Source organism: Flagellimonas taeanensis (assembly GCF_003584105.1).
In the GTDB taxonomy this organism is placed as follows: domain Bacteria; phylum Bacteroidota; class Bacteroidia; order Flavobacteriales; family Flavobacteriaceae; genus Flagellimonas; species Flagellimonas taeanensis.
Genome location: NZ_QXFO01000024.1, coordinates 1 through 57,671, shown reverse-complemented (window position 1 = coordinate 57,671; position 57,671 = coordinate 1). Strand labels below are relative to the sequence as shown.

At 46.5% G+C, this 57,671-nt stretch carries 50 protein-coding genes and 2 tRNA genes; 30 read left to right on the top strand and 22 right to left on the bottom strand.

The window, feature by feature from the left end; genetic code table 11:
- Positions 1-71 precede the first annotated feature (71 nt).
- The 8 genes from D2V93_RS12270 to D2V93_RS12235 all read left to right on the top strand — a co-directional run bounded on the left by D2V93_RS12270 (position 72) and on the right by D2V93_RS12235 (position 7,238).
- The gene (locus D2V93_RS12270) at positions 72-704 is read left to right on the top strand and encodes a bifunctional nuclease family protein (RefSeq protein WP_072878396.1); all 633 of its coding nucleotides are present in this window, start codon (positions 72-74) and stop codon (positions 702-704) included.
- Between the two features lie 6 nt (positions 705-710).
- Positions 711-2,171, top strand: a complete 1,461-nt coding sequence (locus tag D2V93_RS12265) for a NupC/NupG family nucleoside CNT transporter (RefSeq protein WP_119619713.1) — start codon at positions 711-713, stop codon at positions 2,169-2,171.
- An 86-nt stretch (positions 2,172-2,257) separates the two neighbouring features.
- Complete coding sequence (locus D2V93_RS12260) at positions 2,258-2,617, top strand: four helix bundle protein (RefSeq protein WP_119619712.1); 360 nt, start codon at positions 2,258-2,260, stop codon at positions 2,615-2,617.
- 137 nt (positions 2,618-2,754) lie between these two features.
- Complete coding sequence (locus D2V93_RS12255) at positions 2,755-3,579, top strand: thymidylate synthase (protein WP_119619711.1); 825 nt, start codon at positions 2,755-2,757, stop codon at positions 3,577-3,579.
- Positions 3,580-3,664: 85 nt separating this feature from the next.
- Positions 3,665-4,537 carry a carboxypeptidase-like regulatory domain-containing protein gene (locus D2V93_RS12250; protein ID WP_119619710.1) on the top strand — a complete coding sequence of 291 codons (873 nt, stop codon included), beginning with the start codon at positions 3,665-3,667 and terminating at the stop codon, positions 4,535-4,537.
- A 167-nt stretch (positions 4,538-4,704) separates the two neighbouring features.
- Entirely contained in the window at positions 4,705-6,444 is a 1,740-nt protein-coding gene (locus tag D2V93_RS12245; RefSeq protein WP_119619709.1) for an amidohydrolase family protein, read from the top strand.
- Positions 6,445-6,455: 11 nt separating this feature from the next.
- Entirely contained in the window at positions 6,456-6,881 is a 426-nt protein-coding gene (locus D2V93_RS12240; RefSeq protein WP_119619708.1) for a Dabb family protein, read from the top strand.
- Between the two features lie 60 nt (positions 6,882-6,941).
- On the top strand, positions 6,942-7,238 hold the full coding sequence (locus D2V93_RS12235) for a hypothetical protein (RefSeq protein WP_072878380.1): 297 nt from the start codon (positions 6,942-6,944) through the stop codon (positions 7,236-7,238).
- An 88-nt stretch (positions 7,239-7,326) separates the two neighbouring features.
- Here D2V93_RS12235 and D2V93_RS12230 read toward each other — a convergent pair whose 3' ends face one another.
- Both D2V93_RS12230 and D2V93_RS12225 read right to left on the bottom strand, forming a co-directional pair.
- Positions 7,327-7,623, bottom strand: a complete 297-nt coding sequence (locus D2V93_RS12230) for an isoamylase early set domain-containing protein (protein WP_072878378.1) — start codon at positions 7,621-7,623, stop codon at positions 7,327-7,329.
- A gap of 141 nt (positions 7,624-7,764) precedes the next feature.
- The gene (locus D2V93_RS12225) at positions 7,765-8,859 is read right to left on the bottom strand and encodes an aminotransferase class V-fold PLP-dependent enzyme (RefSeq protein ID WP_119619707.1); all 1,095 of its coding nucleotides are present in this window, start codon (positions 8,857-8,859) and stop codon (positions 7,765-7,767) included.
- 219 nt (positions 8,860-9,078) lie between these two features.
- Here D2V93_RS12225 and D2V93_RS12220 point away from each other — a divergent pair, with 219 nt between their 5' ends.
- The gene (locus tag D2V93_RS12220) at positions 9,079-9,471 is read left to right on the top strand and encodes a 2TM domain-containing protein (RefSeq protein WP_119619706.1); all 393 of its coding nucleotides are present in this window, start codon (positions 9,079-9,081) and stop codon (positions 9,469-9,471) included.
- Positions 9,468-9,959, top strand: a complete 492-nt coding sequence (locus D2V93_RS12215; protein WP_119619705.1) for a dihydrofolate reductase — start codon at positions 9,468-9,470, stop codon at positions 9,957-9,959. The genes D2V93_RS12220 and D2V93_RS12215 overlap by 4 nt, the downstream gene beginning before the upstream one ends.
- 147 nt (positions 9,960-10,106) lie before the next feature.
- Here D2V93_RS12215 and murI read toward each other — a convergent pair whose 3' ends face one another.
- From murI to D2V93_RS12175, 8 genes are all read right to left on the bottom strand, one after another.
- On the bottom strand, positions 10,107-10,886 hold the full coding sequence (gene murI / locus D2V93_RS12210) for a glutamate racemase (protein WP_119619704.1): 780 nt from the start codon (positions 10,884-10,886) through the stop codon (positions 10,107-10,109).
- An 87-nt stretch (positions 10,887-10,973) separates the two neighbouring features.
- The gene (locus D2V93_RS12205; protein ID WP_072878368.1) at positions 10,974-11,483 is read right to left on the bottom strand and encodes an OmpH/Skp family outer membrane protein; all 510 of its coding nucleotides are present in this window, start codon (positions 11,481-11,483) and stop codon (positions 10,974-10,976) included.
- A gap of 47 nt (positions 11,484-11,530) precedes the next feature.
- A complete protein-coding gene (locus D2V93_RS12200) occupies positions 11,531-12,364 on the bottom strand; it encodes an OmpH/Skp family outer membrane protein (protein WP_072878366.1) in 834 nt (277 codons plus the stop codon).
- A 98-nt stretch (positions 12,365-12,462) separates the two neighbouring features.
- Positions 12,463-15,138 (bottom strand): BamA/OMP85 family outer membrane protein, encoded by a 2,676-nt coding sequence (locus D2V93_RS12195; protein WP_119619703.1) that lies wholly within the window; start codon positions 15,136-15,138, stop codon positions 12,463-12,465.
- Complete coding sequence (locus D2V93_RS12190) at positions 15,110-15,850, bottom strand: isoprenyl transferase (protein ID WP_119619702.1); 741 nt, start codon at positions 15,848-15,850, stop codon at positions 15,110-15,112. The genes D2V93_RS12195 and D2V93_RS12190 overlap by 29 nt, the downstream gene beginning before the upstream one ends.
- Positions 15,851-15,852: 2 nt before the next feature.
- Positions 15,853-16,536 carry a type IX secretion system protein PorG gene (gene porG, locus D2V93_RS12185; protein WP_119619701.1) on the bottom strand — a complete coding sequence of 228 codons (684 nt, stop codon included), beginning with the start codon at positions 16,534-16,536 and terminating at the stop codon, positions 15,853-15,855.
- 112 nt (positions 16,537-16,648) lie between these two features.
- Positions 16,649-17,530 (bottom strand): NAD kinase, encoded by an 882-nt coding sequence (locus D2V93_RS12180; RefSeq protein ID WP_119619700.1) that lies wholly within the window; start codon positions 17,528-17,530, stop codon positions 16,649-16,651.
- A 1-nt stretch (position 17,531) separates the two neighbouring features.
- The gene (locus D2V93_RS12175; protein WP_072878355.1) at positions 17,532-18,188 is read right to left on the bottom strand and encodes a CBS domain-containing protein; all 657 of its coding nucleotides are present in this window, start codon (positions 18,186-18,188) and stop codon (positions 17,532-17,534) included.
- A gap of 86 nt (positions 18,189-18,274) precedes the next feature.
- Here D2V93_RS12175 and D2V93_RS12170 point away from each other — a divergent pair, with 86 nt between their 5' ends.
- The 7 genes from D2V93_RS12170 to clpX all read left to right on the top strand — a co-directional run bounded on the left by D2V93_RS12170 (position 18,275) and on the right by clpX (position 25,356).
- Positions 18,275-18,991 (top strand): pyridoxine 5'-phosphate synthase, encoded by a 717-nt coding sequence (locus tag D2V93_RS12170; protein ID WP_119619699.1) that lies wholly within the window; start codon positions 18,275-18,277, stop codon positions 18,989-18,991.
- Complete coding sequence (locus tag D2V93_RS12165) at positions 18,991-19,761, top strand: alpha/beta fold hydrolase (protein ID WP_119619698.1); 771 nt, start codon at positions 18,991-18,993, stop codon at positions 19,759-19,761. The genes D2V93_RS12170 and D2V93_RS12165 overlap by 1 nt, the downstream gene beginning before the upstream one ends.
- Before the next feature lie 124 nt (positions 19,762-19,885).
- Positions 19,886-21,409, top strand: coding sequence for an SGNH/GDSL hydrolase family protein (locus D2V93_RS12160; RefSeq protein ID WP_119619697.1), 1,524 nt, complete (start codon positions 19,886-19,888; stop codon positions 21,407-21,409).
- A gap of 80 nt (positions 21,410-21,489) precedes the next feature.
- Positions 21,490-21,834, top strand: coding sequence for a phage holin family protein (locus tag D2V93_RS12155; protein WP_072878347.1), 345 nt, complete (start codon positions 21,490-21,492; stop codon positions 21,832-21,834).
- 99 nt (positions 21,835-21,933) lie between these two features.
- Positions 21,934-23,256, top strand: coding sequence for a trigger factor (tig, locus tag D2V93_RS12150; RefSeq protein ID WP_072878345.1), 1,323 nt, complete (start codon positions 21,934-21,936; stop codon positions 23,254-23,256).
- A 90-nt stretch (positions 23,257-23,346) separates the two neighbouring features.
- Positions 23,347-24,027 (top strand): ATP-dependent Clp endopeptidase proteolytic subunit ClpP, encoded by a 681-nt coding sequence (clpP, locus tag D2V93_RS12145; protein ID WP_072878343.1) that lies wholly within the window; start codon positions 23,347-23,349, stop codon positions 24,025-24,027.
- A gap of 93 nt (positions 24,028-24,120) precedes the next feature.
- Complete coding sequence (gene clpX, locus D2V93_RS12140) at positions 24,121-25,356, top strand: ATP-dependent Clp protease ATP-binding subunit ClpX (protein ID WP_072878341.1); 1,236 nt, start codon at positions 24,121-24,123, stop codon at positions 25,354-25,356.
- Between the two features lie 12 nt (positions 25,357-25,368).
- Here clpX and D2V93_RS12135 read toward each other — a convergent pair whose 3' ends face one another.
- Both D2V93_RS12135 and D2V93_RS12130 read right to left on the bottom strand, forming a co-directional pair.
- Positions 25,369-25,920 carry a dienelactone hydrolase family protein gene (locus D2V93_RS12135; protein ID WP_119619696.1) on the bottom strand — a complete coding sequence of 184 codons (552 nt, stop codon included), beginning with the start codon at positions 25,918-25,920 and terminating at the stop codon, positions 25,369-25,371.
- Between the two features lie 171 nt (positions 25,921-26,091).
- Positions 26,092-27,603, bottom strand: a complete 1,512-nt coding sequence (locus D2V93_RS12130; protein ID WP_119619695.1) for a GH3 auxin-responsive promoter family protein — start codon at positions 27,601-27,603, stop codon at positions 26,092-26,094.
- A gap of 96 nt (positions 27,604-27,699) precedes the next feature.
- On the opposite strand from D2V93_RS12130, the gene D2V93_RS12125 reads away from it, so the two are divergent.
- From D2V93_RS12125 to D2V93_RS12115, 3 genes are read left to right on the top strand one after another with little or no spacing between them, the layout of a single operon-like run.
- Entirely contained in the window at positions 27,700-28,491 is a 792-nt protein-coding gene (locus D2V93_RS12125; protein WP_119619694.1) for a DUF2797 domain-containing protein, read from the top strand.
- Positions 28,492-28,544: 53 nt separating this feature from the next.
- A complete protein-coding gene (locus D2V93_RS12120; protein ID WP_119619693.1) occupies positions 28,545-29,825 on the top strand; it encodes an APC family permease in 1,281 nt (426 codons plus the stop codon).
- Between the two features lie 9 nt (positions 29,826-29,834).
- Positions 29,835-30,602 (top strand): DUF6090 family protein, encoded by a 768-nt coding sequence (locus D2V93_RS12115; protein WP_119619692.1) that lies wholly within the window; start codon positions 29,835-29,837, stop codon positions 30,600-30,602.
- A gap of 168 nt (positions 30,603-30,770) precedes the next feature.
- On the opposite strand, the gene D2V93_RS12110 is transcribed toward D2V93_RS12115, so the two are convergent.
- The 3 genes from D2V93_RS12110 to sppA are packed head-to-tail and all read right to left on the bottom strand — an operon-like array spanning position 30,771 to position 35,986.
- A complete protein-coding gene (locus D2V93_RS12110; RefSeq protein WP_119619691.1) occupies positions 30,771-33,479 on the bottom strand; it encodes an AsmA-like C-terminal region-containing protein in 2,709 nt (902 codons plus the stop codon).
- Positions 33,480-33,515: 36 nt separating this feature from the next.
- Positions 33,516-34,223 (bottom strand): queuosine precursor transporter, encoded by a 708-nt coding sequence (locus D2V93_RS12105; RefSeq protein ID WP_119619690.1) that lies wholly within the window; start codon positions 34,221-34,223, stop codon positions 33,516-33,518.
- Positions 34,224-34,225: 2 nt separating this feature from the next.
- On the bottom strand, positions 34,226-35,986 hold the full coding sequence (gene sppA / locus D2V93_RS12100; RefSeq protein ID WP_119619689.1) for a signal peptide peptidase SppA: 1,761 nt from the start codon (positions 35,984-35,986) through the stop codon (positions 34,226-34,228).
- A gap of 70 nt (positions 35,987-36,056) precedes the next feature.
- Between sppA and folK the strand changes: the two genes are divergently transcribed.
- Positions 36,057-37,202 (top strand): 2-amino-4-hydroxy-6-hydroxymethyldihydropteridine diphosphokinase, encoded by a 1,146-nt coding sequence (folK, locus tag D2V93_RS12095; RefSeq protein ID WP_119619688.1) that lies wholly within the window; start codon positions 36,057-36,059, stop codon positions 37,200-37,202.
- A 116-nt stretch (positions 37,203-37,318) separates the two neighbouring features.
- On the opposite strand, the gene D2V93_RS12090 is transcribed toward folK, so the two are convergent.
- Entirely contained in the window at positions 37,319-37,858 is a 540-nt protein-coding gene (locus tag D2V93_RS12090) for an RNA methyltransferase (protein WP_119619687.1), read from the bottom strand.
- 146 nt (positions 37,859-38,004) lie between these two features.
- Between D2V93_RS12090 and mutS the strand changes: the two genes are divergently transcribed.
- Positions 38,005-40,587 carry a DNA mismatch repair protein MutS gene (gene mutS, locus D2V93_RS12085; protein WP_119619753.1) on the top strand — a complete coding sequence of 861 codons (2,583 nt, stop codon included), beginning with the start codon at positions 38,005-38,007 and terminating at the stop codon, positions 40,585-40,587.
- Here mutS and D2V93_RS12080 read toward each other — a convergent pair.
- Positions 40,584-42,995: an outer membrane beta-barrel family protein gene (locus D2V93_RS12080; RefSeq protein ID WP_182849989.1), complete on the bottom strand. Its 2,412-nt coding sequence runs from the start codon at positions 42,993-42,995 to the stop codon at positions 40,584-40,586. The two genes, mutS and D2V93_RS12080, sit on opposite strands and share 4 nt — an antisense overlap.
- Positions 42,996-43,235: 240 nt before the next feature.
- Between D2V93_RS12080 and D2V93_RS12075 the strand changes: the two genes are divergently transcribed.
- The 5 genes from D2V93_RS12075 to D2V93_RS12055 all read left to right on the top strand — a co-directional run bounded on the left by D2V93_RS12075 (position 43,236) and on the right by D2V93_RS12055 (position 45,786).
- Positions 43,236-44,342: a sensor histidine kinase gene (locus D2V93_RS12075; RefSeq protein WP_119619685.1), complete on the top strand. Its 1,107-nt coding sequence runs from the start codon at positions 43,236-43,238 to the stop codon at positions 44,340-44,342.
- Positions 44,327-45,070, top strand: coding sequence for a LytR/AlgR family response regulator transcription factor (locus D2V93_RS12070; RefSeq protein ID WP_119619684.1), 744 nt, complete (start codon positions 44,327-44,329; stop codon positions 45,068-45,070). Before D2V93_RS12075 ends, D2V93_RS12070 begins: the two co-directional genes overlap by 16 nt.
- 147 nt (positions 45,071-45,217) lie before the next feature.
- A tRNA-Gly gene (locus D2V93_RS12065) sits at positions 45,218-45,290 on the top strand.
- Between the two features lie 120 nt (positions 45,291-45,410).
- Positions 45,411-45,677, top strand: a complete 267-nt coding sequence (locus D2V93_RS12060) for a GIY-YIG nuclease family protein (protein ID WP_119619683.1) — start codon at positions 45,411-45,413, stop codon at positions 45,675-45,677.
- 25 nt (positions 45,678-45,702) lie between these two features.
- Positions 45,703-45,786: transfer RNA gene (locus D2V93_RS12055), tRNA-Leu, on the top strand.
- Positions 45,787-45,828: 42 nt separating this feature from the next.
- Here the strand turns inward: D2V93_RS12055 and D2V93_RS12050 are convergent.
- Both D2V93_RS12050 and D2V93_RS12045 read right to left on the bottom strand, forming a co-directional pair.
- Positions 45,829-46,323 carry a hypothetical protein gene (locus D2V93_RS12050; protein WP_119619682.1) on the bottom strand — a complete coding sequence of 165 codons (495 nt, stop codon included), beginning with the start codon at positions 46,321-46,323 and terminating at the stop codon, positions 45,829-45,831.
- 105 nt (positions 46,324-46,428) lie between these two features.
- Positions 46,429-46,812: a hypothetical protein gene (locus D2V93_RS12045; RefSeq protein WP_147377408.1), complete on the bottom strand. Its 384-nt coding sequence runs from the start codon at positions 46,810-46,812 to the stop codon at positions 46,429-46,431.
- 207 nt (positions 46,813-47,019) lie between these two features.
- Here D2V93_RS12045 and D2V93_RS12040 point away from each other — a divergent pair, with 207 nt between their 5' ends.
- The 3 genes from D2V93_RS12040 to D2V93_RS12030 all read left to right on the top strand — a co-directional run bounded on the left by D2V93_RS12040 (position 47,020) and on the right by D2V93_RS12030 (position 51,678).
- Positions 47,020-47,766: a collagen-like protein gene (locus tag D2V93_RS12040; protein WP_119619680.1), complete on the top strand. Its 747-nt coding sequence runs from the start codon at positions 47,020-47,022 to the stop codon at positions 47,764-47,766.
- 153 nt (positions 47,767-47,919) lie between these two features.
- Positions 47,920-50,292 carry a prolyl oligopeptidase family serine peptidase gene (locus tag D2V93_RS12035; RefSeq protein WP_119619679.1) on the top strand — a complete coding sequence of 791 codons (2,373 nt, stop codon included), beginning with the start codon at positions 47,920-47,922 and terminating at the stop codon, positions 50,290-50,292.
- A gap of 144 nt (positions 50,293-50,436) precedes the next feature.
- Positions 50,437-51,678, top strand: a complete 1,242-nt coding sequence (locus tag D2V93_RS12030) for an NRAMP family divalent metal transporter (protein WP_072878305.1) — start codon at positions 50,437-50,439, stop codon at positions 51,676-51,678.
- A 3-nt stretch (positions 51,679-51,681) separates the two neighbouring features.
- Here D2V93_RS12030 and D2V93_RS12025 read toward each other — a convergent pair whose 3' ends face one another.
- The 3 genes from D2V93_RS12025 to D2V93_RS12015 form a co-directional block, all read right to left on the bottom strand.
- Positions 51,682-53,628: an OmpA family protein gene (locus D2V93_RS12025; RefSeq protein WP_119619678.1), complete on the bottom strand. Its 1,947-nt coding sequence runs from the start codon at positions 53,626-53,628 to the stop codon at positions 51,682-51,684.
- Position 53,629: 1 nt separating this feature from the next.
- Entirely contained in the window at positions 53,630-54,610 is a 981-nt protein-coding gene (locus D2V93_RS12020; protein ID WP_417935372.1) for a PorP/SprF family type IX secretion system membrane protein, read from the bottom strand.
- Positions 54,611-54,629: 19 nt separating this feature from the next.
- Positions 54,630-57,671, bottom strand: a 3,042-nt coding sequence (locus D2V93_RS12015; RefSeq protein WP_119619676.1) for a T9SS type B sorting domain-containing protein, incomplete at its 5' end; no start/stop codon positions are given.

Genomic DNA, 57,671 nt, shown 5'->3' with positions numbered 1-57,671 from the left:
GCAAGGGGCTGTTCAGATAACTGGCATTGCCGCTTATTTGAACGGCCCTTTGGGGTTTTTAGGAGGAGAATATGAGCTTAGTTCGATTAAAAATAAAGGGAATATCATACAGTCAAACACAAAATGGCGCTTATGCCCTTATTTTAAATGAGGTTGATGGAGACAGGAAACTACCCATTGTCATAGGGGCATTCGAGGCACAATCCATTGCCATAGCCCTTGAAAAGGAAATCAAACCACCAAGACCACTCACCCATGATCTGTTCAAGAATTTTGCGGATAGGTTCCAGATTGTGATCAAGCAGGTCATTATCCATAAATTGGTGGATGGTGTTTTCTACTCCAGCATCATTTGTGAACGCGATAATGTGGAAGAGATCATAGATGCAAGGACCAGTGATGCCATTGCCCTTGCCCTTCGCTTTGATGCTCCCATCTTCACGTACAAGACCATTTTGGACAAAGCCGGCATCTTCCTAAAATTCTCATCGAAGGAAGACGAGGAAAAGGATGAGGACGACAGCATCGTGGTGGACGAAATCCTTCAAGAAGGGGAAGCCGTGGAGATTGAATCCGGAGCGGCCTCCCACGGATACCGCGAAATGTCCCTCGATGAACTCCACAAAGAACTGGATAAGGCCGTGGCCAATGAGGACTACGAAAAGGCCGCCAAACTTCGGGATGAAATTTCCAAGCGCAAATAAACGTACATGGCGAAAAAGACCAACTGTTTTCTGATATTCCTGCTCCTCTGTTCGGTCGCTTTCGGCCAAAATTCCCTACCCACAGATTCCCTCAATGTCGCCATAGGCACCACTATCGTTGACGACATTTCGACACAACATACTTCGGGCATTGTCCCCAACCAAGGATTTTCCTTCAACACCCTTTGGCGGGGTGCACTGGGAATGGCTGTCTTGATCTTGATCTCGTTTCTGTTCAGTTCCAATCGCAAGGCCATCAATTGGAAAACGGTGGGTATTGGCTTGGCACTCCAACTTTTGATCGCCATTGGGGTATTGAAAGTACCCTTTGTTCAGTACATTTTTGAAAAAATAGGCGAGGTCTTCGTCAGTATCCTTGAATTTACGAGGGCCGGAAGTCGGTTCCTCTTTGAAGGTCTTGTGGTGGACATGGATACCTTTGGCTACATTTTTGCCTTTCAGGTACTTCCTACCATCGTGTTCTTCTCCGCCCTTACCTCTGTGCTTTTTTACCTGGGCATCATCCAAAAAGTGGTAAAAGGCATGGCTTGGTTACTCTCCAAATCCCTTGGCATTTCCGGAGCGGAAAGCCTTTCCGTGGCCGGTAATATTTTCTTGGGACAGACCGAGGCCCCGCTTCTGATCAAGGCCTATCTCGAAAAAATGAACAAGTCCGAGATCCTCTTGGTCATGGTCGGAGGAATGGCCACTGTGGCCGGCGCCGTACTGGCCGCCTACATTGGTTTTTTAGGTGGGGACGACCCTGAATTGCGATTGGTCTTTGCCAAACACCTTTTGGCCGCATCCGTTATGGCCGCACCAGGTGCCATTGTGATTTCTAAAATATTGTATCCTCAGACCGAAGCTGTCAATACCGATGTCAAGGTCTCTACAGAAAAAATCGGCGCCAACATTTTGGACGCCATTGCCAATGGGACCACCGAAGGATTGAAGCTGGCCCTGAACGTGGGTGCCATGCTCTTGGTCTTTGTGGCCTTTATCGCCATGATCAACGGCATTCTGGGCTGGGTCGGTGACCTTACCACTTTCAACAATTGGATTGCAGCCAATTCCCCATACGATAGTTTTTCGCTCGAAGCTATACTCGGTACGGTGTTCGCGCCCCTCATGTGGCTCATCGGGGTGGCGAACGAGGATGTTATGCTCATGGGACAACTGTTGGGCATCAAACTGGCGGCCAGTGAGTTCGTGGGATACATCCAACTGGCGGAACTCAAAAATATGGCCAGCGGCATGCACTTTACCTACAACAAATCGGTCATCATGGCCACCTATATGCTCTGCGGCTTTGCCAACTTCGCTTCCATCGGCATCCAGATCGGTGGGATAGGCTCCTTGGCCCCAGGTCAGCGCAAGACCCTTTCCGAATTTGGGATGAAGGCCGTTCTGGGCGGTTCCTTGGCCTCTTTACTTTCCGCTACCATTGCCGGGATGATTTTGGGGTAAAGGGTAAAGGGCAAAAAGGTAAAAGGGCTTTTCACCAATCATAAAAATTTAGAATTCAACCTCGGAATTTTTAAACATATATAGTTATGCGAAATTTTCGAGAGTTAACCGTCTGGAAAGATGGTCGAATTTTAGTGAAAGAAGTTTACACGCTCACTAAGCTGTTACCAGATTCCGAACGATTTGGATTGATATCCCAGGCAAATAGAAGCGTGATTTCCATTCCTGCCAATATTGCGGAAGGTTGCGGCAAATATTCCGAAAAGGATTTTGTTCGATTTCTTCAAATTAGCCTTGGGTCGGCCTACGAATTGGAAAACCACTTGATCCTTTGTCAAGATTTAGGCTTTCTTTCTCCTGACGCAGCAGATTGTGTTATAGAAAAGATTCAAAGACTGCAACAGAAAATCGTATCGTTCATCAAACACATCAAATCAAAACATTGACCTTTCACCCTTCACCTTTTACCTTTTACCCTTTAGCTTTCCCTCCACCCTTCCCCCTTCTTCGTTGATAAAATATTCATAAGTCGACCCATTGACCTATTGCCCTTTTACCTGCAAGCATTTACCTTTAACCCATTATGAAACAGTACCACGACCTCCTCAAACACGTATTGGAACACGGCAACCAGAAAGGCGACCGTACAGGCACAGGGACCTTGAGCGTTTTTGGCTATCAGATGCGATTTGACCTTTCCGAAGGGTTTCCCATGGTGACCACGAAAAAACTACACCTAAAATCCATCGTGCACGAACTGTTGTGGTTTTTGAAGGGCGACACGAACATCCAGTACCTTCAGGAGAACGGAGTGCGCATTTGGAACGAGTGGGCCGATGACAACGGCGACCTTGGACCGGTCTATGGCCACCAATGGCGCAACTGGAACAGTGAGGAGATCGACCAGATCAAGGAAGTGATCGAGACCTTGAAACACAACCCGAACAGCCGTCGTATGCTGGTCTCCGCTTGGAACCCCAGCGTATTGCCGGACACTTCGGTGTCGTTTGCGGAAAATGTGGCCAACGGAAAAGCCGCCCTTCCCCCCTGCCATGCCTTTTTCCAGTTCTATGTGGCCGATGGCAAACTCTCCTGCCAATTGTACCAGCGCAGTGCGGACATCTTTTTGGGCGTGCCCTTCAACATTGCCTCTTACGCCTTGTTCACCTTAATGATGGCCCAAGTATGTGGTTACCAGCCCGGGGAGTTCATCCACACCTTTGGTGATGCGCATATCTACAACAACCATAGGGAGCAGGTGGAACTGCAATTGAGCCGTGACCCCCGCCCCTTGCCTACCATGAAGCTGAACCCCGAAGTGAAGGACATCTTTGCATTTACCTTTGATGATTTTGAGCTCTTGAACTACGACCCACACCCACATATCAAAGGGGTTGTGGCGGTGTGATTCACTTTTATGTTTTTTTTGGAGCAATAGATGTGTCCATTTTACAGGAACATACGCATATTAGCTATTTGAAATAAGCTCTAATATGAAAAGATTTCCTACGATCGTATTGATTCTAGCCCTTAGTAAAATAGGATATTGCCAAAGCAAACAGGTTGTAGGCGAAGTAAGGAACTTTGAAAACAATGAACCTTTGCCCTATGTCAATATCGGAATTGCCAATAAAACGGTTGGGACAGTTTCCAATGAAAATGGATTTTTCAAACTTGACATAAATGAAAGAACAACATCAAGAGACACCGTCACTTTCTCATACATAGGTTTTAAAACCGAAAAATACTTGGTCTCGGATTTGAGCAATCAAAAGAGGACAATTTTATTGCGCCCACAGCATACAGAGTTGGACGAAGTAATAGTGACCTCAAAAAAAATAGAGCTGAAACAAAGAAAGATAGGAAGAACATCCAAAGGCCTTGGATTGATGCACTCAAATTTCTACTCTTACTACGAAAAAGATATCGATGACCGTTTGAGTAAAGAAAGAGGAATGAAGTTCAAGATCAGAAAAAACTGCCACATCCAGGATTTGAATTTCAACATTACCTCGAATGACTTCAAATCCCTGAAATTCAGGGTAAATTTCTACAAGATTGAAAATGGGCTTCCAACAGAATTGGTAGTTAAAAAAAATATTGTTTTTGAAATCAAGGACAATTTTTTAGGATGGTTCAAAGTAGATTTGGAACCCTACAGTATCTATCTCGAAGAAGAAGTTGAAGAAATTGCTGTAACCATACAATGGGTCGAAAGTGAAAAAGCAGATACAAAAAGCAAGTACTTTGCCATTTCAACTGCCAGTTCTCCGACCCATACGGCCTATTTTAGGGAAAAAGCCATGGACAACTGGACCAAAGGAGGGCAAAGTTTAAGTTTCTATCTAAATGCCTTGTGTGAATAAAAGACTGTTCTAAAAACTATCTCTTTATCCTGTTCCCCCACCAACGCCAAGGAATCTCCAACCCAACACACCACCCTGCCCAAAAAATCAGTATCTTCCCTCTTACAATCCCATCGCTACGAGACGGTTAGCTGTGATTGTACTCAAAAAACACCAACCTCCATCCTATGACACGAAAACATCTTTTGGCCTGCGCCTTTCTGATCAGCTCGTTTTCCCTGTTCGCACAAACCTACATCTTCCATGTGACCGTGGCCGATGTGGAAAAACAACGATTGCTGCCCGATCAGACCGTGGTAATCACCGATGGCCTGATTTCCAACATCAAAAAAAGCAGTAGCATCAAAATTCCACAAAATGCGACCGTAATCGACGGGAAGGGCAAATTTCTTTTTCCCGGCCTTGTGGATGCGCATATCCATTTCTCCCAAAATGGGGGCCTGTACACCCGCCCGGATGCCATCGACCTGAGAAAATATATGGGCTACAACGACGAAATTGCGCTTGCAAAATCCGACATGGAGACCAAATTGAAGCGATACCTCCAAAACGGGATCACCACGGTGGTGGATGTGGGCTCTACCTTCAATTTGCTCGACGCAAGAAATGATTTCAAGGATAATGCCGCTACGCCCCAAATATTCATGACGGGACCCCTATTGACCACTTACGAGCCGGCAGCTTTGGCGAACCTCGGAAATGATGGGGTTTTTACCTTGACAAAGACCATTGAAGAGGGCGTCAAGGGCGTCCGGCAACAATTGCCCCACCAACCGGACTTTATCAAAATATGGTACATCGCAGGGGCGGACGGGTTGAGTGTGGAGGAAAGTGCGCGCAAAAACCTGCCCATTGTAAAAGCGATCATTGAAGAGGCCCACAAGCACAATTTGAAGGTGGCAGTCCATGCCACGGAACGGATCACAGCACAATTGGCCGTTGAAAACGGTGCCGATTTCTTGGTCCATAGTGTGGATGACGAGGTCATAACGGACGATTTTGTGGCTTTGCTGAAGAAAAACAACGTGGCCCTCTGCCCAACACTGGTCGTTCCGGGCGGATACATGGACACTTTTGGCCAAAAACTGGATTTTGACACCCACGATCTCCAAAAAGCCGACCCTTATCAATTAGGAACGCTATTGGACCTGAAACACTTGCCCGAGACCACGCTCATCGAGAATTACAAAAATTATGCAAACGACCCGAAGAATGTTGCCAAACTCAAAAAGAGCGACTCCATCTCAAGGGTCAACCTGAAAAAGTTGTCCGATGCGGGCGTTTTGATCGTGACCGGAACGGATGCCGGAAATATTGGCACCTTGCATACTTCGTCCTACCTGCCCGAACTGAAGGCCATGAAAGAGAGCGGCATGAGCAACTGGGACATCATGCAGGCTTCCACTGTAAACGGAGCAAAGCTCTTCGGCAAGGAAAATGAGTTTGGAACGGTGACTACGGGAAAAAAGGCAAATCTTCTGCTCTTGGATGCAAACCCGATCGAGGACCTCGGAAATATCACCCAAATACATACGGTCTTCAATCAAGGTGAGGCTTTCAATCCCAACGACGTTTTGCAAGATTCCCCGACCGATCTGGCGCAACGACAACTGAACGCCTACAATTTGGGCAATATTGAGGCCTTTCTGGAACCCTATGCCGAGGATGTGGAAGTCTATGCTTTCCCCAACCAACTGCTCTATAAAGGAAAAGAAACAATGAGAAAACAGTACGCCCAAATGTTTGAAAACACCCCAGATTTGCATTGCGAACTCAGGGAGCGAATTGTTCAGGGCAATGTGGTGATCGATAAAGAGCGGGTTCAATTTGGCACGGAAACCGTAGAGGCAGTCGCCATGTACCACGTTGAAAATGGCAAGATAAAAAAAGTGTATTTTATTCAATAAGAGAACAACACATGAAAACCATCTCCATCTCCCTTTTTGCCGCACTGCTATTGATGGGCTGTGGCAATTCCACCCAAAAAGAAACCACCGAAAAATCGAAAGAGACCGTGAAAAAAACCGAAGAAACCGCCACCCGTCAGTTGCGTCATGTGGTGCTGTTCAAATTTAAGGAGACCTCCACCGCTGACGACATTGAGCAGGTAAAACAGGCCTTTGATGCCCTTCCCGCAAAAATTCCACTCATCAAAGGGTACGAATGGGGACTGAACAATAGTCCGGAAAACCTGAACAAAGGTTTTACCCATTGCTTTTTCCTCACGTTCAGCAGTGAGGCTGACCGCGATGCCTATCTCCCCCATCCCGACCATAAGGTTTTTGGGGACATTGCGGGCCCGCACATCGAGGATGTCCTTGTGGTGGATTACTGGACCGAATAAATTGTGGAGTTGATTTATTTTGGCTTCCCTGTCCCAGCAAATTTTTTTAAAACCTACACTATGAACCGCTTTGAACTGTACGGTAAGATCAAAGAAATACAATCGGACCCTATTCGGGAAATGGCCTATTATCTGGCGGATGAAAAACGGATTGCCATCACCTCTTTTGGGCTGGCCTGGTCCAAAGCAACTGCACCTTGGATCTATTTTGATACGGTTCTGGATGTGGAGGGGTTACAATCCCAGTTTGGATTGGGCGAAAACATGGAAGTCCATGAAAACCTAGACCCCAAATCCGGACTTGAAAGGGGTTTTGTGGACCGAACAACCGGAGAAGGGCTGATGGGTAAAATTTGACGGCCCAAAACCCTTTGAGTGGAAGAATTGCCCCAATAAAAAAACCACCATCAGTCTTTGGGGAATCCTGATGGTGGCTTGCATGTCTTTATACTTCCAAAACGGCGTTCTCGGTGCCTGCATACTCGTTCCACTGGAAACGGTCGGCCTCCTCGTCGTTGGTATAGGAACCGTCTATCAGATATCTGAACTCGTAGCTGTTCTCCATCGGAAGTTCGAAGGTTCCTTTGAAAGTCCCGTTCTTCAACTTCTTCAGTTCGCTCGCAGTAGGGTTCCAATTGTTGAAATCACCGACTACGGCAACGGTCTCTGCCTCATCTGCGGGAACGGTGAAGGTCACCTTACAGATAGGCTTGCTCTTTAGGTATTGTTTCTTAATAGCCATGGTACCAAATAATTTAATTCCGGTACAAAGCAATACATAAAACTGCTTACTTACAATTAGTTAGCACCGATTTATCAAATTGATAAAATGTACCTAACCCTAAGGTTACTTTTATCAAATTAAATTATGGTTTTTTACCAATTATCGTTTTGACAACCAACGTTTTAGAAGTGTGCCAATCACATCGATTTCCTCCTCTGTATTGTAAAAATGGAAGCTGAGACGTATGCCGCCGCCCCGCGGGGAAGCCACGATGTTCTCCTCGTTCAACCTATTGAAGAGCTTTTCATCCCCCTTGATATTGAATATGGTGCTGTGCTGTTTTCTTTGTACAATATAGGGCTCCAACAGGTCAAGTTCAGAGAAGGTCCGCATTGCCTTCGCAGAGAGCTTTTGCAGTTGTGTCTGCACATTTTCCAGACCGATATCCTCCAAAAAGTGGAGCGCAAACTCCAGACTGCCAAAGTTGAGGGAATCCAAGTGGCCGGGTTCCAAGAACTTGCAGAACGAAATGTTGTTGCGTTGGGAAACATCGTTGTTCACGGAGCCATTGCCGATGCCCTTCAGGTCAAATTGGTCCTTCACCCCGTCCTTTACCAGAAAAAATCCGTTGCCATAGCCTGCCAAGAGCCATTTGTAGGCACTTGTTCCCAAAATGTCGATGCCCGATGCTTCAAAATCAAACTCTTCCACACCACAATATTGGGTACCATCGGCAATAATCATCAGATTGGGAAAATCCTTTTTCAACTCCTTTAAAAAATCAAGGTCGATACGCACGCCGTTCACCCATTGCACCAAGCTCAGGGCCAGTACGTCAATCTTTCCCGATTTGACCTTTTCGCGGATATTCGCTTCCATGTCCGCATCGATATCCACATATTCCCTTTTAAAATTTCGGGTCTCGAAAGGCCAGTTCACGGATGGATAATCGCTTTGGAGCAACAGCACTGTTTTGTCCTTGGGCAGGCCCTCCAACAAGAGGTTCAGCCCCAGACTGAAGTTGGGTACAAGTGCCACGTTTTCGGGATTGCAATGAAAAAACTTTCCGACCACTTTCTTGATCTCGGGCATATGGGCAAATCCCTTGTTCTTCATTTTACTCCCACCAATGAGGTAGTCCAGGTCGTGTCCCTGTCGCCATTCCATCAGATCTTCGCTCAATAGCCCTGCCGAGGCGGTATTGGCATAGATACACTGCTTGAGTACGGGGAATTTTTTTCTTAGGTTCTGCATTGCAAATGTTTTGGATACAATTCCTTTATTCATTTATTTATTATATAAACTGTACCAGTTGTCATGATAAGTCGCATCAATGTTGGTTTTTGTCCTCTTGAGCGCAGTCGAAAGGCGGACAAAACATCTCGACTGCGCTCGATGTGACATCCGAATAGACCACTGGCACAATTAGACGATACAATTTCCTTTATATTTGTTGTTAAAGATAGCCATTCCATGTTGTCATTCGGAAAAAAGAAGAAACCTGAAATAGATCTGGAACAGCACGAACTTTTGGAGAATGCCCACAAGCGCATCAAACAAAAGAAACGGTTGTTTTCCCACTTTGTCATCTTTTTGGTCGGCAGCGTCTTTTTGGTGCTGATCAACAAGATCTTGAAATATGGGGAGACGTACGATTGGTTTATATGGGCCATCCTCATCTGGGCATTCCTTTTCGTCATCCACGCCGTCAATGTGTTCGTGACCCATAGGTTCATGGGACAGGACTGGGAGCGGGCACAACGTGAAAAACTGGTCGCACTGCAAAAGAAACGCATAACGGAGATCCAAAAGGAAATAGAGACCGATTTCCCACTTTCTGGCATCAATAAAAAAAAAGATCAATGAAGCGATTGATCATCATTGCCGCTGCTGCGGAAAACAATGCCTTGGGCAAGGACAACGATTTGGTGTGGCATCTTCCTGACGATTTTAAACGGTTCAAGGCCCTGACCACAGGACATCAGATCATTATGGGACGGAAGACCTTGGAGAGTTTCCCCAAACCCCTCCCCAATCGTGAGCATATTGTGATAACCCGAGACACCGATTATAGCCCTAAATTTCCCTGTACAGTGACGCACTCCTTGGAAGAAGCCATTGAATTGGTCAAGGAAGGGGAAACGGCCTTTATCATCGGTGGGGGTGAAATCTACAAACAGTCCATGCGGTTTGCCACGGACATAGAACTGACCCGGGTGCACGGTATTTTTGAGGCCGATACTTTTTTTCCAAAGATCGATGAAAGCCAATGGGAATTGCTGAACGAGGAGTACCATCCAAAGGATGACACGCACCGATATGCCTTTACCTATCTCACCTATCGAAGAAAATAAAACATTAAAGAGTCTTTCATGCCCGTTGAGTCAAGAGATTCCCATTGAAACAAATTGCACGAATCATCACAAATACATTGGAATGACACTTGAACTTGTGCTTGATAATGCACCAAGTCAGTATTTTATTTGTTCAACTTTCACTGATCAAAAATCTAGGTAGGAGACTTGGGCCTTGGGGCAATCGATCAAACTTTTCAAGACTTCAACATCTTTGTTGGAATAAAAAATAAATGACGGGGCACCTCCATAGGTCCGTAGTACGCCATTTTTTTCCAGGACGGCCTTGGTCTGCCGCGCCACTGCCTCGCCCGAATCAATGATGGTGATGTCCTCGGGCAATAGTTCCTTCAGCACGGGCAGCAAGTAGGGATAATGCGTACAACCCAACACAAGGCAGTCTATGTGCTGTGCCAACATGGGGCGTAGAAATTCTTCCAATAGGGCGCGCATTTCCTTTGATCGGACCTTTCCCGCCTCAATGAGCTCCACTAGCCCCTTACCTTCCTGCTCCAAGACGGTTATGCCCTCGGCAAACAGTTTGGAGGTATTGTGGAAGAGACTGCTGGAAAGGGTTCCTTTGGTGGCCAGGACCCCCACTTTTTTGGTCTTGGTCTGCAATGCGGCTGGCTTGATGGCGGGTTCTATGCCAATGAAGGGAACATCGTAATTGGCCCTTAAGTAATCTATCGCATTGGTGGTGGCGGTGTTACAGGCCACTACGATGATCTTGCTGCCCCTGTCCAACAAAAACTCCGTGTTCTTGATGCTGAGGCGAAGGATTTCCTCTTTGGATTTCTCCCCATAGGGGGCATTGGCACTGTCGGCAAGGTATAAGGTGTGTTCAGCGGGCAGCATTTTGTGGATTTCCTTCCAAATGGAAGTGCCTCCTACACCCGAGTCGAAAATGCCTATTGGTAAGTCCATACCCAAAAATAAAGACTAAAAAGTTCATGTAACAAAAAAACCGCTTCTCCTACTGAAAAGCGGTTTTTAAATTGTATAAGATATGGCTTAGAAGCCCAATTCTTTCTTTACTTCGGGCAAAAGGTCTTTGCCTTTGGCCACGATAAGGCTCAATCCTGGGCTGGCATCGATCACATAGTCGAAACCTTGTGCAGCGGCCACTTTTTCGATGGCTGCTTTGGCTTTGTCAGAGATAGGTGCGAACAGCTCTTGTTGTTTTTTTTGCATTTCCTGCATGGCAGCCTGTTCAGCCTCTTGGATGTTTCTTTCAAATCCTTGAAGTTCCAACGCCCTTTGCTCATTTTCCTCGTTGGTCTTGGAAGTGGCCTCGTTTTGGTATTGGGTCAGCTTATTTTGAAGCTCTTTCATGGAATTTTGTATGTCTGCCCTATAGGTTTCCTGCAATTTCTTCAACTCTGCCTGTGCGGCCTTCATCTCCGGCATATCAGACAATAGTTGCTGTACATTGATGTGTGCAACCTTGCTCTGCGCGCTCATAAAACCCGTAGCCGCTACAAACAATACAAGGGCCACCGCAATCCTTTTTACATTTCTCATGGTTCTAAGTTACTATTTTGATGTTAAATTTAGTGTTTCAATATATGTTATTCTATTGAATCTTTTTGTTGTTCCTGCGCTTTTTTCCGTTCGTCCAACTTGGCATCACGTTTGGCCTCGCGCTCTTCCAATAATTTTTTCCTTCGTTCTTCGTAAGCTTTCTTACGTTCTTCCCTGAGCCTCAACTGTTCGGCCCTTCTGTCTTCCACAGCTTTGGCATTGGCCTGTTGTATGGAATCCGTCCTCTGTTGGCGTTCCAACAGGGCCTCACTTATTTCTTCCTCTTCGTCCCCTTCCTCTTCAATAAACTGATCCAATCGGTTCTGCTGTTCTTGTTTTCTGTTGGAGGCACTTACTTTCCTGGTACGTGCTATTTCCCTTAAAACCAAGTCGCTGACGTCGTGTCTTTTTTCGGAGTACAACATTACAACATCTGCCGATTTATCAAAAATAAAATCGTATCTTTTATTGGCGCCGATTTTCTGCACTTCGTTGAAAACCTGGTCCTGAATGGGCTGTATCAATAGTTGTTTCTGCATCACCAAATCTCCCTTTGGCCCGAAACGGTCTTGTTGATAATCCAGCATCTCCTTTTCCAAGATTTGGATCTCTTCTTCCCGCTCGGCGATAAGCTCATCCGTGAGGAGCACTTTTTCTGCCATCAGGTCTTTCTTCATTTGTTCGATGGCGCTCTGCTTCAGCTCTATCTCCTGCTTCCATTTCTGCGCCTTGATGTCCAGCTGTTCGGTAGCATCTCTATATTCCTCCACATTATCCAGGATATACTCCATATCCACGTATCCTATGCGTACGCCACGTTGGGAAAATCCATAAAGGGACGACATCAGGACCATCAATGACAAAAGAACTTTTGTATTCATCTTTACTTCCGCTTTTTACATAGAAAATATCGTGCCAAAATAAACAATCCATTTATAATGAGCTGTTTAAAACATATCAAGACACTATTTTCCCTTGATTAAAACTGCTGCCCGATGATGAAGTGCGTTTGCCAGCCGCTTGGTCCGACCGATCCAGGTCTGGCATCGCTATCAAAGCCATAACCAAAATCGATTCCCAAGAGTCCGAATGCCGGCATAAAAATACGTAGCCCCACTCCGGCAGATCTTTTTATCTCAAACGGATTATAGTCATTAAAATTGTTGAACGAGTTCCCTGCTTCCAAAAATGTGAGTCCATAAATGGATGCGGAGGGTTTCAACGTGAACGGATAACGGAGCTCCAAGGAGAATTTATTGTATATGGTGCCCCCCTCTTGCTCCAATCTTCCAGTTATGGCATTGTTGATGTATGGGGTCAAGGACTGGTTCTCGTATCCACGCAACTGCACAATATCCCTACCGTCCAACGTGAAGTTTCCAAGACCGTCACCACCCACGTAGAACCGCTCAAAGGGCACATCCCCGATATCGTGGTTATAGGCTCCCAAAAATCCAAACTCGGCATTGGTACGAAGTACCAATTTGTCCACCAAACGGGTGTACCAATCACCTTTGAACTTGATCTTGTAAAACTCCAACAATTTGAAACGTTCCTCTTCCAATCTTTCCAAATCGCCTCTGAGTTGAGTATATTCCAATTGTTCTTCTGCGCTAGCATTGTTAGGGTCTCCAATTTCCCTCAACCTAACTGTGGTAGCATCGATGTCCTCCTTGATTTGCTTAAAGTCCTTGGCTCCAAAAAGAGAATAGGGAGGCGTAAACTTGGCCGTAAGTTCAAAGTTGGAACCTGTCATCGGGAAAATCCTACTGGGACCTTGGGAACTCCTGGAAATTCCTATGGTATAGTTAATGGAATTGGAACTACCATTTCCAAAGTTGAACAGACCACTGTTGTAATCGTTGAAATCGTATCGCTGGTAACTCACCGCATGGGATATGGTAAAGAAGTCATCGGGCCATTGTACCCTTTTAGCCAATCCGGCCGAAACTCCGGTGATAGCAAAGCCCCTTGATTTGTCCACATCTATCCTGCCCCTGCTGTCATAGCCCGTGGCGAATTGCTGTGTCCTTGATAGGGACAGGTTGAACCTTACCGGCTTTTTACCTCCCAACCAAGGTTCGGAGAAATTCAAGCTATACACCCTAAAGGTTCTACTGGCCTGCAAACGCAGGGCAAAGGTCTGTCCATCTCCCATAGGCACAGGTTTGTATGCCTCGCCGTTGAAAATATTCTTCAATGAAAAATTGCTGAAGGAAAGTCCAAGGGTACCGATGAAGCCTCCGCCACCAAAACCACCCTGTAGTTCTATCTGACTGGAACCTGCCTCCACCAAACTGTACTGGACATCCACTGTACCGGCATTCGGGTCTGGATTGATGATGTCCGGTTTTATCTGTTCCGCATCGAAAAATCCAAGTTGGCCCAATTCGCGGATACTCCTTACTATATTGTCCTTGCTGTATTTTTGACCAGGTCTTGTGCGCAGTTCCCTAAAGATCACATGGTCATTGGTCTTGTCGTTGCCCACTACGGTCACGTGGTCCAAAAAGGTTTCCTTGCCCTCAATGATCCTTATCTCAAAATCGATGGTGTCGTTCACTGCGGAAACTTCCACAGGATTGATGCTGGAAAAGAGATATCCGTTGTTCTGGTACTGGTTGGTCAAATCTATGGCATCGGGCTTACTATCGTCGGCAATCCGTTCCTTTAACAATACCCCGTTGTAAGTGTCACCTTTCTTGATTCCCAATATCTGGCCCAACTGCCTATCGGTATAGACGGTGTTCCCTACAAAGTCGATGTCCCCGAAATAATATTTATTGCCTTCTTCGAGCTTTATCTTCAGGTCGATGTTGTTCTCATCAACTTTAGTAAAGGTATCCATCAAGATACGGGCATCCCTGTAGCCCCGTTCGGCATAAGTGTCCATCAAATTGGACAGGTCTTCCCTATAATCTTCTTCGATATACTTTGATTTTTTCCAGAACCTATAGAATTTCTTCTTTTTGGTCTTTTTCAAGGATTTGCGAAGCCTCTTGTCCGAAAGCTGTTCATTGCCCTCAAAAACGATCTTCCTAATCTTGACCTTATCCCCTTTGTTCAAGTTGATCACCATGTTCTGGACGTTGACCCCCGAGGTATCGGCAGCGGTGGCTATGTTCACCTTTGCATTCAGGTACCCTTGCTTCTTGTACTTGTTCTGCAGGTAGTTCTTGGTATTGGCAATAAGGCTTTCCGTTATTTTTTTGCCCTTTTTCAGGTCGGTATCGTTGATGATGTCCTCTACTTTACGCTTCTTGACACCATAAACTGTGACATTGTTCAGGGTAGGGCGTTCCTGGATATAGAGCTCCAAAAAAATCTTGTCTCCTTCGACCTTGGTATAGTACATCTCCACATTGCTGAAGAGATCGAGGCCCCACAATTTTTTGATCACGGCACTGATCTCATCCCCGGGCACCGTTATGGGTTGGCCTACACGCAATCCAGTATACGTTTTCACGGTCTGCTCGTTGTAGCTCTGCAGCCCGGTGACCGTCAAATCTCCCAAGATATATTGCTTTCCGTCCTCAAAAGAGGTTTCTTGGGCCAAGGCCTGACCGGAAAAAAATAATAGGGGGAGAAGTAGTTTAAGGTATGAATGTATAGAGTTCCTAATGCCCTTAATTGAGTTGTTCGCTAGTTTTTCCAAATCGTCGTTCTCTATTTTGGTAACTTAATATTGCTTCTACCAAATGATGCTCTCTAAAATCCGGCCAAAATACATCAATAAAATATAATTCGGCATATGCAATCTGCCAAAGTAGAAAATTGCTTATTCTACATTCGCCACTGGTGCGGATCAGCAGGTCCACATCGGGCAGGAAATGCGCGTAAAGATGTGTATTTATAACGGCTTCGTCAATATTTTCAGGTGAAATTATATTATTTTTAACTTTGGTCGCAATCTGCTGTACGGCTGTTTTTATCTCTTCCCGCGAGCCATAGCTGAGGGCCAGGGTAACTGTCATCCCTGTATTTTTTGATGTTTTCGAAATGACCTCTTCCAATTCCTTGCGCACTTTTTCGGGCAAAGTGTCCATTTTACCGATGGCCTTCAACCGTATGTTGTTCTTGTGCAGGGTCTTGAGTTCTTTTTTCAGCGCGGTCACCAAAAGTCTCATCAAGGTGTCCACCTCAACCTTTGGGCGGTTCCAGTTTTCTGTGGAAAAAGCGTATAAGGTCAAAAAAGGAATCTGGAGCTTGGCGCAGCTCTCCACGGTTTGCCTTACGGACTCCACACCGTTCTCATGGCCAAATACCCTGAGTTTGCCCCGTTGCTTGGCCCAACGGCCATTGCCGTCCATGATGATGGCCACGTGTTGGGGAAGTCTGTCCTTGTTTACGTCTTCTAGTGTGTGCATCCTTATTGAAAACAATCCTGGCAGGGCTTGCGTCCAAAGGTGTACGTCAACGTAAACCCTGTAAAGACATACCAGTCATCGCTCAATATGTTCCCGAACCTGAATTGCTCAAAATTGGAGCCTTCGGGATTGCTTGCGTCCAAATTGTCCGTAAACGTGTACCTGGCCCCAATTTCGGCGCCAAGAATCAGGAATTGATTTAACCGATACTTTGCCCCAACCGTCATTGGAATTGCAAAACTACCTTCTTTTTGGTTAATATCCTGCACTTGAAGGGCATCAATGTAATTAAAATCGTATCTGAAGTAGGTAAGGCCTGTGTAAAGATAAGGCGTGAAGGCCGGTCCGAGTTTATGCAGATTATATTCCACAAAGTTGATTTCCAGACCCAAAGAGGCTTCCAGGACAGAATTGTCCACAACATAGGCCCGTTGTTGCCTGGATTCCATGCTGGATTTTGTGTCGTCAGCCGTAAAGTCACCGTAGATGACACTGGCGCGCCAAGCATACCTTTTGCTCTTGTTCCATTTGAAGATCCCGCCGAAGGCCGGACCGGAAGGCAATATATAGTTGGTCCTTCCCACATCGCCCACCATATTGGCACCACCGGCAAACACCCCCACCTCATAGGTCTGGGCACCAAGCTTGACCACACAGCATAGAAAAACAGCCAAAACTATCCGCATACTATCCAAAAAATTTCACGTGTTAAGAGTAAAGGAAGGTCAATAAGTACGATGTTTGCATTGTTCTCCTTTGTTAAACAGTTTTTCGCTCCTTTTATTGTTTTTGATGGGTTCAATTGCGCCTATCCTCTCCCCAAAGTAGTTTGTTGCGCAACGTTTTCAAGAAGCTTTCCGATTTGTACTCTATCATTTTTATGACAACGTCCGATTTTCTGATCTTGATTTCCTTGCCATTGGGAATATCGGCTATCCTGGAATCCAAGGACACCAAATGGGTCTTTTCCCTTCCGGATACCTTCAACCTGATCTGGGTGTCGTCGGAAATGACCAAGGGCCTTGCATTCAGGTTGTGCGGGGCAATCGGGGTAAGCACCAATGACTTTGCCGTTGGCGCGATCACCGGTCCGCCACAGCTCAGGGAGTAGCCCGTAGATCCCGTGGGAGTGGAGACAATCAGTCCGTCCGCCCAATAGGAAGTGAGGTATTCATCGTTCAGGTAGGTTTCCACAGTGATCATGGAAGTGGTGTCCTTGCGGCTGACGGTTACTTCGTTCAGTGCAAAGTTGAGCCCGTTGAATTCGTCCAAGTCGGAGTTCAGCTCCACCTCCACCAAAGTTCTTTCCTCAATGGTATAGTGCCCGGCCACAAATTCCGTGACCAATTTGCGTACGTTTTCCTTTTTGAAGGTGGACAGAAAGCCCAACCTACCCGTATTCACCCCCACAATGGGAATGCCCAGGTCCTTAATATAGGTAACGGCCCGCAGCATGGTCCCGTCGCCCCCAAAACTCACGAACATGTCAAAAGTGGAATCCAATCCTTTGGATTGGGAAAAGGTACCTTGGATATGTCCACTTGTGGAAGTGGAGACCAAATGGTTGAATTTTTCCTCTACAAATATGCTGGCACTCAGCTTTTCCAGCTCTTCCAGCAATTCTTCCACACAACGTTTATCCTCCTCCAGAAAAGTTTGACCGTAAATGGCTACCTTCATGCTATACGTTGAGATATTTTTCCAAATAGTCCGATCGTTGTTTCAGGTCTTCCAAGAACTGGTCGTCGCTGTTTCCAAAGATGATGCTGTAGTTGTACCGCCTAAAGGTCTGTGTCACCTCATTGAGGCTTTGTGTGCCGATCTTAAGGGTAATCTGTACCACATCGTTCTCAGAATCCGTGATGAAGGCCCCCAACAACCGGGCATTGTTGCTTTCCACGATCTGGGCTATCTCACTGAAGGAATAGTCCTTGATTCCCGTGGATACCACAAGAATGGCGCCGGGTTCTTTAAAAAATGGGGTGTCTATGAAAACGCTGACAATATCTTCGAGGTTATAATAGCCTAGGACAATCTGGTTCTCGTCCAAAACGGGCAAGATGTTGGACCCGTTCCTGGAGAACATTTCCAACACGTCCAGCCATGCTGTTTCCTTGACCACAAAGAAACTTTCCAGTTCGTACCTAAATTCCTCCACGGTTTTGCCCGGTTCAAAACAGGCAAGGTCATTCTCCGACAACATTCCTAAATAAACCCCATTCTCTGTCACGGCCACATGGGAAAAAGTGGTCTCCTCAAAAAACTTGATGACATCCTTCAAGGTTTCCGAAACCTCAAAAATGGGAACATTGGTCACAATTTGGTCTTGTATGTACATGACAGTGGTATTAGGTGCAAAATACTAATTTAAAATGGCAAAAGGCGTGCCTAATCCTTATTTTTGCCTATCTAAAAAAGATCTTCATGACAAAGTTGAGCGTCAACATCAACAAACTGGCAACTTTACGGAATTCCCGCGGCGGCAATGTCCCCAACTTGATCATATCGGCCAAAGATATTGAGTCGTTTGGCGCACAGGGAATTACCATCCACCCCAGACCGGATGAGCGACACATTCGCTACCAAGATGCAAGGGACCTCAAGAAAATCGTTACCACCGAATTCAATATAGAAGGCAACCCGGTACCCAGTTTCATCGACCTGGTCTTGGAGGTAAAGCCCACCCAAGTCACACTCGTGCCCGATGCCGAGGATGCCATTACCTCCAATGCAGGATGGGACACCATAAAGCACAAGGATTTTTTGGTAGAGGTGATCAAAACGTTCAAGGAACATGGCATCCGGACCTCTATTTTTGTGGACCCCAGTGTGGAGATGGTGAAGGGGGCCGCCCAAACGGGCACGGACCGAATAGAACTTTATACCGAGAGTTTTGCCCATCAGTTTGCCGAAGGCCACAAAGAAAAGAGCATTGCTCCTTTTGCCGAAGCGGCCAAAATGGCACATGAACTCGGATTGGGCATCAATGCCGGGCACGACCTCAATCTGGACAACATCAAATTTTTCAAGGAAAACATACCCCACCTTTTGGAAGTTTCCATTGGACACGCCTTGATCTGCGAATCCATCTATATGGGACTCGAAAATGTGGTGAACATGTATCTACACCGACTGAAATAATGGAACTACTACATTCAAAAGTACTGGGAGAAGGAAAACCCTTTTTGATCCTACATGGTTTTTTGGGCATGTCCGACAACTGGAAGACACTGGGCGCCCAATATGCCGAAAATGGGTATGAAGTCCATTTGCTGGACCAGCGCAACCATGGCAAAAGTTTCCATTCCCTTGATTTTGATTATGAGCTGCTCGCCAAGGACGTGCAGGATTACATGGCACACCACAAAATCGGTTCGGCCATTGTGATGGGCCACTCCATGGGCGGCAAAACGGCAATGCAGTTGGCCACCTCCCATCCTGAACTGGTCTCGAAATTGATCATTGCCGACATTGCCCCAAAGTTCTACCCTCCCCACCATCAAGATATCGTCAACGGACTGGCCACATTGGATTTTGACCAAATATCCAGCCGCAGCGAGGCCGATGACATCCTTTCCAAAAGCATCAGGAATTTTGGCGTGAGGCAGTTCCTTTTGAAAAACCTGTACTGGGTGGAGCAAGGAAAATTGGGTTTCCGCTTCAATTTCGATGTGCTCAAGAATAAAATGGAAGAGATCGGGGACAATATCAATCCCACGGCTCTTTACGAAGGCCCTACCCTCTTCCTCAGGGGAGATCGTTCCGAATATATCCAGCCCACTGACCTTTCCGAAATCAAAAAACATTTCCCCAACGCCATTATAGAGACCGTGGACAATGCAGGACATTGGCTCCATGCAGAGAACCCCAAGCAGTTTTTTGAGAAGAGCCTCCATTTTCTAAATTCCTAAAATTTTACCCTTTTTATTATGCATGCATAATTTTTTCATCCATTTAATTGTCTGTATAACAATTTTGATATAGCTTTGATTAATTCTGGTTTTATCAGGAACTAACTCTAACAGATTATTCGATATGAAAAAGTTTTATGCCTTGCTTCCCTTTTTAGGCCTATTCTTAATTGCATGTGAGGATGATACGACCCCGACCAACCCACCAGGCCCAGACCCTGTGGACTATACCGCAGGAACAGCAGATTTTTCCAAATATGTTGCCGTAGGCAATTCCCTTACCGCAGGGTTCTCGGACAACGCCCTCTTCATTGATGGACAAGAGGCTTCCATGCCCAATATGTTGGCTGCCAATTTTGCCCTTGTCGGCGGAGGTGAATTTACAATTCCTTATATGGCAGACAACTTGGGCGGCGCGACCATAAACGGAGAAACTGACCTAAACATGGACGGCTCTCCCGATATAGGCAATCGATTGATCTTGAGCTTTGCCGCGGGACCCGCTCCCGTCCCCGTAGCCGGACAAGGAAGTACCGAAATCACCAATAAGCTTTCAGGTCCTTTCAACAATATGGGTGTACCAGGAGCAAAAAGCTATGAACTCTTGGCGCCAGGCTATGGTAGTTTAGCCGGTTTGGCCATAGGGGCAGCCAATCCTTACTTTGTGAGGTTCTCTTCTTCAGAATCAGCAACTGTTATTGGTGATGCTGCTGCACAGAACCCCACTTTCTTCACGTTGTGGGCAGGCACCAACGATGTTGTATTGTATGCCGTTGGCGGAGGTGCCGGAGAAGACCAATTGGGAAATCTGGATCCAAGCACTTACTCTAGGGACGATATCACCGACCCCAACGTGTATGCCAATGTGATGAACGGGATTCTTATGACCATGACAGCCAACGGGGCCAAAGGTGCCATTGCCAACATCCCCTACGTTACCGATATTCCCTATTTCACTACGGTACCACACAATCCCATCCCTTTGGATGCGAACACGGCTGCATTTTTGAACAGCGCTTCGGCCTATGGGGCATACAATGCAGGTCTACAACAATTACAGGCAATGGATGTGATTACCGAAGATGAATTGGCAAAAAGGACCATCACCTTTGCCGCAGGCGAAGGAAATGCCGTGGTCATCATTGACGAAGATCTTACCGACCTTACGGGGTTCAACCCAGCATTGATCAACATGAGACAAGCTACCGAAAAAGACCTTATGGTCCTTACCTCAAGAACGTTCATCGGCACCTTGGCCAATCCCAACGACCCCACATCCATTAATGGGGTGGCAGTGCCCTTGGCCGACAAATGGGTTTTGACCCCTGAAGAACAAAAAATGGTCAAGGACGCCACAGACGCCTACAACCAGACCATTTCCGCCCTTGCAACCACCTATGGCCTGGCCCTAGTTGATGCCAATGCCCTAATGACAAATATCAAAGCAAACGGTGTTCAATTGGCGGACGGCAGCACCGTAACAGCAGCCTTTGCCACTGGCGGAGGGTTCTCATTGGACGGTGTCCACCCGACCCCAAGGGGCTACGCCATTTTGGCCAATGCCTTCATTGCGGCCATCAACACCAAATTCGGATCAAATTTGCCCGGTGTAAATCCTTTGGATTATACTGGACTATATATTAACTAAGCAACATTTAATTTTATTATCTTAAAGGCACCGTTTCCACGGTGTCTTTTTTTATTATGTATAAAATCTAAAACAACCTTATGAAACTTATTTTGAGACTTTTATTGAACGCCTTGGCCGTTGTGATCCTATCCTATATCCTCCCCGGCGTGGGTGTGGACTCCATGTTTACCGCCATCATTGTGGCCGTTGTACTGAGCATCCTGAACTTTTTGGTCAAGCCCATATTGGTCATCCTCACACTTCCCATCACTGTGCTCACCCTAGGACTTTTCCTTTTGGTCATCAATGCCATCATCATACTTCTGGCAGCAAAACTTATCGATGGCTTTCAGGTCGTAAGTTTCTGGTGGGCCATCATCTTCAGCTTGTTATTGGCTTTTTTGCAGGCCATTTTGCACTCCATTTTGAAAGAGGATCAATAGAATTCATTTTGTTTGACATTCAAGCGTTTAAAAAGTTGCTGCCAAACCAAAAATGCATTACTTTTGCCACCCATTTTTGAATAGCAAATTAGGTAGGAGATGAATATTACTAAAGAGCAGATTGACGATCTTAATGCAGTTGTAAAAGTCGCCATAAGCAAAGAAGACTATCAGGACAAGGTAGAAAAAATCCTAAAGGATTACAGAAAACAGGCCAATATCCCTGGTTTCCGAAAAGGTCAAGTTCCCATGGGACTGATCAAAAAGCAATATGGCAAGGCCGTTTTGGTGGATGAAGTGAACAAACTGCTCCAAGACAACCTGAACAAATACCTTACCGAGGAAAAATTGGATGTACTGGGCAATCCCCTGCCCAAGCAACAGGAAAACTTTGATTGGGACAAGGACCATCTCGATTTTGAGTTTGAACTCGGACTGGCCCCCAGTTTCGATGTACAGCTCAAGACCAAAAAAGCGGTGACCCAATACAAAATTGTCGCCGACAAGAAAATGATCGACGAGCAAGTGGAACGCATCCAGAAACAATACGGAAAACTCGTCTCCAAAGGTGAAGTAGGAAAAAAGGATGAGGTTACCGGTACTTTTGCCAATGAGGCCGAGGACATTGACCACAAGACCACCATCGAGATAGACAAGATCAAGAGCAAAAAGGCCTTGGATGCCCTTACCGGAAAGAAAGTCGGCGAAGCCGTGACCCTTCCCACCAAGGGACTTTTCAAGGAAGACTATCTTTTGTCCAGCGCCTTGGGCATCAACCGTGACAAGGCTGAAAAATTGGATGTCACTGTCACGTTCACCATCGGGGAGATCAACGAGCGTGAACCTGCCGCTTTGGACCAAGACCTATTTGACAAATTGTTCGGAAAGGACAAGGTAACCTCTGAAAAGGAGTTGAAGGACCGTATCAAGGAAGATTCTGAAAAACAATTTGAGCAACAGTCCGATCAGAAGTTGTTGAACGACATCACTGAAAAACTGATCGAAGAGACCAAGTTTGAACTTCCTGCCGAGTTTTTGAAAAAGTGGATCCAGATCAGCGGCGAAAAACCACTTTCCGAAGACGAGGCCAAAGAAGAGTTTGAAAGATCAGAAAAAGGACTTCGGTACCAATTGATTGAAGGCAAGATCATCCAAGAGAACAACCTTCAGGTACAGTTTGACGAGCTCAAGGAATTTGCCAAGGGTTTTATCAAATCCCAAATGGCACAATATGGCCATTTAGATCCAAAAGATGAGGAACTGGAAGGCATTGCCGCCAGGGTACTGGGGAACCAGGACGAGGTCAGAAGGCTTTCGGAGCAGTTGATGAGCCAAAAACTATTGGACCTTTACAAAGAAAAGGCCAACCTCAAGGTAAAGGAAGTCTCTTACGACGACTTTATCAAGGAAGCATATAGCTAGGCTATCGCTAAAAGAAAAATAAGTATCTTTACGGTGCCGAAAAGCAACTTTTTCGGCACCTTTTTTTTAAGATAAATCGAAAGAAATCCTATGGATTACGGAAAAGAATTCAAAAAATACGCCACCCAGCACCATGGCATCAATAGCATGCATTATGACCAGATCATGAGCAGCATGTATCCCATGAACATGACCCCGAACATCATTGAGGAAAGGCAGTTGAACGCCATTGCCATGGATGTTTTCTCCCGATTGATGATGGACCGCATCATCTTTTTGGGCACAGGGATCAACGATCAGGTCGCCAACATTGTACAGGCCCAATTGTTGTTTTTGGAAAGTGCAGATGCTTCCAAGGACATCCAAATATATATCAACTCCCCTGGCGGAAGCGTGTATGCTGGATTGGGCATTTATGACACCATGCAGTTCATCAAACCCGATGTGGCCACCATTTGCACCGGTATTGCCGCATCCATGGCTGCTGTGCTGCTTTGCGCCGGGCAGGAAGGCAAAAGGAGCGGGCTTACCCACTCAAGGGTGATGATCCACCAACCGCTTTCCGGGGCACAAGGACAGGCAAGCGATATCGAAATTGCAGCCAAGGAAGTGTTGAAGATCAAGGACGAACTGTACCAGATCATCGCCAAGCATTCCGGCCAACCCTTTGACAAGGTTTATGAGGACAGTGACCGTGATTACTGGATGAAAGCCGAAGAGGCCAAGGAGTACGGAATGATCGATGAAATTTTGGCAAGGGACAAATCCTAATAATTTATAGTTTATTAAAAAACAACCACTTAGCGCAAACCAAAACCATTTTTTTTACGTTATTGTTGGTTGAATGCAGAATATTGATGAAGTATGGCAAAGGAAAATCTGGAATGTTCTTTTTGTGGTAGGAAAAAACCGGAAACCAATTTATTGATCGCTGGGCTTGATGCGCACATCTGCGATAGATGTATTGAACAGGCCCACAGCATAGTCGCTGAAGAATCCAAACAATCCAAGAACCAAGACCTCTCTTCCGAACTGGTCCTGAAAAAGCCCATGGAGATCCACGATTTTCTGGACACTTTTGTCATTGGACAGGAAAGGACCAAGAGGGTGATGTCGGTTGCCGTGTACAACCACTACAAAAGGCTTTTGCAGCCCAAGGGCAAGGACAATGATGTGGAGATCCAAAAGAGCAACATCATCATGGTAGGGCAGACCGGGACCGGAAAGACACTTATCGCCAAGACCATAGCCCGTATGCTCAATGTGCCCTTGGCCATTGTGGATGCCACTGTGCTCACAGAGGCCGGCTATGTGGGCGAGGATGTGGAAAGTATACTCACCCGTTTGCTACAAGCTGCGGATTACAACCTGGAGAAAGCGGAAAGGGGTATCGTATTTATCGATGAAATCGATAAGATTGCAAGAAAAAGTGACAACCCTTCGATAACCCGTGATGTTTCAGGTGAAGGTGTGCAGCAGGGACTGTTGAAACTTTTGGAAGGCACCGTAGTGAACGTTCCACCTAAAGGTGGTCGTAAGCACCCCGATCAAAAGTTCATCGAGGTAAATACCGAGAACATCCTTTTTGTGGCAGGTGGTGCATTTGACGGTATAGAACGCATCATCACCAAACGCTTGAACATGCAGGCCGTTGGTTATAGCGCCTCCAAAGCGGAGGACAAGCTGGACAGTGAGAACATTCTCCAATACATCATCCCAAAAGATCTGAAGGAATTTGGGCTCATCCCTGAAATCATAGGTAGGCTACCCGTGCTCACCCACATGAACCCGTTGGATGCCAAGACCCTTAGGGCCATATTGACCGAGCCCAGAAACGCCATCATCAAACAATACGAAAAGCTGTTTGACATGGACGGGATTTCGTTCACCATCACCGAACAAGCACTTGACTATATTGTAGAAAAGGCGGTAGAGTACAAATTGGGGGCACGTGGATTGCGCTCGCTCTGTGAAGCTGTGTTCACCGATGCCATGTTCACCCTGCCGAGCAGTGATGAAACAGAGTTTAAGGTCACCAAGGCCTACGCCGAGAAAATGCTTTCTTACGAGACCATCAAAAAACTGAAAGTGGTGTCCTAGACCCTAAAGGGTCTAGACCACTTTTTTGGTGACCACTTGTGTCACTTGTTCCAAAAGGGCCAAGCACACTTCTGAGATGATTTTTTCATCGGTGTAAAGACTATGCCCAAAATGGGGGACCACATTAAGGTCCACTCCTACCTCTTGTGCCCATTTTTGGCTGGGCATGAACTCATCGTATTCTCCATAGATCAAGTTCATGGGCACACGGGGCCTTTGATTTTCCAACCTGATCCTTGTGGCCGATATGGATGTAAGGGATTTCATGGGCAGGCCCTGAAGGGCTGCTCTATAAGCAATGGTACCTCCTGTACTGAAAGCCAGGTAATGTGCAGGTTTTGTCTCCTTTTTCAGCAATTGGGCAACTGCCGTATCAATTCCACCATCCACAAAGGCTTTATGGATATTCTCTTCCGTACCCAGCGGCACATCGATACCTCCTAGTTGTTGGCAATCGTGAAACACGATATCATAATACTGCTGAAGGTATCCAAAATAGGAAGCTATCCAAAGTCCTCTTTTAGCACCCCACATATCCGAGATGACTACCAGTTTTTCTGTCATTATTCAATGGTTTAGTGTTTGACAAAAGTTTGATGGGGGAAATTTCATCATTAAACGGAAATACTCCGCTTTTATTTGTTCAAAAGATTCGTTTACACGATAAAGGGTTCAAATCTACGAAAACGTTTTCGTAAAATCATCATACCTTTCCACATAATACAAACAACCTCTTTATTTCACGTTCATTTGAAGTAGTTCCTCAATGTAATTCCTTTCATTCGAGAGTCTTGGAATCTTGTGTTGGCCTCCCAATTTGTTCTTGGATTTCAGCCAATCGTGGAAGAGGTTTTTACGAGCCACATGCACTTTGGGCATTTTGAGGGTAATGTTGTTGTACCGCTTTGCCTCGTAATCTGAGTTCAGCGATTTTAGTGCATTGTCGAGGGATTCAATAAAATGGGGTACATCCTTCGGGGGTTTTCTGAATTCTATGATCCATTCGTGAGCCCCTTTTTCCTTATCGGTCATGAATATGGGTGCCGCCGTGTAGTCCATGATCTCGGAATCGGTGGTTTGACAGATCTGCCGCAAGGCCTCCTCAGCATTTTCAATGATCAACTCCTCCCCAAAGACATTGATGTGGTGTTTGGTACGCCCCGTAATCCTGATACGGTACGGATTTTTGCTGGTGAACCTTACCGTATCCCCGATCTTGTAGCGCCAAAGCCCTGCATTGGTCGTGATCACCATCGCATAGTTTACCCCAATCTGTACCTCCCACAAAGGAATGGCCTTTCCATCTCCTTCTGGTCCCATCGGGATGAACTCATAGAAAATGCCATAGTCCAACATCAACAACAAATCATCCGAATTGTTTTGGTCCTGGATGCCAAAAAATCCTTCGGAGGCATTGTAGGTCTCATAATAATTGAAGCTCTTGCGGGGCAACAATTTTTTATACTGGTTACGATAGGGCGTAAAGCTCACTCCCCCATGAAAATAGACTTCCAGGTTTTCCCAGATCTCGAACAAATGGTTCTTGCCCGTTTTCTCCAAGACCTGGTTGAGCAATACCAACATCCACGAAGGGACGCCCGCCAAACTGGTGACATTTTCTTGGATGCTCTCCTCTATGATGGCCTCCAATTTGGATTCCCACTCGCTCATCAGGGAAACCTTGTTGCTGGGTGTACTGCTGTATTCTGCCCAAAGAGGCATATTGTCTATCAAAATGGCGGACAGGTCCCCGAAAAAGGTCCCGTTGTCCTCATAGAGTTCCTTGCTCCCTCCCAACCTGAGGCTCTTTCCCGTAAACAATTGGGAGTTCTCATTATTGTTCAGGTAGAGGCACAGAAGGTCCTTGCTAGACTTGTAATGGCAATCCTCCAAGGCCTCGTTGCTCACCGGGATGAACTTGCTCTTGGCATTGGTGGTGCCACTGCTCTTGGCAAACCATTTGATGGTGGTGGGCCAGAAGAGGTTCTGTTCACCTTTACGTGTGCGTTCTATCAATGGGGCCACGTCTTCATAGCTTACCAATGGCACTCTGTTGCAGAATTCTTCATACTTGGGCAAATCCTTGAACCCATACTGTTTGCCGATCATGGTGTCCTGGGAAAAATCCATCAACTGTCTCAATACCTCATCTTGGACATCCAAGGGGTACTTCAAAAAAAGCTCTATCTGGTGATAACGCTTTTTCAATAACCAAGAAGCTATGGAATTGAATAATGGTATTGGCATTTTTAGGTATCTTTAACCGAGAATTTAGCAAGGTGTAACCGCTAAAATAGCTTTTCTGGCTTTCATTTTCAAATTAGAAACAAACATTCATTCCACATGCTATACGAAGGAGTCCTACGCAAAATGCAAACCGAAAACGGGAGGCCCATCCAGTACTTTTTGGTCTTCGACAACGATTTTCTGAACATGAACCAAGCGTTGGGCAAACAGCTCCAAATCGATTTCATCAAGTTCCAATGCTTGAACTGTGGGGAGGACAGGCCCATCTATAGACAGGGGTTCTGCAAATCCTGCTTTTACGAGACCCCCCGTGCCGGCGATTGGATCATGAAACCTGAACTGAGCACCGCACATCTGGACAAGGAGGACCGCGACCTGGAATATGAGAAGAAGATGCAGCTACAGCCGCATATTGTATATCTGGCCAATTCCAGCAATATTAAGGTGGGCGTTACCCGAAAATCGCAAGTGCCCACCCGCTGGATCGATCAAGGGGCACACGAGGCCATCGAAATTGTGGAGGTACCCAACCGGTATTTGGCCGGGATCACCGAGGTGGCCCTCAAGGACCATGTGAGCGACAAGACCAGCTGGCAGAAAATGCTCAAAAACGATATTGAGGATGTGGACCTCGTGGAATGGCGAAACAAATTAAAACCCTTTATTCCCGACGAAGCGGCCAAATATTTCATCGAGAATAATGGGGAGACCCACCTTGATTTTCCCGTACTGCAATATCCCGAAAAGGTGAAAAGCCTAAACCTGGACAAAACACCCAGTTACACCGGAGTGCTCAAGGGTATCAAAGGGCAGTACCTCATTTTTGAGGATAGTACCGTGTTCAATGTACGGGGCAGTGAGGGATATTATGTGGGAATAAATTTTTAACCAAGACCTAAAGTGGCTTTGGTCCATAGGCACTTATCCAACCAAATCAGAAAATGGCCAAAAAAATAGGACTCCGGGAAGCGATATCCATTGGCATAGGCGGTATGGTCGGTGGGGGTATTTTTGCCGTGCTGGGATTAGCGGTTTCCTTGGCGAAGGGAGGCACACCCTTGGCCTTTCTTTTTGCGGGCATCATCGCCTTGGTGACCTCTTACAGTTATGTGAAACTCTCGTTGGCCTATCCAGATAGGGGTGGGACCGTAAAGTTCATCAATCAAGGTTTTGGCAGGACCATTTTCAGCGGCGGCATCAACAATCTCCTTTGGATAAGCTATATCATCATGCTTTCCCTATATGCTTCCGCTTTTGGCTCCTATGCGCCAAACTTGGTTTCGATTACAGGCGGTCCGATGGACTTTCACATTTTCGCCAGTGTGATCATCGTGTTGGCCTCTGCCATAAACTATTACAGCATCAAGGTGGTCGGTGCCATTGAATCCTATGCGGTGGTGATCAAACTGATCATCCTGATCTCTTTCATCGGAGTGGGCATCTATGGGTTGATGGACAATCCCAATCTGGGGCAATTATCCCCAGAAAATTGGGAAGCCCCCATCAAATTATTGACCGGAGGTATGGTCATTTTTGTGGCCTACGAAGGTTTTGAACTCATTGCCAATGCCGCTCCGGATATGGACGACCCTAAACGGAACATTCCAAGGGCCTATTACATATCGATCTTATTCGTGATTTTACTGTACCTCATCATTGCAGTGGTCACTGTGGGGTCACTTCCTTTTAAGGAAATTGCCACTGCGGAGGATTATGTGCTTGCCGAAGCGGCCAAACCCATGTTGGGCAAAGCGGGGTTCACCATCATTACGATCGCCGCGCTCATATCCACTTTTTCGGCCATCAACGCATCACTTTATGGAGGAAGCAGGGTAAGCTATGAAATTGCAGAGGATGACGAACTGCCCCACCAACTCACCTACCAACTTTGGAACCAGCCCATTGGTCTTTTCATCACCGCCATTCTTACCCTGACCCTGACCAATACCCTCCAATTGGAGAGCATATCAACGGCAGGGAGTATCGGGTTCCTTATCATTTTTGCCATGGTGAACTATGCCGGCTTCAAGCTGGCCCCACAGACGGGAAGCAATAAGGTAGTGCCCTTCATGGGCTTCTTTTTTTGTGGAATGGCCATGATAGTGCTCTTGGAGCAGCAATTCAGTTCAAATAAAATGGGAGTGATTGTGGCCGTATCCATTTTGGTGTCTTGCTTTGCCATAGAAGCTGTATACAAATGGGTCGAACGACAGAACAAATAATACCTAGGCATGCTCAAGTTTTTTAGAAAAATCCGAAGGGGACTGATCGCAGAAAAAAAGGTCGGCAACTATGTGCTCTATGCCATTGGTGAAATCGTGTTGGTGGTAATCGGCATTCTTATCGCATTGGCCATTGACAATGCCAACGAGGACAGCATCAAGCACAAGAAGGAACAGGTCTATCTCATCGGTCTGAAAAAGGAATTCGAAACAAGCCAAAACAAACTCAAGACCCTTATTTCTGTCAACAAAAAGAGTTATGAGGATTCCAAGACCATCATTGGTTTCATGCAGGACCCAAACGGCCTTCCCAATGAAGCGGAACTGGCCAACCTACTCTACAATGCCTTTGCTTTTGATATTTCCTATAACCCCAACAATTCGCTATTGGAAGAAATGATCAATTCGGGCAGCTTGAAGGACCTGTCCAACCCACAACTTCGGGTTTTGCTCACCAACTGGATTTCCAATTTGGATGATATTTCCAAACAAGAAGCTATGCTGGACCATGAGAGGGACCAGATCATCAACATGTTCCGAACGAACGAAAACAGCATCAAGACCATTTATGACCTCACAGGGGTTTCCAGTGATTTGGGACTTCCCATTGCCACGGAACAACTGAGCAACCTCGCCCTATTGCAATCCACCGAATTTGAGAACAATCTGTTGATGTTCATCCTCACCAGCATCACTACGGAAACCATGCACTACGCCCCATTGATGCAGAGCATGGATGAGATTTTGGCCACTATCGAGGGCGAAATCGAGGAATAAAAAAGGGTCTGTCTAAAAAGTGATCAAATTGTCATTTTGATCTGTCACCCTGAGCGCAGTCGAAGGGACAGTCGAAAAATCTTTATTGTTTAATTACCAAATAGTTGAATTTCAAAAAGATTCTTCATTTCATTCACAATGACACTTTTTAGACAGGCCCTTATAATTTTAGTTCACGGTATCTTTCTTCTTCTTGCCCAGCAATCCGCCCAACACGGATTTCGCTGCGTTCTTCACTTCATCTTCCTTGGCCGTGGTCTTGGTCGTATCGGTAGTGGTGGTCTTCTTGTCACCGCCTAGCAGGTTCCCCAACGTTTCTTTCACCCCGGAAGATTTGGTGGAAGTGGTATCGCCCTCGTTCTTTTTGAACACATCGGACAGCAGGTCCTTCGCCTTGTCCTTGCCTTGATTCACCAATTTTTGTTTTTGGATCTCCACCAGTTTTGTGGTCAAGGTCTTGACCCCAGAGGTCAAATCCGTGCTCACGGTCGGATTGGTGAAGTTCCCCCCGATATTTGCGGTAACAGGAACGGTGACTTCTCCCAAGCTATCATCATTCATTTGGGCGATGAGTTTGTTGACTTCCGCACCCAAGTATTTGGCCGGAACGTCCAAAGTGGCCTTGTATTCCAGTTGTTTTTCAAAACTATGGCTACCTGCCACATTGATGGCAATGTCCTTGTATTTCAACGTGAACGGTTTCACGCTTACGGTGCCGTTGTCAAAGCTCAGGGCCGTTTTTAGTCCATCCAGATTGATTTCCTTGGTGTTCAAAAAATTGAGCTTACTGTCCAAAGCAGAGACCAATGGCGCCTTTTGGGCATCCACCTTTGGTGACAACAGTTCGGCCAAAAGGTTTCCGGATATGGTCGCCAAATTGGGGGTAAAGTCATCCTTCAGGTTCCCCGAGATTTTGATGTCGGAATTAAGTTTTCCCTGAATGGCACTGGCCAAGGGCGTCAACACTTTGAACAGGTCCAATCCAGCAAAGGATTCCCCTATGTTGAAATTGCTCATGCCCAGGTCCACATCAAATGTAGAGTTGGCCTCTTTGGTAGAAACAGAACCCGATAAGCCCAATGTACCCCCAAAAAGATCAGAGGTAAGGTTCTGCACCGTAGCCGTTTCATCCTTGATCACCAAGGTTCCCTTCACGTTCTTCAGTTTCAGGTTGTCATATAATACGGTATTGGCCGCAGCCTCCACGGTACAGTCCAAAAAAGACGGTATCTTGATGCGTTCCTCTCCTGTGGGTACAGTCGTACTTTCCTTTTCATCTGTGGTGGTTTCCACTTCGGCCGTTTCTTCCATCATAAAATCGTTCAGGGCAAACTGGTTGGAGCTCAGTTTAAAGTTCCCCTCCACTTTTTCATCGTTGAACATAAAGCCCAACAAATTGGTCAGGGTTCCCGAAGCATTGAAATCGGTGCTTCCCGTTTTGCCCTCAAAAGAGTTTAGGGCAACTGTTTGGGGATTAAAGGTCATGGCAGCATTGCTAATGGCCACAGGGTTCTTCAGTTCCTCGGAAGCATATTCAAATCCAGTGAGCTGCATGTTGCCGCTCATCTTGGTGTTCTGGTACTGCTTTTTCTCCAAGGACTCCATATCAAAACTGGTGGTCACATCTGCATTCAAGATTCCTTTCAGATTATAATCATCGGGAACGGGATAGGCCTGTGAAATGTTGGCCAAATTGATCCGTCCGTCCATGTGGGCATCCACTTTGGTGTTGCCCATGAGCTCCCTGATCTTGGCATTCATGTTGAACTTGTCCTCGTCAATGGTAAAGGACAGCCTGTTGATATCCACATAGGTATCTTCGGTGATCCCCGTTTCGTTGTTAATCTCGGTATCGATAAACACATTGCGTACGGCTTTGGGCAGATCGGGATATTTGAAGGACGCATTGTCCGAATTGATCGCAATCTTGAACGTAGGGATGTGTTCGTCGTCCACAATGCCCTTGAACTGTCCGTTCACCTCAAAATTGCCCGTGGTCTGCACGGTCTCGATGTTCTTGGAGTAGGCCTCAGGAATCACGGCAAGGAAATTCTTGAAATCAGATGATAGCGTCTTGAAGGTGATGTCCACCTCTTGGTTGTTCTCATTGACCTTTACAAAGCCATCGAACACCAAGGGCAATTGGTTCACCAACGCCTTGTTCTCCAAAAAGGAATATTTGCTCTCTGCCAGGTCAATATCGATCAAGGCATCCAGATTGATCTTGTTCTTGTTCAGATACAGGGTGCTGTCCATCTCGAAGGAGACCAAGGCATCTGTCATGGTCTTCAATTGGGATTTTTCGAGGGATAGATCTCCGGTGCCGGAATGGTTCATCTCAGAAATGGCCAAACGCATTCCACTGGAAAGGTCATGGTACACAATCTCGGAATTGGTGATGCTATAGGAATCCATGTTCAGGCTGAAGTTGTCCCCAGATTCCTCGGTGGCTTCGGAAGGTGCACTTTCATCTTCCTTGGCAATGTCGTAATTGGCATTTTCGTTCTCGTCCACTTTGATGTTCAATTTGGCCCGATCCACATTGAATTTTTGGATAACGATGGGGTCATCGGCAGACTTGAAGAGTTCTTTGATGGACATGGTAAGCTCTATATCCCCCGAAGAAAACAGGGTATCGCCCTCAAACGGGGCCTTGTTTACCAGCGAAATGTTGGTGAGCTGCACATTGGCATTGGGGAAGCTCTTGAGAAGGCTCAAGCTCGCATCCTCAAAATCCAAAGTGGCATTGATGCTGTTGTTGACCTTATCCTTGATGATCTGTTCGATCTTTCCTTGAAGGAACAAAGGAATGGCCACAATAAGGGCGATGAGTACAAGTAGGGTTATAACGGTAATTTTCAGGACTTTTTTCTTCATACCAAGATGTTTTACAACAAATTAAAGGAGAAGTCCTCAATCTAAAGAAATTTCTTCCCCTATTTTTAAGTTAAATCTTTTACGCATAAGATATACGAAAAGATAGAGCAAAGGGGTGTCCAAAAGTGCTATAATGATCTTAAAAAGCACTCCGCTGATGACAAGACCATAGAATTTGTCCCAAGGCAAAACGCCAAATAGGCACAAAAGCCCCACCACGGTGACCGTATCTATCAATTGCGATGAGAAGGTGGAAAAATTGTTCCTGAGCCACAGCATTTTGCCCTGTGTTACCCTTTTCCAGAAGTGATAAATGCTGATATCGATGTACTGCGCCGCCAGATAGGCCAACATGGAGGCCAATACGCCCAGGGGGGACAACCCAAAAACCTTACTGAAGGTAGCATCATCTATGGGGGAAGCGGGAATGGCCGTGGAATAGATGGCCAACAAAATAATGCCCATGGAAAAAAAAGAGGCAAAGATGCCCGCCGTCACCACTTGGTTGGCCTTTTTCTTTCCATAGATCTCGGAGATCAGGTCGGTGATCAAAAAAGTGATGGGATAGGGCAAGATCCCTACCGAAAGCTCAAAAAGGGGTGCTCCAAAAACAGTGACATCGCCAAACGGGGCCCAATGGAAAAATTTTTGAAAAATGAGATTGGACACCACCAAGGAGGTGATGAAAAGTGCCCCAAGGTACAGATAAATGGAAAATGCCGCTTTTTTGTCCTTTTGCGTCATGCTTATTTAATGTTCAGACGGAACGGCATCTTGGCTTGGATGCCCTCTTGTTTGCCCAACTCCTTGAACTCCTTCAAGATTTGGTAGGCTTCCGTTCCAATCTCTTCCTGGATAATGGACTCCCCTATCTTGGTCTTTACCCCGCCCATATTTTCCATGAATTGTTCAAAGCCTGACTTGTATTTTGGATATTTTCGGATCCCATAGGCATCCAATCCTGCCATTTCGGCCGCGGCCGCTATGGCATCGTCCAAATTGCCCAGTTCGTCCACCAAGCCGTTCGCCTTGGCATCCACCCCACTCCAGACCCTTCCCTGTGCGAGTGAGTCCACTTGGGCAATGCTCATGTTACGGCCTTGGGCCACACGTTCCAAGAAGATGTTATACGTTTCCTCGATACTTTCCTGGACCACGTTACGGAAAGAGTCGTCCATGGGCTCAAACAGCGAATAGTCCACCGAATTTTGGTTGGTGCCCACCTGCTCGGCATTGATGCCCACATTCTTGGCCAGTTCATTGATGTTGGGAATGGTCCCGAACACCCCGATGGACCCGGTAATGGTCGTAGGTTCGGCAAAGATCTTGTCGCCGCCCACACCAATATAGTATCCCCCCGATGCCGCCACGTTTCCAAAGGAAACGACCAGAGGTTTCTCTTTTTTGGCCAGTTGCATCTCCCTCCAAATGATATCGGAGACCAGGGCACTGCCCCCAGGGGAATCCACACGGAACACGATGGCTTTCACACTTTCGTTCTCCACCGCTTTCTGCAGGGCGTCCACAATCAGTCCCTGACCGATGTAGTCTTTTCCGCCCTCTCCGTAGAATATCTCCCCTTGGGCATAGATCACGGCTATCTTGTCGGTCCCTGTCACTATGTTTTTCTTGCTTGCCGATTGGGCATAGTCCATAAACTTGATGTAGTTGATCTCTTCACCCTTCTTCACCCCCATTTTTTCCCTAAGTAGGTCTTCGTACTCGTCAAAATGCAACACCCCATCCAATAGTCCCGAGGCTACGGCCAGACTGGGTGTCCTTCCGCCCAAGGTATCGGCTACGGCGTTCAGGTCCGCAGCGGTCATCTTTCTGGAGGCCGAAATGTCGTCCACAATGACATCCCAAATGGAAGTGATCAATTCCTTGATCTGTGTACGGTTCTCGTCACTCATGGTATTGGACAAAAAGGGTTCCACCGCGCTTTTGTACTTCCCATGGCGAATGACCTCCATTTTTATCCCCGATTTTTCCTGAAGGTCCTTGTAATACAGTACTTCTGTGGCAAGTCCCTTAAAATCAAGAATGCCTACGGGGTTCATGTACACCTCATCGGCCACACTGGCCAAATAGTAATCCTTCTGGGAATAGATGTCGGAATGGGCGAGCACGAACTTGCCCGAGGATTTGAAATCGAGCAAAGCCTCCCGGATCTCCCTGGTCTGTGCAATGCCCGCTTGCAAAAAACTGGTGGTGATGCTGATTCCCTCGATATGATCATCTGTTTTTGCCACTTCTATGGTGTGCAAGATCTCGTCCATGCCTATCTCACCGCCCCACAGCGCAGCAAAAGGGTCGGTTTCATCCTTGCCCGTATAATCCAGCACTGGGACCATAAAACCAAGCTCCAGAACCGTGTTCTTCTTCACCACCACTCCATCATCCGCACTGCCCATCAACATCAAAAAAATGAAGAACATCCCCATGATTATCGCAAAGGCCATCAGGCTTCCCAAAATGGAAGCCAATAGGTTTCTCAAAAAGTTCATCCAATCAAAATTTAATCTGTCCCAAATATAACCATTGTTGTATTGTTTTGTTTACTTTGTTTCTTCGATTATGGTCAGAAAACAAAAGGTATATCTTTCGCTGGGAAGCAATTTGGGCAATCGCCGAGCAACTCTCCAAAAAGCTGTTTTTCGCATCCATCAACAGGCAGGATCCATCTTGGACATTTCATCGGTGTATGAAAATCCGGCCGTAGGTTTTGAGGGGGACGATTTTTTGAACATCTGTATTTCCTTACTGACCCCGCTTTCGCCGGAAGAACTGCTCGATACCCTCATGCAGATCGAACGGGATTTTGGCCGTGTGCGTTCGGAGGCGAAAGCGTATGGATCTCGGACCTTGGACATTGACATTGTTTATTACGGCGCCGAAGTCGTTAAAACTGATCGCCTGGTAGTGCCCCACCCGCAGATGCAGCATCGGAACTTTGTGTTGAAACCATTGGCGGACATTGCCCCGCAATTTTACCATCCCGTGTTCCAGAAGGACACCCGAAACCTATTGCAGGAATGCAAGGACCGTAGCAAGCTTAGCAAAACAAAATACAGACTGTTCAAGGACCGTTCGGGACTGTATTCCCAACTGCAGTTCATCGCCATTGAGGGCAATATTGGAGCGGGCAAGACCACGCTTTCCAAGATGATCGCCGAGGATTTCAATGCCAAATTGGTACTGGAACGCTTTGCCGACAACCCTTTTCTGCCCAAGTTTTACCAGGATAAATCCCGTTACGCATTTCCTTTGGAAATGTCCTTTTTGGCGGACCGTTACCAACAGTTCATGGACGACACCTCGCAGTTTGACCTGTTCAAGAATTTTATGGTGAGTGATTATGACATCTTCAAATCGCTCATCTTTGCTAGGATCACCCTACAGCAGGAGGAATTCAACTTGTACCGTAAGCTGTTCAACTTCATGTACAAAGAGGTAAAAAAGCCTGAAATTTACCTATACCTCTACCAAAACACGGAACGGTTACTGGCCAACATCAAAAAAAGGGGCAGGGACTATGAGCAGAACATGGACCCAGATTATTTGGAAAAAATCAATCGGGGCTACTTGGATTTCATCAAGGACCATCCAGAACAGAACAGTCTTATCATCGATATGGGCGAACTGGATTTTGTGAACAATCCGACCGATTATGAGTCCATTTTGGAGATGCTCGATGATAATATCCTTTCATCCCAATTTTAGGAGAATTTTTAGAAAATGTTTGGATATAACGATTGGTTTTATTTTCTTAGAGCCCTCTTAATACGGAACTAACTAACTCAAACTTTATATCGGGCCCTGATTCTTCAGGGCTTTTTTCATTTTTGGGCATGGAGTTTGGACCAGATATCCCACACCACAATCCCTGCACTGACCGAAATGTTCAGGGAATGTTTGGTCCCTAACTGCGGAATTTCCAAGACCGCGTCACTGGCGGACACCACTTCTTGGGAAACCCCCTTGACCTCGTTGCCAAAGATCAATGCCACAGTTGTTTTGGGATCAGCTTGAAATGCATTCAACATGATGGCATTCTCCGCCTGCTCCACCGAAATAGTCTTTATCCCCACTTGTTTCATTTCCTTCACAAGTTCCAACGTATCCTTTCGGTATTCCCAATCCACACTCTCGGTAGCACCGAGGGCCGTTTTACGGATATCTTTGTGGGGAGGGGTGGCCGTAATGCCGCAGAGGTAGATCTTTTGTACCAAAAAGGCATCGGCCGTCCTAAAGACCGAACCAATATTGTTCAAACTTCGGATGTTATCCAAAACCAAGATGATGGCCGTTTTTTCCGCTTCCTTAAAACTGGCCACATCCAGTCGTTCCAATTCGCTATTTTCCAGTTTTCGATTCATTTTTTTAACCATTGGCGGCAAAATATCAACAAAAATTTTGGGAAGCTGATGAAAACGATATATTCGTCTTCCACCCAATTTTGGGGCAAAAATAAAAGAATATAATCGCTTTGGCAGCCAATAAGACAAAGAAGGTAACCCCGTTGATGCAACAGTACAATGCCATCAAGACCAAACATCCTGATGCATTGTTGCTTTTCCGTGTGGGCGACTTTTATGAAACGTTTGGTGACGATGCCATCAAGGCCGCCAAAATTCTGGGCATTATCCTGACCCACAGGAACAATGGTGGCGATAAAACGGAACTGGCCGGATTTCCGCACCATTCCCTCAACACCTATTTGCCGAAGCTCGTAAAGGCCGGGCAACGGGTGGCTATTTGTGACCAGTTGGAAGACCCCAAGATGACCAAGAGCATCGTAAAACGCGGGGTAACAGAGTTAGTGACCCCCGGTGTGGCCCTTAATGACGACATCCTTACCGCCAAGAGCAATAACTTTTTATGTGCCGTTCATTTCGGAAGAAACAAACTGGGCATCTCCTTTTTGGACATTTCCACGGGGGAATTTTTGACCTCCGAAGGTTCCGTGGAACAGGTGGACAAACTCCTTCAAAACTTTGCCCCCAACGAGGTACTGGTCTCCAAAAACCATAAAAAGGAATTTGCGGAATACTTCGGCAACCAATACCATAGTTTTTTTACGGAAGATTGGATCTTTCAGGAAGATTACGCCCAAGAAAGCCTGAACAACCATTTTGGCACCAAAACCCTTAAGGGTTTTGGCATAGACCATCTGAACCATGGCGTTATTGCCTCGGGAGCCATATTGCATTACCTATCGGAAACACAGCATAGCCGCTTACAGCACATCAACCAGATCCAACGCATTGCCGAGGAGGAATATGTGTGGATGGACCGGTTCACCATCAGAAACCTAGAACTGTACCACTCGCCCCACCAAAATGCGGTGACCTTATTGGACATCATCGACAATACATTATCGCCCATGGGTGGACGTTTGTTGAAACGCTGGTTGGCCCTTCCTTTGAAAAATCTGGAGAAAATCCAGCAGCGCCATCAAGTGGTGGCCCATTTGAAGGAACATGACGGACAATTGGAAAAGATGCAACATTGGATCAAGCAAATGGGCGATCTGGAACGTCTCATTTCCAAATTGGCGACAGGAAAGATCAATCCCAAGGAAGTCATCCAACTTAAAAATTCGCTGGAAGCCATCGTGCCCATAAAATTAGCGGCACAGGACAGCAGCAACCTTTCCCTACAAAACATTGGGGAACGCTTGGATGCCTGTGAGGCCCTTCGCGCCAAGATCAAAGAGGTCTTGAACGAGGAGGCCCCCGTAAACATTGCCAAAGGCAACACCATAGCCACAGGTTATTCGGAGGAATTGGACGAGTTGCGCAACCTAGCCTTCTCCGGAAAGGACTATCTGGACAAAATGTTGGAGCGCGAAACGGAACTGACCGGGATTACTTCCCTCAAAATCGATTCCAACAACGTGTTCGGTTACTATATTGAGGTGCGCAACACCCATAAGGATAAGGTTCCTGAAAGTTGGATCCGCAAACAGACCTTGGTGAACGCCGAACGTTATATCACCGAGGAACTCAAGGAATACGAAGCCAAGATCTTGGGGGCCGAAGAGCGTATCCTGCACTTGGAGCAACAATTGTTTGAACGTCTGTTGGTATGGATGCAGGAATTCATCACCCCAGTACAACAAAATGCCCATTTGATCGCGCAACTGGACTGCCTTTGCGGATTTGCACAGCTCGCCAACGAAAATAATTATGTGCAACCGGTCATGGATGAGTCTACCGAACTGGACATCACGGAAGGCAGGCATCCCGTCATTGAAAAGCAGTTGCCCTTGGGCGAATTGTATGTAACCAATGATGTGCTGTTGAACCGAGAAGACCAACAGATCATCATGATCACCGGACCCAACATGAGTGGTAAATCGGCCTTATTGCGGCAAACGGCCTTGATCGTGCTCTTGGCCCAAATGGGGAGTTTTGTACCTGCTTCTGAAGCCAAAATCGGGGTAGTCGACAAAATTTTTACCCGAGTGGGGGCCAGCGATAATATTTCCATGGGCGAATCGACCTTTATGGTGGAGATGAACGAAACCGCCTCGATCTTGAACAACTTGTCGGAACGCAGCTTGGTATTGTTGGATGAAATTGGCCGTGGTACCAGCACCTATGATGGCATTTCCATTGCTTGGGCCATTTCAGAATATCTGCACGAACATCCGGCCAGGGCCAAAACGCTTTTTGCAACCCACTACCACGAACTGAACGAGATGACCACCACCTTTACCCGTATCAAGAACTACAATGTTTCGGTAAAGGAACTGGAGGACAACGTGCTTTTTCTTCGGAAATTGGTGCCCGGGGGAAGTGAGCACAGCTTCGGGATCCATGTGGCCAAGATGGCGGGCATGCCCCAACAGGTCATCCAAAAAGCGAACAAAATTTTGAAAAAACTGGAAAAATCACATTCCAGTGAAGAAATCTCGGATAAACTCCAAGCTTCCCAAAACGAAATGCAACTGAGTTTTTTCAACTTGGACGACCCCCTCTTGGAAGAAATCAAGGAAGAAATCCTGCATTTGGATATCGACACGCTTACCCCTGTGGAGGCCTTGATGAAACTCAACGAGATCAAACGATTGTTGAGCAAAAAGAAGAAGGCCACTTCCTAGTTCACCCGATTGAATTCCTCTTTTTCCAGGTTACGCGATTTTTTGTTGGCATTGCCCCCAAAACTTCTGGAATAGGTCAACCGAAAGATTCGGGTAAAGGCTGATTCATCCCGATACCGCGACCGTGTGTCAATATCAAAAACAATAGGGGTCATCCCACTGATATGGGTATGGATATCCAAACTCCGGAACACATCCGAAACACTGAACTGCAAGGTTCCCCAATCGTTCTTGAACTGTTTGGAAACCCCAAAGTTCATCACCCCGAACCCTTCCGTGGAATTGGTGCCATTATAGTGGTCAAAATTGTACCAACCCGATAATTCCACATCCATTTGCCAGGGTAATTTGATGCTTTGGTTAAAGTTGAGGCTCTGGTAGAAATAGGTCTTTGCTGCTGGATTGGGGCTGTACGAAATCTTATAATCGCGAATGGCCGAAGTGGATGAAACATTGAGTCTGGCCCAAGGTGCCCATTGCACAGGAACGTTCAAAAAGACACCGATGCTTTTTTGCTCATCCGCATTTTGAGGGGAAATCACCAAAATATCATTCTGGGGTGTGGACGTCAGTTGATACCGGATGATGGGATCTATTTCCTTTTGAAGCGACAGTCCCATGGAAAACCCATTTTTCACATATTCGAGTTGAAGGGTATTTGTGATGCCCGGCCGCAACATGGGATTTCCGGTGAAAATGGCTGTGGGGTCGTTGTAGTACAGGCTCGTCACCAAATCGGAATAGGTTGGCCTGCTGATCCGGCGATGGTAATTGAGGTTGAGTTGTTTGTTTTCGGAAAGTTGGTATTGATAAGAAATAGACGGAAAGAATTGACGAATGGCAAAATCCTCTTCTGAAGTGGACAAGGTTCGCCTCCAATCCTCATAACGCAAACCAAGGTCGACCTTCGCTTTTTCATGGAGCTGTACATGAAACTGCGAATACAGTGCCCACAGTGTTTCATCACTCTCGATGAGGCTTTGGGAACGGGAATCCACGATCCATTCATCCTCCACCAAGGTTTCAATCTTGCTATCGTTGGTATTGTCGGAATAGCTTCCCTTAAACCCAAACTCGCCTTCCACTTTATCATTGAAGGTATGGTTGTAATCCAATTTGAGCACTCCCAATTGGATGGTGGACTCGCTAAAACCTCGATTGCCATCCGTGAAAATTTCGTTTTCCGGGTCATAGGGCTCATCATTTATATCAAAATATTCGCTCTTTGTGGTGGCAGGGCTGTCATTAGTATAATTGAGATAACTCAAATCCACCCCAAAACTGGAATGGTCGGTTAGGTTGTTAGTCAAATACAGGGAAGAAATCACATTCGTCTTTGTAGCGGTTCCTTCGGAAACCAAGTGTGACCTAAAATAATCCTGCCCCTCAATGATCCGTTGGTTGTTCACATTGGAAACAGAGCGGTTCTTGGAAAAATTCAAGGTAAGTTCCCCTCCTAGTTCCACCTTTGGTGAAATATCATATCCCATTCCCAAATTCACATTATGGGCAGTATTGTTATTGTTGAAATAGGTGGAAAAAATGGCTTGACTGGGAGCGCCGAGAATAGGTTGAAAACTCGTTCCCGACCCTTCAAACCCATTTTTGCTATGGTCATGGAACAGGGAATAACTGGCATTCAAGTGCATTTTTTCCGTTCCGAAGGAATACCCCAATGAGGTACTCGCCTTTTCCCAATAGCCATACCCCAAACTGGCACTGTAGTTCCATTGACTACCCTCGTTCATCCCCTTTTTGAACACAATATTGATGATGCCTGCTCCCCCATCCGCATCGTATTTGGCCGAAGGAGACGTAATAAGTTCCACCTTTTCGATGTTGTCCGCCAAGGTGCTCTCCAACAAGGCCATGACATCTTCCATGGACATCGATACCCTACGACCATTGAACAATACGGTAACACCACTTTGTCCGTTCAGGGAAAACTGATCGTCCCGCCGATCCAAAATCACCCCAGGCAACCGTTCCAACAGTTGAAGGGCATTGCTCCCCTTGGTCATCACACTGCTCTGCACGTTGATTACCTGACCTTCCGGGGTGCGTTGCACCCAATCCCTTCGCGCTTGCAACACCACCTCATCCAGTTCATTCACATTTTCCGTCAATACCAACGTCCCCAATTGCCATGATGGGGAACCAGCATCCAGAGTGAAGGGTTCGGTATAGTGATCGGCAAAACCGAGATAGGTAACCCGCACCCGAAATAGACCTAATCCACTGGAATCCAAGGAAAAATAACCCTCATCATCCGTAATGGCACCAGTGACCAACGTGGTATCGGAAGCCTGATACAACACCACATTGGCAAAAGGAATCGGATTGTCCTGTACATCACTCACCTTACCGCGAACTTGCGCCAAAACTTGGGAGATTTCAGCAATCAACATAAGACTCACCCAGAGATTTTTACTAGTTAAATACTTGACTTTCATTTGTTTTGAATTGATTCTTGCCAAATGAAGGTTGCTTCGCCATGCCATCATAATTGGATTGACCGCTGGGGATGCTTCATTGATTTCCTGCGTCTTTTCCCAGATAATGATGTAAAATGCCTTTCGTCAATTATTTGCGGCAGGTCGTCAATTTGGCTCGGGCACATAATCAAAAAAAGTAACTTGTACTGATTTATGAACTTGTTGATGGATTTCAACCGCCTAAAAAAAATGGCCCTGCGGCTCAAACTGTACCATATCCCCTTTTGGTTGGGGTATCATTTGGTATGGCTTACCATCAACGTGGGCAGTCTTTCCGAGGTTTGGGAGTATTTGCTCCACAGCGACTCTTCCCTCAAATTCTATTTTTATGTGATTTTCCAGATCATCGGGGTGTATTTCAACCTGTATTACCTCATCCCAAAGTTGTTGTATGTTGGGAGCTATGCCAGTTATATTTTTTCGGTATTGGCTACCATTTTGGTCTGCAATGCCTTTATTGTGAGTGGTTACTTTTTGGCTTCCTATCTTTCCGGAAAGTCCCTATTCGAGCTGTTTGGGGTATATCCGTACCAATTCACCACCATCTATTTTGTGTGGGCCCTGCCCTCCACCGTGGCCAGTATGACCTTGGGGATGAGCATTAAACTGGGTAAGAATTGGCTCCAAGCGGAAAAAAGGCGGTTGCGATTGGAAAAGGAACACCTGGAAACAGAGCTCAAATACCTAAAATCGCAGATCAATCCGCATTTTTTGTTCAATACCATCAATTCCATCTTTGCGTTGATCCACAAAAACCCCGATCTGGCCTCGGAATCCTTGGCCAATTTTTCGGACATGCTGCGCTTTCAATTGTACGAGTGCAACGATGAGCAGATTCCGTTGGAAAAAGAACTACGGTTCATTGAAAACTTCATCGACCTGGAAAAACTGCGGTTAGATCCCGAACATACCGAAATGCAGTTCGATATTTTGGACCAGACGCTGCATCAAAAATCGATTGCCCCCTTCATCCTGATTCCGTTTGTGGAGAATGCGTTCAAACACGTTTCCAAAGGAAAAGGGCAACCCAATTTTATCCGGATGACGCTGAAAGTGACCGACGTCTATCTCAAATTGCATATTGAAAACAGTAAAGGCCCCAATGGACTCAGCAGTGAGGATGAACGGCCCAGAGGCATCGGGCTGACCAACGTGGAACGCAGGTTGCATTTATTGTATCCCGAATCGCATTCGTTACATATTGATGATCAAAAAGATAGATTTTCCGTACTATTGAAACTGGAATGGCAAAAAAGCTGAAGTGCATAATCGTGGATGACGAACCGCTCGCCAGGGAGGTGCTGCAGGAATATGTGCAGGTAATCGACCATTTGGAGCTGGTATGCACGGTGGAAAATGCCCTGGAATTGGACCAAATGTTGGAAAAACAGGCCATTGACCTCATCTTTTTGGACATCCAGATGCCCTATTTGACGGGGTTGGATTTTTTAAAGGTACGCCACGATCTGCCCATGGTCATCATTACCACGGCCTTTCCCAATTATGCACTGGATGGCTTTCGGTTTGATGTGATCGACTACCTGTTGAAACCCATCACCTTCAACCGCTTTTTTAAGGCAGTGACCAAGGCGGTTCGGTACCACTCCTTTAAATTAGGCACTAAAGAACCAACCGAGGCAGCTCCCGAACAACCCTATTTTTTTGTGAAATGTGACGGTCGCTACCAAAAGATCTACACTTCGGAAATCCTATTTGTAAAGTCCCTGGAAAATTATGTGTTGATCCACACGACTTCGGACAAGCACATGAGCCTGATGCCCTTAAAGACCATTGAGGAAAACCTGGACACGGATGCCTTTATACGGGTGCACAAGTCGTACATCGTGCCCATTGCCAAAATACGGTCGTTGGAGAACCACGAATTGATCTTAGAGGAGGGCCATAAAATTCCCGTGAGCCGAAATTACGCCAAACAGGTACAGGACAAGGTGCTGAAGGACAAGGTACTGAAACGGAAAGAGCCTTGAAAGACCAAGGAGTGGGAGGATGAAAAAGAGGTTACTGAACTTTACAGTCACACCTCGTTCCATATTTTTATGGAAAACACTTTACATTTTAAAGAAATATATTAAATTTGCATCCGCGCTCGGAAAAAGTGTAGGGTTCTTTAAAATGCGAAAATAGCTCAGTTGGTAGAGCATCACCTTGCCAAGGTGGAGGTCGCGGGTTCGAATCCCGTTTTTCGCTCGATTTCGACTCCGCTCAATCCCCTCGAGTGGAGTTTTTTTTTACTTACAAGTCCAGCTCGAGTGGTGGAACCTGCCTGCCGGCAGGCAGGTTGGTAGAAACAAATTGAAAAAGTGGATTATGTTCTATACCTATGCGATATCTAGTTTGGAAAGAAACTATATTTACGTAGGTATCACATCCAATACGGAAAGAAGGTTAAATGAACACAATTCAGACAAAAACAAAACCACTAGGCCTTATAGACCTTTTGAGTTGATTTTTGAAAAAGATTTTCAGACAAGGGCTGAAGCTAGAATTGAAGAGATAAAATTGAAATCTGGGTTTGGAAAAGAGTTTTTAAGGAGTTTGATCCAAAACCAGAAGAAGCAACATACGAAAGATTAAGTCCTGTCATGCCTACGGCAGACAAGCTCGAGTGGTGGAATTGGTAGACACGCCGGACTTAAAATCCTGTGGGCATTTGCCCGTGCGGGTTCAAGTCCCGCCTCGAGTACAAAAAAAGCCGAGACTTTCATCTCGGCTTTTCTCATAGGTGTTATATCACCGGCCGCAACTTATTCAAGCTTTCATTGATCAACTTTACCCACTTTTCCATGGATTGCAATTCTCCACGCAATTGGAAACTATGGTCGTTGTTGTACAGTTCCAAATGGATCTCGGAAGTGGCTTTATCCATAGGCACAAATTCCAGTCCCAGGCGTTCCACTACCCGTTCACCGGCAATCTTTCTTCCGATGTTCATGGGTCTACAGGTTGCTATTTCCATAAGGTCCACGGCCTGTTCCTCTGTTTTTTTCTTGATCATTCGGTGAAAGAACACAAACCTGCCTGTCTTGTCCATTGCCAGAACATAATTCCCACAGAACTCACGCAGTCCTATCACACAGCTGTGTTGAGCGGCCATGGCATAAAGTGATCTCATCATCTGTTTTTCCCTTCGTTTTCTGCCACCAATGGTCAGGACAAAGGGGACGGCACATATGGCCACGGTTATGGAACCTATCAAAAGGGTCCCAAAGTCTATTTCCATTTTTTTTTAGATTTTAAATAGTAATGAAAGTGGTGTTGGGCCTTGCGCATGCAAAGCCATGGACCTGAATGGATCCATTTTTAAACAAGAATGCCCAAAAAGGAATCACCAAAAATAATGGAAGGGAAAAATGAGGTCGGCCTTTCGATGCCGTACCAGAAAATTGACCGAAAAGCGGAGGTACTGTCGTCCAGTCGCGCCGAACAAAATTTCATGCGGTCTTTGTACACCGACATTGCCCGCAAAGAACACATTGGGACTTGAAGCGGGACAATCGTTGACCTTGTCAAAAGAAGTTTCAGGTTGGGGAACCTCGCAGAACAAGGTGGTCTTGGCCACAGAGAAATAGGCACCCTTGCCGGAATGTCCGACATCTGGAGTAGAAACGACCCTACTGGAAACACCGATCCCAAAAAAATAGATCGATGCCAAAAGGAGCATCCCCAATAATTTATACCCTTTTTTCACGAAGCAAAGATACTTCAACATTTGATTTTGCGGCTCGATTTTGTCCGAAAAATCCATCGTTCCAAACCCACATGAAGTCAATAGTGCGGTCATTGAAAAATGGAAAAAGTCACATTGGTTAACCCAAACCCAGCATCCGTCAATTCAAACAAGGTATTCGTCAATTACGCTAACTTCCAATGCGTTGCACCGCTACCTTTAGTTTCTTGAACTCAAAACTATATAGGTATGAAACTAATCAAACTTTTTGGCATTGCTGTACTTGCCCTAGGGGTGACCATGACCTCCTGTTCCATTGAGGACGGAAAAGATGGGGTGGACGGCATTGATGGCGCAGATGGCAAAGATGGTCTGAATGGGGCCGATGGACAGGACGGAGCCGATGGACAGGATGGCGAACCCGGACAGAACGGGGCCGATGGATTGGACGGTGTCGGACTGGAAGAACTGGCCAAATATGGCTTCCTTACACTGGAACTTAGTGGAACCAGACCGGACAACATCCCATTTGAGGATTCTGCTATCTATCGGTATTCCCCAATCGACCCAGATGATTTTGATGAGTATAATATTGTCGTCATCACCCAAAATGGGAACGATACCCAGTATTTCTTCAACTTTCGCCGATTCCTCAGTTCACCCGAAGGTACCTACACCATTAATTACATCGATTGGGAACTGACCGTGGTCAATCTAGGTGAAGAAACAGAGAACATAGAATCCGTAGTGTTTGACTTCAAACATGGCGTGGTGGGCGATGACTATAAATACTTTATGCTCGATGACACATACGAATCCGGGGGTGCTGGGGTCTCTGAAATGACATTTACCGATCTCACCTTTGACCCCAATGCTGGCAACCATCTCACCTTCTCTTATGCCTTTTCCGTGGCCGCCGCAAACAATGGCTCAGGCAATGACCTCAATGTGTCCGGGACCGTGGACATCAACCTGTTGGAACTGATACAACCCTAACCGTTATGCAACCATAACAAAAGGGCCGCACAATAGTGCGGCCCTTTTCACTTCCCAATGTTCTATCTTTTGTCAAAATAATGTAGAACAAAAACCGACAAAATACACGATATTTGAAAGAATACATTGACAACCTAAAAACCTCTGTCCAATATGGGAAAATTTATACCCTCTGTTGTTTTTTTACTTTTCACATCCTTTGGATTGCTTGCCCAAAAAGGCAACAACTCTTCCTTGACCATTAAAGAGATCATGAAAGGGGACGATTTTGTAGGCCATAGACCTTCAAACGCCCATTGGTCTACCGATGGAAAGACCCTCTATTTTGATTGGAACCCTGACGGGGCCATGAGCGATTCCCTGTATGCCTACTCCACAGCAACCAAAAATGTCCGTAAAGTGGATTTTTTGACGGCTGCCGCCCTACCCGCTTCCCGCATCACCTACAACGATACCAAAACCAAGGGTGTTTATACCAAGAACAATGACATTTTCCTGTTGGACATCGCCACCTATACAGCCACAGCCATCACCAAGACCCAAGATCGTGAAGGCGATCCGCATTTCACCCATAAAGGTACCAAAATAGCTTACACCAAAGGCGATAATCTATATGTATGGGATATGGCCACCGGAACCACGGAACAACTGACAAACTTTGTGAAAAGTAAGGACAGTGAGCCCAAAAGGGACTCCAAGGACGAATGGCTGTACCAGGACCAATTGGAACTTTTTGATGTGCTCCGGGAGCGTAAGGCCAAAAAGGATGCCGGGGAAAAACTGGAGGAAAAGTTGAAAGCATTGGAACCTCTGGAATTGGTGACCAATGGAAAAACGGTCATCGGACAGCAAATAGATCCTTCCGGGCGCTACATTACCTATGTGCTGATGGACAGGCCCAAAACCAAAAGCACCATTGTTCCCCACTTTGTTACGGAATCCGGCTACACGGAAGACCAGAACACCCGTTCCAAGGTCGGTGACGAACCTACCACATTTGAAATGTTCGTGTACAATATTGCGCAACGCAAAAGCTACCCGGTGGTCCTCGACAATCTGGAAGGATTGGACTACGTGCCCGAATACACCAAGGAGTATCCCGACAAACCCTATAAAAACGATAATCGCTTGGGTTCCATCGGTGGACCCACCTGGAGCACGGATGGGTCCAAGGCCTTGTTGGACATACAGGCCAATGATTACAAGGACCGTTGGATCGTACTTCTTGACCCCGAGAAAGGAACCGTGGAGCAATTGGACCGACAGCACGACGAGGCCTGGATCGCGGGACCCGGCATCAGTGGATGGGGAGGTGGCTCCCTAGGTTGGATGCCCAATGGCAAAGAGTTCTGGTTCATGTCCGAAAAAACGGGATATGCCCATTTGTACACCATGGACATCAGTTCCAAAAAGGCCAAGGCCTTGACTTCGGGTGAATTCGAAATCTATGACCCCTTCATCTCCAAAGACGAATCCAGATGGTATTTTACGGCAAACAAAAACCATCCCGGTGACCGCCAATTCTATACCATGCCCCTCAAAGGTGGTAAAATGGAGCAGTTGACCCATGAAGTGGGCGGGAACGAAGTCACACTTTCCCCCGATGAAAAAAACATGGCCATCCTCTACTCCTATTCCAACAGACCTACGGAACTTTTTATTCAAGAAAATCCTGTGTTTACCAAGGAGACTACAAAGGCCGTACAGATTACCCGCTCCAACACCAATGCCTTTGACGCCTATGAATGGAAGGATCCGGAAATCATCACCTTTGAGGCTTCGGACGGCGCGAAAGTCCATGCCCGCTTGTACCAACCTGACCCCTCTGTAAAGAACAAGGCGGCCGTGATCTTTGTACACGGCGCCGGTTACCTTCAGAATGCACACAAGTGGTGGAGTTCCTATTTCAGGGAGTACATGTTCCATAACCTTTTGGTGGACAATGGCTATACCGTATTGGACATCGACTATAGGGGAAGTGCCGGATATGGCAGGGATTGGCGTACCGGAATCTATCGCCACATGGGAGGAAAAGATTTGTCGGACCAAGTGGACGGTGCCAAAATGTTGATGGAAAAATATGGTATCGACACGGACAAGATCGGTATCTATGGCGGTTCCTACGGAGGCTTCATCACCTTGATGGGCATGTTCAATGCGCCCGAAACGTTCAGTGCCGGTGGCGCCATACGCTCTGTGGGCGACTGGGCGGCCTACAACCACGGCTACACCGCACGTATCCTAAATACTCCTGCTACGGATAGCTTGTCTTATAAGAGAAGTTCCCCCATCTATTTTGCGGATGGTCTCAAGGGACAGCTCTTGATATTGCACGGCATGGTGGACGACAATGTCCATTTTCAGGATATGGTCCGCTTGTCCCAAAAGCTCATCGAACTTGGTAAGGAAAATTGGGAAATGGCCGTTTATCCTGTAGAGCGCCACGGTTTTGTGGAACCCAGCAGCTGGACGGACGAATATACCCGTATCTTCAACCTGTTCCAAGAAGCATTGTTGGACAAATAAGCCATTGATAAACAATCCATTGTGCATTTTGCACCTCAGAAACCTTCGAAATACACAATGGGTTGTGCATCAAAATGAAAGTCTACAAAATTTCAACAAAAAAACATATCTTCCTGCCCTAAAATTAACCAACAAACGAACAGGATGAGAGCATTGTTGAAAGCCCTTGGCCCAGGTCTGCTGTTTGCCAGCATGGCCATAGGAACGTCCCATTTGGTTCTCTCCACCAAGGCCGGGGCGCAATACGGATGGATCATGGTCATTCCCATACTGTTGGCCAATCTGCTCAAGTATCCCTTTTTTGAATTTGGCATACGCTACACCACGGTCACAGAAAAAAGCTTGGTAGAGGGTTATCTGAACTTGGGCAAGACCTACCTGTGGATCTATGCCTTTGTCACCTTGATCTCCACATTTACCATCTTGGCCGCCCTGTATGTGGTCACCGCCGGCCTTTTCATCAATCTGTTCCAGATCACGGCTTGGCCCGGGACCGTTTCGTTGTACCTGTTCCTGTTCATCAGTCTGCTGCTGATCGTAGGGAAATACCGTTTTTTGGAAACTTCTTTGAAAGCCATCATTTCCATCCTGTTCATTGCCCTTTTGATCACCACTATTTTGGTATTGCAAAAAGGACCCGTATCCATTTCCGAAGGATTCCAACGGCCAGAAATCTTTAATGAAGCCGGGATTCTGTTTCTGATCGGGCTGGTGGGATGGATGCCCACCGCAGTAGAAGCGTCTGGATGGGTAAGCCTTTGGGGCATGGAAAACCTAAAGACCATGAAGGAGAAACCGACCCTAAAAATTGCACTTCAGGAATTCAACGTTGGATATATCTTGACTGCCGTCCTCGCCGTCTTTTTTATGATCATCGGCTGGATGACCCTATACGGAACAGGAACGGAACTCAGCGGAAACGCTGTGGCCTTTGCGGGCCAATTGGTGAACCTTTTTACGGTGCACATTGGCAACTGGGCCTATTTTTTCATTGCCGTGGCCGCTTTTGCCACCATGTTCAGCACCTGCATGACCGCACATGACGCCATTTCGAGGGTAAGTGTGGATGTGATGCAAAAACTGTTCCCGGAAAAACCTGTTTTTAAGAACAAGAATGCCTTTGCCTATACCGTGATCCTTATGATGTTGGTGAACTGGATGGTCATAATGCTGTTCAGTGCCAATATGGCCGACCTGGTCGGATTGGCCACCTTTGTTTCCTTTGTATTGGCCCCGCTCTTGGGGTGGATGAACCTGAAGACCGTTATGGGCAAGGATGTTCCTATGAAAGACAGGCCCGGTAACGGGCTGCGTATCCTCACCTACTGCGGAATGGTCTTCCTTTCGCTCTTTGCACTATATTATTGCTGGATGTTGTTGGTCTGAGCCCTAGTTGAAAAGGACATTGTCGTTGAGCACAACGATCAGTGAGCGTTGGTTCTGCTTGTGCAATGCCTCTATACAAAAAACCCCATTGGTGCAACTGTTCAGGATCTTGTCCTCACCATACCCTATGGAATATATGATATTGGAGGAAGGCACTCCTTTTTTTACCAGATATTTTTTTATGGCATCGGAACGATCTTGTGTAAGCCTATAGTTGGTGCTGCTTCCGCCCCTGCTGTCGGTATAGGTTTCTATTCTGAGCTGCGCTGTTGGGAACGCCTTGACAAAGGCCACCACATGATCCAGTTCCGCCTCTATTTCTGGGGTCAGCTGCGTGGCGGCATTCCCAAAATAGAACTTATCCATTTTCACGACGGCCTGTCCTTCTTTTTCGCCCACCAGATCATCGTAGAGGGACATCCCGATAGTATAGGGCTTGTTTTCCAAACCGTTCAATTCATCCTCCGAAAACTGCTTCCTGAACTTGGAATAGCGTTCTTTCTGAGCTTCCAGGACCACTCCATTTTCCCACGGAACCTCCAATCGATAGTTGCCCCCCTCATCCGAATAGGTCTCGGCAAGCAGGTTCCCTTCGCTGTCCAATAAGCGTATTGCTGCTTTGGGCACACTGTTCTCATTGTAGGGTTTGATGACCTTTCCTTTGAATACCAAGGTCTTCAGTCCCGGTTTTTCATCTACCTTGAACCCATACAGATCGTCCTTTCCTTTTCCTCCAGGGCGATTGGAGGCAAAATAGCCCAACAGTCCCTCACCTTCGTTCCTCATGACCAGTCCAAAATCGTCATATTCCGTATTGATTTCTTTGCCCAAGTTGATCGGGATGCCCAATTCGCCCCCTTCCCCAATGTTCGATTTATAGATGTCCATACCACCAAGGCCGTAGAACACATCGGAAGCGAAGTAAAAGCTGTTCTCAAAAATAAAGGGAGCCACCTCATTGCCCGGAGAATTGATTCTGGGTCCCAAATTGATGGGAGCGGACATGACCTGTCCACTGTTGGTGTGTACATAATAAATATCCGTACCCCCATACCCATCCTCAAAATCAGCAGCAAAATAGAGCTTTCCGCTAGCCTCATCGTAGAAGGGATAATAGAAGGATGTACTCAAATCTTTCAACAATAAATGGAACTGGCCGTCCATGGTCTGTTTCCCGATGGCAAGGGCATTTTTTCCGTTGGGATCGAAGGCCAATTCCCCATTTTGGGTATTGGAAAGCACATAGAACACACTGTTAAGCCCTTGTGCATAATACGGTGTTGCCTTATGGTAACTGGAGCTTGCGACACCTTTGAACGGTTGCGCTGCACCGGCCTGTCCATCCAACTGCATGGTGGACTCATAAATATTGAAATACCCCTCATTGCCAGGTGCATACCTTAATCCCTTTTCTTGGATACGGCCACTGGAGAACAAGAGTTTGTCCTTGTAAAAGGTAGGTGCAAAATCCGTTTGCGGACTGTTCACACTTAGGTTGAAGATTTCGTAGTCCAGTTCTGTCCCTTCCGAAGCTTTTGCCAACATTTGTTCGTTGAATTCCCTATTTTCCATGAGTTCCTTGGGAAACTTTGCCGCCATTGTGGTCAGAAACGCCTGTTTTCGTTCTGGGTCGGCTGTCTTGGAAAGGCTCTGTAACATTCGGTTGTACCGATGGCTGTCCAACAAAGTGTCTTTTTTGAAAAGCTCTAGATAGGCTTCCGAGGCCTTTTTGAAATTATGGGTCTTGAAATAGGCATCTGCCAAGTTCAAGAACTGTTGCTCCGTCAAGGTTCCCTGTGCCAAATCGGCTTCATAGGCGGCAACAGCCTTTTGGTATTCGTATTGAAAAAAGAAAACATCTCCCTTGGATTTTTTCCCTTGGGCAAAACATAGGGCCATTCCCAAAAGGGAAATCCATACTGCCGCTTGTATTTTCTTTGCCTTCATCATATCAAAAGAATCTAGGGGAATCTATCTGTTTGCCTTTGTTCTTATTGTTGTTGTTCTTGTCCCTTGACTTGTTGCCCTTGTTCCCTGAACCGAATCCTCCCCTGCCTATATAGAACTTCAATATCGCCTCATGGGATCCCCCGCTGTATTCACCCAGTCCGTTGGTGGCATAATCGTAGGAATAGCCAATGAACAGGGCATTGGAAATCTGGAAGCCGGCAAGACCGCTCACCGCATTGTCAATTCGGTACGAGGCACCAATGGTCAGTGCATCGATAAACTGGAAATTGGCCGAAAGGTTCACCGTGACCGGCGATCCTTCGAGGTAATTCACCAAAAAGGCGGGCTTGAACTTGGTCCTGTCCCCCAATTGGAACACATAGCCCCCAATGGCATTGAACTGCATATTGTCCTCCACAATGGTGGCCACTTCGTCATTATAAAGTCCGTTGGTCAAAAAGTTGGGCACGGATACCCCCAAATACCAATCTTCTTCGTGGTACATAAAAAGCCCAGCACCAATGGTGGGGTAAAAACTGTTGTAATTCTCTCCCAAAATGGAAGGGTCGGATGGGTTCTCGAACGTTCCCCTGGAATAATCGATGTCCAGCATTGAGCCTCCCGCATTCAGACCAAAAGAAAGCTTGGTATCGTCCGACAATTGGATCTGATAGGAATAGGCCACATCCAAATAGGTCTGTCGGGATGGCCCCAGTTCATCGTTCACGATGTTGATGCCCAGTCCCGTCCTTTCATTTTTGAAAGGGATATTGGCGCCGGCACGGATGGTGGTCGGGGCCCCGGGAACATCCACCCATTGTGCCCTGTACAGACCTATGACCTCCGGGCTTTCCACCGTGCCCACATAGGCCGGGTTGAAGCTGCCAATGTTGTACATATATTGGGTGTATTGGGGCTCTTTTTGGGCTTGGACCAGACCAACTCCCAAAAGCATCCAAAGAAGCATCCCATATGTTCGCAAAACTCTCTTTTTTGGCATCTTAGTTTTTCCTTACAATTTGAATCCACCCTTTGACCACTTCAGAACCATCCCCTAAATCCAATAGGTAGAAATAGGTGCCCTTGGGCAGATCTCCATTCTTTCCTGTTCCGTCCCAAGTACTGTTGTATCCATCCATTTGGAAAACGCTGTTCCCGTAACGATCGAACACTTCAAAGGTATTGTTCGGGTATGATGTGTGACCGACCAAAGTCAAAAGATCATTGATACCATCCCCATCGGGTGAAAATATGTTACAAATGGTCCCTGGGTCTTCACATTGGCTTCGATTCACCTGAACCGATACCGTTGCCGTGTTATTGGAAGCCACACCATCATTCGGGAAAGAAGAGAGCAGCGTCGCCGTGTTCTGTAAGGTTCCGGCAGTCGTGGATATCACTGTGATTTCCAAGGTTGCCGTTGCATCGGTGGCGGCCAAATTGCTGATGGTCCATTCGCCCGTAGTAGGGTCATATGTACCGAGGGAGGCCACATCGTCCACATACTCGAAGGCATCGTCCAGCAAATCGGAGACCACAATGTCGGTCACGGTTTTGCCCTCCACATTTTCCAAGGTAATGACAAAGGTAATGGGGTCGCCCAAGAGATAGGCGATTTCATCTTTCAGTTCCTTGGTTATTGCCAAGTCTATGGCGGCATTCGAAACACAATCCAAAACGGAGACCGTCACCTGTACGGTAGCGTCCTCACAAGGGGGCACGGCCACATTGGTGGTGTATTCAAACACATAATCCCCACTGGGCAAACCTGTAAAATCCACTATATTTTCTGCGCCAATCTCCAAGGTTCCATTGGATGGGTCGGTGACCACTGTCCATGTACCGGCGTCCTGCCCGATCAAGGTTTCGTCCAAATCTAAAGTGGTCGGGCCTTCATCGCTGGTCACATTACAGACCGAAATGCCCTCGAGGGGAACCCCCGGCAAGGGAGTTTCGTTTACGGTCGCCACCACTTCCACTCTTTCCGAAACACAGCCATTGGCCGAAGCGGATACATAAAAAGAAGTAGTTTCTGTAAGGGGTGGGGTCACAAAACTGTTGCCCGTACCCAAAGATGTGCCGCCCGTGGGGGCCGAAAACCAATTATAAGTAATGGTACTCCCATCTTCCACGGTTGCCGTGGCACTTAAAGTAGCGGTACTTGCACTTGTTCCGCAAACAGCATCCCCCACGGTTTCTTCAATCACAGGGGTATAATTCCTCACTAAGGTAATCTGCAATACAGGACTTGCACAACCATTGGCCTCATCATAGAAAAAGCCGTAATACGAACCGGGATCTACCACATTGCTGCTGATCAGGTGGGCATCCGTTTCCAAGGGATCGGGATCCACACTCCAGGTCAAAACGGTCCCCGCCGGTGCTGCAGGACTGGTCAAATAATCGTCAAGGTCCACATTGATCACATCACAGAACACCGTGGGTTCGGAAGCATCCAAAGGTGGGGCGGACGGCGCCGTGGGACAGACGTTGGAACAGTCCGTGATGGTAATCTGCAGTACGTTACTGGCGCAGTCGTTGACAGCATCATAGAAAAAGCCATAGTAGGTCCCTGTTGCACTGACGGTACTCGAGCCCAGATAATCCCCAGTGACAGATGTGTTCGAATTGGTGCTCCATCGCAGCACAGATCCTGTTGGCGGCGTATTGGCCACATAGTCGTCCAAATCCTGGCTAAAACTGTTGCAAAAGGCCGTGGGGACTGAATTGTCCAGCGTAGGTGCCATGGTTCCTGAAAAACAGGTGTTTTTGGTCACTGTGTCCGTGGCGGCATTTCCAATTCCGTTGGTATTGGAAAGGGTAGCGGAAAGGGTGATGGTGCCATTGCCCAAGCCGCTTACATTTATTCCTGTAAGTTGCTGATTGGCAGAATTTATTGTCCCTGTCCCCGATACTGGAACTCCCCCTCCATCACTATTGATGGTGTAATTATAGGTAGCATCTACCACAGCATTGGTAAATGTGAAACTAATCGTATTCTCATTGGTTTGATCAATGGGATCTTGGTCTATTTCTGCCGTATACCCGGAAGGAATTGTGGTTAACTTTAAAGCTGTGTCCGTGGTTTCAGGTCCTTCAGTTCCTAAAATATTGGTAACTGTCATGGTAAGGGTGATGATACCATCTGGCAAGCTGCTCAAATTAATGTTATCCAACGTTCTATTTGAAAGAAGTACTGCACCACCACCTGAAACAGATGCTACATTTCCATCACCATCACTGGTAAATCTGTAATCAAAAGAAGTTAAAAAAGTGGGAGCTCCAGTAAACGAAAAGCTTACTGTATTCTGGTTGGCCAAATTGATGGGGTCACTATCTATGTTTACCGTATAGCCAGAAGGCTGCACATTATCTTCACTGATGATGGTGACCGTTGCTGTACTGGGTGTACCTACTGTATATCCTGACCCTGCATCCAAGGTTACCGTAACAGTTTCATCCAATTCCGTCAAACCATCATCATTGGGGGAAACAAGTATTGTCGCACTGGTTTGACCATTTTGAACAGCAACATTGCCCGTAAGTGCAACGTAATCGTCATCAGGGGTCGCAGCCGTGGATTCCACTCCAACACTATAGGCGACAATAATATCAGCACCAGTATTGTTTATTGCACTCAAAGTTACTTGGAAAGACCCTGAAGTCTCCCCAACTTCGGTAGCCGTATCGTCTGATGCAGTAATGGTTGCCATGGGAATATCATTATCCGCATTCTCCACCGAAACTAACTGCGAAGCAACACCGGTGAACAATGGGTCGCTACCCGCATTTACACTTACCGTAATATTGTAAGTCTGCGGACCATCCACCAAGACATCATCAACACCTGTAACGGTTACTGTCTGTGCAATATTGAAATTCCCTGGAGTGAATGTTAGCTGAGCAAGATCTACTGTACCTTCACCAATATCACCAGAAACTATATCCAAAATGACATCGGTCAAGGGCTCATTGTCTAGAACAATAGAAAAAGAATCGGTAGTGCCATCTTCAGAGGTCTCCGTTGAACCATCTGATTCAGT

What these genes read in the sequence shown, in the direction of transcription:
- D2V93_RS12075 (WP_119619685.1), top strand. Translation starts at nt 43,236, where the DNA reads ATGAACTTGTTGATGGATTTCAACCGCCTAAAAAAAATGGCCCTGCGG.
- D2V93_RS12235 (WP_072878380.1), top strand. Translation starts at nt 6,942, where the DNA reads ATGAACCGCTTTGAACTGTACGGTAAGATCAAAGAAATACAATCGGAC.
- D2V93_RS12190 (WP_119619702.1), bottom strand. Translation starts at nt 15,850, where the DNA reads ATGCACACACTAGAAGACGTAAACAAGGACAGACTTCCCCAACACGTG.
- D2V93_RS12155 (WP_072878347.1), top strand. Translation starts at nt 21,490, where the DNA reads ATGAAACTTATTTTGAGACTTTTATTGAACGCCTTGGCCGTTGTGATC.
- D2V93_RS12110 (WP_119619691.1), bottom strand. Translation starts at nt 33,479, where the DNA reads ATGAAGAAAAAAGTCCTGAAAATTACCGTTATAACCCTACTTGTACTC.
- D2V93_RS12115 (WP_119619692.1), top strand. Translation starts at nt 29,835, where the DNA reads ATGCTCAAGTTTTTTAGAAAAATCCGAAGGGGACTGATCGCAGAAAAA.
- mutS (WP_119619753.1), top strand. Translation starts at nt 38,005, where the DNA reads ATGCAACAGTACAATGCCATCAAGACCAAACATCCTGATGCATTGTTG.
- porG (WP_119619701.1), bottom strand. Translation starts at nt 16,536, where the DNA reads ATGCGGATAGTTTTGGCTGTTTTTCTATGCTGTGTGGTCAAGCTTGGT.
- D2V93_RS12175 (WP_072878355.1), bottom strand. Translation starts at nt 18,188, where the DNA reads ATGTACATACAAGACCAAATTGTGACCAATGTTCCCATTTTTGAGGTT.
- folK (WP_119619688.1), top strand. Translation starts at nt 36,057, where the DNA reads ATGGTCAGAAAACAAAAGGTATATCTTTCGCTGGGAAGCAATTTGGGC.
- D2V93_RS12205 (WP_072878368.1), bottom strand. Translation starts at nt 11,483, where the DNA reads ATGAGAAATGTAAAAAGGATTGCGGTGGCCCTTGTATTGTTTGTAGCG.
- D2V93_RS12045 (WP_147377408.1), bottom strand. Translation starts at nt 46,812, where the DNA reads ATGTTGAAGTATCTTTGCTTCGTGAAAAAAGGGTATAAATTATTGGGG.
- D2V93_RS12160 (WP_119619697.1), top strand. Translation starts at nt 19,886, where the DNA reads ATGAAAAAGTTTTATGCCTTGCTTCCCTTTTTAGGCCTATTCTTAATT.
- D2V93_RS12245 (WP_119619709.1), top strand. Translation starts at nt 4,705, where the DNA reads ATGACACGAAAACATCTTTTGGCCTGCGCCTTTCTGATCAGCTCGTTT.
- D2V93_RS12215 (WP_119619705.1), top strand. Translation starts at nt 9,468, where the DNA reads ATGAAGCGATTGATCATCATTGCCGCTGCTGCGGAAAACAATGCCTTG.
- D2V93_RS12240 (WP_119619708.1), top strand. Translation starts at nt 6,456, where the DNA reads ATGAAAACCATCTCCATCTCCCTTTTTGCCGCACTGCTATTGATGGGC.
- D2V93_RS12255 (WP_119619711.1), top strand. Translation starts at nt 2,755, where the DNA reads ATGAAACAGTACCACGACCTCCTCAAACACGTATTGGAACACGGCAAC.
- D2V93_RS12270 (WP_072878396.1), top strand. Translation starts at nt 72, where the DNA reads ATGAGCTTAGTTCGATTAAAAATAAAGGGAATATCATACAGTCAAACA.
- D2V93_RS12050 (WP_119619682.1), bottom strand. Translation starts at nt 46,323, where the DNA reads ATGGAAATAGACTTTGGGACCCTTTTGATAGGTTCCATAACCGTGGCC.
- D2V93_RS12080 (WP_182849989.1), bottom strand. Translation starts at nt 42,995, where the DNA reads ATGTTGATTGCTGAAATCTCCCAAGTTTTGGCGCAAGTTCGCGGTAAG.
- D2V93_RS12125 (WP_119619694.1), top strand. Translation starts at nt 27,700, where the DNA reads ATGCTATACGAAGGAGTCCTACGCAAAATGCAAACCGAAAACGGGAGG.
- D2V93_RS12090 (WP_119619687.1), bottom strand. Translation starts at nt 37,858, where the DNA reads ATGAATCGAAAACTGGAAAATAGCGAATTGGAACGACTGGATGTGGCC.
- D2V93_RS12030 (WP_072878305.1), top strand. Translation starts at nt 50,437, where the DNA reads ATGAGAGCATTGTTGAAAGCCCTTGGCCCAGGTCTGCTGTTTGCCAGC.
- D2V93_RS12025 (WP_119619678.1), bottom strand. Translation starts at nt 53,628, where the DNA reads ATGATGAAGGCAAAGAAAATACAAGCGGCAGTATGGATTTCCCTTTTG.
- D2V93_RS12165 (WP_119619698.1), top strand. Translation starts at nt 18,991, where the DNA reads ATGGAACTACTACATTCAAAAGTACTGGGAGAAGGAAAACCCTTTTTG.
- D2V93_RS12265 (WP_119619713.1), top strand. Translation starts at nt 711, where the DNA reads ATGGCGAAAAAGACCAACTGTTTTCTGATATTCCTGCTCCTCTGTTCG.
- tig (WP_072878345.1), top strand. Translation starts at nt 21,934, where the DNA reads ATGAATATTACTAAAGAGCAGATTGACGATCTTAATGCAGTTGTAAAA.
- D2V93_RS12170 (WP_119619699.1), top strand. Translation starts at nt 18,275, where the DNA reads ATGACAAAGTTGAGCGTCAACATCAACAAACTGGCAACTTTACGGAAT.
- D2V93_RS12035 (WP_119619679.1), top strand. Translation starts at nt 47,920, where the DNA reads ATGGGAAAATTTATACCCTCTGTTGTTTTTTTACTTTTCACATCCTTT.
- D2V93_RS12230 (WP_072878378.1), bottom strand. Translation starts at nt 7,623, where the DNA reads ATGGCTATTAAGAAACAATACCTAAAGAGCAAGCCTATCTGTAAGGTG.
- D2V93_RS12225 (WP_119619707.1), bottom strand. Translation starts at nt 8,859, where the DNA reads ATGCAGAACCTAAGAAAAAAATTCCCCGTACTCAAGCAGTGTATCTAT.
- D2V93_RS12105 (WP_119619690.1), bottom strand. Translation starts at nt 34,223, where the DNA reads ATGACGCAAAAGGACAAAAAAGCGGCATTTTCCATTTATCTGTACCTT.
- D2V93_RS12200 (WP_072878366.1), bottom strand. Translation starts at nt 12,364, where the DNA reads ATGAATACAAAAGTTCTTTTGTCATTGATGGTCCTGATGTCGTCCCTT.
- D2V93_RS12250 (WP_119619710.1), top strand. Translation starts at nt 3,665, where the DNA reads ATGAAAAGATTTCCTACGATCGTATTGATTCTAGCCCTTAGTAAAATA.
- D2V93_RS12070 (WP_119619684.1), top strand. Translation starts at nt 44,327, where the DNA reads ATGGCAAAAAAGCTGAAGTGCATAATCGTGGATGACGAACCGCTCGCC.
- D2V93_RS12260 (WP_119619712.1), top strand. Translation starts at nt 2,258, where the DNA reads ATGCGAAATTTTCGAGAGTTAACCGTCTGGAAAGATGGTCGAATTTTA.
- D2V93_RS12135 (WP_119619696.1), bottom strand. Translation starts at nt 25,920, where the DNA reads ATGACAGAAAAACTGGTAGTCATCTCGGATATGTGGGGTGCTAAAAGA.
- D2V93_RS12130 (WP_119619695.1), bottom strand. Translation starts at nt 27,603, where the DNA reads ATGCCAATACCATTATTCAATTCCATAGCTTCTTGGTTATTGAAAAAG.
- D2V93_RS12220 (WP_119619706.1), top strand. Translation starts at nt 9,079, where the DNA reads ATGTTGTCATTCGGAAAAAAGAAGAAACCTGAAATAGATCTGGAACAG.
- D2V93_RS12040 (WP_119619680.1), top strand. Translation starts at nt 47,020, where the DNA reads ATGAAACTAATCAAACTTTTTGGCATTGCTGTACTTGCCCTAGGGGTG.
- D2V93_RS12120 (WP_119619693.1), top strand. Translation starts at nt 28,545, where the DNA reads ATGGCCAAAAAAATAGGACTCCGGGAAGCGATATCCATTGGCATAGGC.
- D2V93_RS12180 (WP_119619700.1), bottom strand. Translation starts at nt 17,530, where the DNA reads ATGAAGGTAGCCATTTACGGTCAAACTTTTCTGGAGGAGGATAAACGT.
- murI (WP_119619704.1), bottom strand. Translation starts at nt 10,886, where the DNA reads ATGGACTTACCAATAGGCATTTTCGACTCGGGTGTAGGAGGCACTTCC.
- clpP (WP_072878343.1), top strand. Translation starts at nt 23,347, where the DNA reads ATGGATTACGGAAAAGAATTCAAAAAATACGCCACCCAGCACCATGGC.
- clpX (WP_072878341.1), top strand. Translation starts at nt 24,121, where the DNA reads ATGGCAAAGGAAAATCTGGAATGTTCTTTTTGTGGTAGGAAAAAACCG.
- sppA (WP_119619689.1), bottom strand. Translation starts at nt 35,986, where the DNA reads ATGAACTTTTTGAGAAACCTATTGGCTTCCATTTTGGGAAGCCTGATG.
- D2V93_RS12060 (WP_119619683.1), top strand. Translation starts at nt 45,411, where the DNA reads ATGTTCTATACCTATGCGATATCTAGTTTGGAAAGAAACTATATTTAC.